The 56,331-nt window shown below is 72.9% G+C and carries 55 protein-coding genes (2 of these 55 only partly in view); 28 read left to right on the top strand and 27 right to left on the bottom strand.

Annotated features, from left to right (window positions below; all coding sequences use genetic code 11):
• Positions 1–147 carry the 3' end of a DUF4360 domain-containing protein gene (locus FHX81_RS05815; protein ID WP_141975787.1) on the top strand. The gene continues 471 nt to the left of window position 1, outside the view, so the window shows 147 of its 618 coding nt (coding positions 472–618); its start codon lies off the left edge, out of view; its stop codon occupies positions 145–147.
• An 84-nt stretch (positions 148–231) separates the two neighbouring features.
• Positions 232–864, top strand: coding sequence for a DUF4360 domain-containing protein (locus tag FHX81_RS05810; RefSeq protein WP_141975785.1), 633 nt, complete (start codon positions 232–234; stop codon positions 862–864).
• Between the two features lie 231 nt (positions 865–1,095).
• Here the strand turns inward: FHX81_RS05810 and FHX81_RS05805 are convergent, their stop codons facing one another.
• The 7 genes from FHX81_RS05805 to FHX81_RS05775 all read right to left on the bottom strand — a co-directional run bounded on the left by FHX81_RS05805 (position 1,096) and on the right by FHX81_RS05775 (position 11,306).
• Positions 1,096–2,547, bottom strand: a complete 1,452-nt coding sequence (locus FHX81_RS05805; protein WP_141975783.1) for a glutamate synthase subunit beta — start codon at positions 2,545–2,547, stop codon at positions 1,096–1,098.
• Complete coding sequence (gltB, locus tag FHX81_RS05800; protein ID WP_141975781.1) at positions 2,540–7,033, bottom strand: glutamate synthase large subunit; 4,494 nt, start codon at positions 7,031–7,033, stop codon at positions 2,540–2,542. Before gltB ends, FHX81_RS05805 begins: the two co-directional genes overlap by 8 nt.
• 383 nt (positions 7,034–7,416) lie before the next feature.
• Positions 7,417–7,629, bottom strand: a complete 213-nt coding sequence (locus FHX81_RS05795) for a hypothetical protein (protein ID WP_141975779.1) — start codon at positions 7,627–7,629, stop codon at positions 7,417–7,419.
• Positions 7,630–7,769: 140 nt separating this feature from the next.
• The gene (locus FHX81_RS05790; protein WP_141975777.1) at positions 7,770–8,474 is read right to left on the bottom strand and encodes a VIT1/CCC1 transporter family protein; all 705 of its coding nucleotides are present in this window, start codon (positions 8,472–8,474) and stop codon (positions 7,770–7,772) included.
• Between the two features lie 613 nt (positions 8,475–9,087).
• Positions 9,088–9,633: a hypothetical protein gene (locus tag FHX81_RS05785; protein ID WP_141975775.1), complete on the bottom strand. Its 546-nt coding sequence runs from the start codon at positions 9,631–9,633 to the stop codon at positions 9,088–9,090.
• 187 nt (positions 9,634–9,820) lie between these two features.
• Complete coding sequence (locus FHX81_RS05780; RefSeq protein WP_141975773.1) at positions 9,821–10,351, bottom strand: hypothetical protein; 531 nt, start codon at positions 10,349–10,351, stop codon at positions 9,821–9,823.
• Between the two features lie 172 nt (positions 10,352–10,523).
• Positions 10,524–11,306, bottom strand: a complete 783-nt coding sequence (locus FHX81_RS05775) for an SGNH/GDSL hydrolase family protein (RefSeq protein WP_246107648.1) — start codon at positions 11,304–11,306, stop codon at positions 10,524–10,526.
• Positions 11,307–11,441: 135 nt separating this feature from the next.
• Between FHX81_RS05775 and FHX81_RS05770 the strand changes: the two genes are divergently transcribed.
• The 4 genes from FHX81_RS05770 (at position 11,442) to FHX81_RS05755 (ending at position 14,958) form a co-directional block, all read left to right on the top strand.
• On the top strand, positions 11,442–11,990 hold the full coding sequence (locus tag FHX81_RS05770; RefSeq protein ID WP_141975771.1) for a TetR/AcrR family transcriptional regulator: 549 nt from the start codon (positions 11,442–11,444) through the stop codon (positions 11,988–11,990).
• A 50-nt stretch (positions 11,991–12,040) separates the two neighbouring features.
• Positions 12,041–12,721 (top strand): response regulator transcription factor, encoded by a 681-nt coding sequence (locus FHX81_RS05765; protein WP_141975769.1) that lies wholly within the window; start codon positions 12,041–12,043, stop codon positions 12,719–12,721.
• Complete coding sequence (locus FHX81_RS05760; RefSeq protein WP_141975766.1) at positions 12,718–13,998, top strand: HAMP domain-containing sensor histidine kinase; 1,281 nt, start codon at positions 12,718–12,720, stop codon at positions 13,996–13,998. Before FHX81_RS05765 ends, FHX81_RS05760 begins: the two co-directional genes overlap by 4 nt.
• A 243-nt stretch (positions 13,999–14,241) precedes the next feature.
• On the top strand, positions 14,242–14,958 hold the full coding sequence (locus FHX81_RS05755) for a CAP domain-containing protein (RefSeq protein WP_211363385.1): 717 nt from the start codon (positions 14,242–14,244) through the stop codon (positions 14,956–14,958).
• Here FHX81_RS05755 and FHX81_RS05750 read toward each other — a convergent pair.
• On the bottom strand, positions 14,940–15,431 hold the full coding sequence (locus tag FHX81_RS05750) for an Lrp/AsnC family transcriptional regulator (RefSeq protein ID WP_141975762.1): 492 nt from the start codon (positions 15,429–15,431) through the stop codon (positions 14,940–14,942). The two genes, FHX81_RS05755 and FHX81_RS05750, sit on opposite strands and share 19 nt — an antisense overlap.
• 122 nt (positions 15,432–15,553) lie before the next feature.
• On the opposite strand from FHX81_RS05750, the gene pdhA reads away from it, so the two are divergent.
• From pdhA to FHX81_RS05710, 8 genes are read left to right on the top strand one after another with little or no spacing between them, the layout of a single operon-like run.
• Positions 15,554–16,627 (top strand): pyruvate dehydrogenase (acetyl-transferring) E1 component subunit alpha, encoded by a 1,074-nt coding sequence (pdhA, locus tag FHX81_RS05745; protein ID WP_141975760.1) that lies wholly within the window; start codon positions 15,554–15,556, stop codon positions 16,625–16,627.
• Positions 16,624–17,640, top strand: coding sequence for an alpha-ketoacid dehydrogenase subunit beta (locus FHX81_RS05740; protein WP_141975758.1), 1,017 nt, complete (start codon positions 16,624–16,626; stop codon positions 17,638–17,640). The genes pdhA and FHX81_RS05740 overlap by 4 nt, the downstream gene beginning before the upstream one ends.
• Positions 17,633–18,931: a dihydrolipoamide acetyltransferase family protein gene (locus FHX81_RS05735; protein ID WP_141975756.1), complete on the top strand. Its 1,299-nt coding sequence runs from the start codon at positions 17,633–17,635 to the stop codon at positions 18,929–18,931. The genes FHX81_RS05740 and FHX81_RS05735 overlap by 8 nt, the downstream gene beginning before the upstream one ends.
• Positions 18,932–18,941: 10 nt before the next feature.
• Complete coding sequence (locus FHX81_RS05730; RefSeq protein WP_141975754.1) at positions 18,942–19,340, top strand: class I SAM-dependent methyltransferase; 399 nt, start codon at positions 18,942–18,944, stop codon at positions 19,338–19,340.
• Complete coding sequence (locus tag FHX81_RS05725) at positions 19,337–19,606, top strand: hypothetical protein (protein WP_141975752.1); 270 nt, start codon at positions 19,337–19,339, stop codon at positions 19,604–19,606. The genes FHX81_RS05730 and FHX81_RS05725 overlap by 4 nt, the downstream gene beginning before the upstream one ends.
• Positions 19,607–19,616: 10 nt before the next feature.
• Entirely contained in the window at positions 19,617–20,198 is a 582-nt protein-coding gene (locus tag FHX81_RS05720) for a GNAT family N-acetyltransferase (protein WP_170231948.1), read from the top strand.
• 7 nt (positions 20,199–20,205) lie between these two features.
• Positions 20,206–20,457, top strand: coding sequence for a hypothetical protein (locus FHX81_RS05715; protein ID WP_141975748.1), 252 nt, complete (start codon positions 20,206–20,208; stop codon positions 20,455–20,457).
• A gap of 10 nt (positions 20,458–20,467) precedes the next feature.
• On the top strand, positions 20,468–21,094 hold the full coding sequence (locus FHX81_RS05710; protein ID WP_141975746.1) for a histone deacetylase: 627 nt from the start codon (positions 20,468–20,470) through the stop codon (positions 21,092–21,094).
• On the opposite strand, the gene FHX81_RS05705 is transcribed toward FHX81_RS05710, so the two are convergent.
• Genes FHX81_RS05705 through FHX81_RS05685 form a run of 5 tightly spaced genes read right to left on the bottom strand, consistent with a single transcriptional unit; the run spans position 21,069 to position 26,680 of the window.
• Positions 21,069–21,869: a GNAT family N-acetyltransferase gene (locus FHX81_RS05705; RefSeq protein WP_141975744.1), complete on the bottom strand. Its 801-nt coding sequence runs from the start codon at positions 21,867–21,869 to the stop codon at positions 21,069–21,071. The two genes, FHX81_RS05710 and FHX81_RS05705, sit on opposite strands and share 26 nt — an antisense overlap.
• Positions 21,869–22,912, bottom strand: a complete 1,044-nt coding sequence (locus FHX81_RS05700; RefSeq protein ID WP_141975741.1) for a GDSL-type esterase/lipase family protein — start codon at positions 22,910–22,912, stop codon at positions 21,869–21,871. Before FHX81_RS05700 ends, FHX81_RS05705 begins: the two co-directional genes overlap by 1 nt.
• Positions 22,913–22,918: 6 nt before the next feature.
• Entirely contained in the window at positions 22,919–23,563 is a 645-nt protein-coding gene (locus FHX81_RS05695) for an ABC transporter ATP-binding protein (RefSeq protein WP_141975739.1), read from the bottom strand.
• On the bottom strand, positions 23,560–24,225 hold the full coding sequence (locus tag FHX81_RS05690) for an ABC transporter ATP-binding protein (RefSeq protein WP_170231947.1): 666 nt from the start codon (positions 24,223–24,225) through the stop codon (positions 23,560–23,562). Before FHX81_RS05690 ends, FHX81_RS05695 begins: the two co-directional genes overlap by 4 nt.
• Positions 24,218–26,680: an ABC transporter permease gene (locus FHX81_RS05685; protein ID WP_141975737.1), complete on the bottom strand. Its 2,463-nt coding sequence runs from the start codon at positions 26,678–26,680 to the stop codon at positions 24,218–24,220. Before FHX81_RS05685 ends, FHX81_RS05690 begins: the two co-directional genes overlap by 8 nt.
• A gap of 168 nt (positions 26,681–26,848) precedes the next feature.
• On the opposite strand from FHX81_RS05685, the gene FHX81_RS05680 reads away from it, so the two are divergent.
• Complete coding sequence (locus FHX81_RS05680) at positions 26,849–27,046, top strand: hypothetical protein (protein WP_141975735.1); 198 nt, start codon at positions 26,849–26,851, stop codon at positions 27,044–27,046.
• 40 nt (positions 27,047–27,086) lie between these two features.
• Here FHX81_RS05680 and FHX81_RS05675 read toward each other — a convergent pair whose 3' ends face one another.
• Positions 27,087–27,275: a DUF3072 domain-containing protein gene (locus FHX81_RS05675; protein ID WP_141975733.1), complete on the bottom strand. Its 189-nt coding sequence runs from the start codon at positions 27,273–27,275 to the stop codon at positions 27,087–27,089.
• Positions 27,276–27,416: 141 nt separating this feature from the next.
• Here FHX81_RS05675 and FHX81_RS05670 point away from each other — a divergent pair, with 141 nt between their 5' ends.
• Entirely contained in the window at positions 27,417–28,928 is a 1,512-nt protein-coding gene (locus FHX81_RS05670) for a chitinase (protein WP_141975731.1), read from the top strand.
• 43 nt (positions 28,929–28,971) lie between these two features.
• Here FHX81_RS05670 and FHX81_RS05665 read toward each other — a convergent pair whose 3' ends face one another.
• Positions 28,972–30,465, bottom strand: a complete 1,494-nt coding sequence (locus FHX81_RS05665) for a methionine--tRNA ligase (protein WP_141975729.1) — start codon at positions 30,463–30,465, stop codon at positions 28,972–28,974.
• Positions 30,466–30,659: 194 nt separating this feature from the next.
• On the bottom strand, positions 30,660–32,147 hold the full coding sequence (locus FHX81_RS05660; protein ID WP_170231946.1) for an alpha/beta fold hydrolase: 1,488 nt from the start codon (positions 32,145–32,147) through the stop codon (positions 30,660–30,662).
• A gap of 440 nt (positions 32,148–32,587) precedes the next feature.
• Between FHX81_RS05660 and FHX81_RS05655 the strand changes: the two genes are divergently transcribed.
• Both FHX81_RS05655 and FHX81_RS05650 read left to right on the top strand, forming a co-directional pair.
• Entirely contained in the window at positions 32,588–32,788 is a 201-nt protein-coding gene (locus tag FHX81_RS05655) for a hypothetical protein (RefSeq protein WP_141975725.1), read from the top strand.
• Positions 32,789–32,812: 24 nt separating this feature from the next.
• Positions 32,813–33,037, top strand: coding sequence for a hypothetical protein (locus FHX81_RS05650; RefSeq protein ID WP_141975723.1), 225 nt, complete (start codon positions 32,813–32,815; stop codon positions 33,035–33,037).
• 89 nt (positions 33,038–33,126) lie between these two features.
• Here the strand turns inward: FHX81_RS05650 and FHX81_RS05645 are convergent, their stop codons facing one another.
• Complete coding sequence (locus tag FHX81_RS05645) at positions 33,127–33,906, bottom strand: hypothetical protein (protein ID WP_211363384.1); 780 nt, start codon at positions 33,904–33,906, stop codon at positions 33,127–33,129.
• Between the two features lie 102 nt (positions 33,907–34,008).
• The gene (locus tag FHX81_RS05640; RefSeq protein WP_141975721.1) at positions 34,009–34,629 is read right to left on the bottom strand and encodes an L-threonylcarbamoyladenylate synthase; all 621 of its coding nucleotides are present in this window, start codon (positions 34,627–34,629) and stop codon (positions 34,009–34,011) included.
• Between the two features lie 730 nt (positions 34,630–35,359).
• Here FHX81_RS05640 and FHX81_RS05635 point away from each other — a divergent pair.
• Complete coding sequence (locus FHX81_RS05635; RefSeq protein WP_141975719.1) at positions 35,360–36,451, top strand: hypothetical protein; 1,092 nt, start codon at positions 35,360–35,362, stop codon at positions 36,449–36,451.
• A 137-nt stretch (positions 36,452–36,588) separates the two neighbouring features.
• Positions 36,589–37,407: a siderophore-interacting protein gene (locus tag FHX81_RS05630; protein ID WP_141975717.1), complete on the top strand. Its 819-nt coding sequence runs from the start codon at positions 36,589–36,591 to the stop codon at positions 37,405–37,407.
• Positions 37,408–37,453: 46 nt separating this feature from the next.
• Here the strand turns inward: FHX81_RS05630 and FHX81_RS05625 are convergent, their stop codons facing one another.
• Positions 37,454–38,071, bottom strand: coding sequence for a TetR/AcrR family transcriptional regulator (locus tag FHX81_RS05625; RefSeq protein WP_211363383.1), 618 nt, complete (start codon positions 38,069–38,071; stop codon positions 37,454–37,456).
• A gap of 92 nt (positions 38,072–38,163) precedes the next feature.
• On the opposite strand from FHX81_RS05625, the gene FHX81_RS05620 reads away from it, so the two are divergent.
• Positions 38,164–39,102: an NAD(P)-dependent alcohol dehydrogenase gene (locus tag FHX81_RS05620; protein WP_141975713.1), complete on the top strand. Its 939-nt coding sequence runs from the start codon at positions 38,164–38,166 to the stop codon at positions 39,100–39,102.
• On the opposite strand, the gene FHX81_RS05615 is transcribed toward FHX81_RS05620, so the two are convergent.
• Entirely contained in the window at positions 39,086–40,231 is a 1,146-nt protein-coding gene (locus FHX81_RS05615) for an acyl-CoA dehydrogenase family protein (RefSeq protein WP_141975711.1), read from the bottom strand. The genes FHX81_RS05620 and FHX81_RS05615 overlap by 17 nt on opposite strands.
• 155 nt (positions 40,232–40,386) lie before the next feature.
• Positions 40,387–40,959, bottom strand: a complete 573-nt coding sequence (locus tag FHX81_RS05610; protein ID WP_141975709.1) for an RDD family protein — start codon at positions 40,957–40,959, stop codon at positions 40,387–40,389.
• Positions 40,960–41,079: 120 nt separating this feature from the next.
• Here FHX81_RS05610 and FHX81_RS05605 point away from each other — a divergent pair, with 120 nt between their 5' ends.
• From FHX81_RS05605 to FHX81_RS05590, 3 genes are all read left to right on the top strand, one after another.
• Positions 41,080–42,024 (top strand): helix-turn-helix transcriptional regulator, encoded by a 945-nt coding sequence (locus FHX81_RS05605; RefSeq protein ID WP_141975706.1) that lies wholly within the window; start codon positions 41,080–41,082, stop codon positions 42,022–42,024.
• A 473-nt stretch (positions 42,025–42,497) separates the two neighbouring features.
• Positions 42,498–43,856 carry an FAD-binding oxidoreductase gene (locus tag FHX81_RS05595; protein WP_246107647.1) on the top strand — a complete coding sequence of 453 codons (1,359 nt, stop codon included), beginning with the start codon at positions 42,498–42,500 and terminating at the stop codon, positions 43,854–43,856.
• Positions 43,857–43,971: 115 nt separating this feature from the next.
• On the top strand, positions 43,972–44,721 hold the full coding sequence (locus FHX81_RS05590) for a GH12 family glycosyl hydrolase domain-containing protein (RefSeq protein ID WP_141975702.1): 750 nt from the start codon (positions 43,972–43,974) through the stop codon (positions 44,719–44,721).
• Between the two features lie 43 nt (positions 44,722–44,764).
• Here FHX81_RS05590 and FHX81_RS05585 read toward each other — a convergent pair whose 3' ends face one another.
• Entirely contained in the window at positions 44,765–45,310 is a 546-nt protein-coding gene (locus tag FHX81_RS05585) for a cysteine hydrolase family protein (RefSeq protein ID WP_141975700.1), read from the bottom strand.
• A 147-nt stretch (positions 45,311–45,457) separates the two neighbouring features.
• Here FHX81_RS05585 and FHX81_RS05580 point away from each other — a divergent pair, with 147 nt between their 5' ends.
• Complete coding sequence (locus FHX81_RS05580; RefSeq protein ID WP_141975698.1) at positions 45,458–45,910, top strand: VOC family protein; 453 nt, start codon at positions 45,458–45,460, stop codon at positions 45,908–45,910.
• 91 nt (positions 45,911–46,001) lie between these two features.
• Here the strand turns inward: FHX81_RS05580 and FHX81_RS05575 are convergent, their stop codons facing one another.
• Positions 46,002–46,220 carry a hypothetical protein gene (locus FHX81_RS05575; RefSeq protein ID WP_141975696.1) on the bottom strand — a complete coding sequence of 73 codons (219 nt, stop codon included), beginning with the start codon at positions 46,218–46,220 and terminating at the stop codon, positions 46,002–46,004.
• Positions 46,221–46,549: 329 nt separating this feature from the next.
• Between FHX81_RS05575 and FHX81_RS05570 the strand changes: the two genes are divergently transcribed.
• On the top strand, positions 46,550–47,308 hold the full coding sequence (locus FHX81_RS05570) for a GAF and ANTAR domain-containing protein (RefSeq protein ID WP_141975694.1): 759 nt from the start codon (positions 46,550–46,552) through the stop codon (positions 47,306–47,308).
• A 25-nt stretch (positions 47,309–47,333) separates the two neighbouring features.
• On the opposite strand, the gene FHX81_RS42800 is transcribed toward FHX81_RS05570, so the two are convergent.
• The 3 genes from FHX81_RS42800 to FHX81_RS05555 form a co-directional block, all read right to left on the bottom strand.
• Positions 47,334–49,340 (bottom strand): serine hydrolase, encoded by a 2,007-nt coding sequence (locus FHX81_RS42800; protein WP_141975692.1) that lies wholly within the window; start codon positions 49,338–49,340, stop codon positions 47,334–47,336.
• A gap of 3 nt (positions 49,341–49,343) precedes the next feature.
• Entirely contained in the window at positions 49,344–51,098 is a 1,755-nt protein-coding gene (locus tag FHX81_RS05560; protein WP_141975690.1) for a glycoside hydrolase family 3 protein, read from the bottom strand.
• A 111-nt stretch (positions 51,099–51,209) separates the two neighbouring features.
• Positions 51,210–52,016 (bottom strand): AraC family transcriptional regulator, encoded by an 807-nt coding sequence (locus tag FHX81_RS05555; RefSeq protein ID WP_141975688.1) that lies wholly within the window; start codon positions 52,014–52,016, stop codon positions 51,210–51,212.
• A gap of 49 nt (positions 52,017–52,065) precedes the next feature.
• Between FHX81_RS05555 and FHX81_RS05550 the strand changes: the two genes are divergently transcribed.
• Complete coding sequence (locus FHX81_RS05550) at positions 52,066–52,479, top strand: DUF2000 domain-containing protein (protein WP_246107646.1); 414 nt, start codon at positions 52,066–52,068, stop codon at positions 52,477–52,479.
• A gap of 63 nt (positions 52,480–52,542) precedes the next feature.
• Here FHX81_RS05550 and FHX81_RS05545 read toward each other — a convergent pair whose 3' ends face one another.
• Positions 52,543–54,279 carry an RICIN domain-containing protein gene (locus FHX81_RS05545; protein ID WP_141975684.1) on the bottom strand — a complete coding sequence of 579 codons (1,737 nt, stop codon included), beginning with the start codon at positions 54,277–54,279 and terminating at the stop codon, positions 52,543–52,545.
• A 527-nt stretch (positions 54,280–54,806) separates the two neighbouring features.
• Between FHX81_RS05545 and FHX81_RS05540 the strand changes: the two genes are divergently transcribed.
• A protein-coding gene (locus tag FHX81_RS05540; RefSeq protein ID WP_141975682.1) for an nSTAND1 domain-containing NTPase crosses the window boundary here: on the top strand, positions 54,807–56,331 show its 5' portion. The gene runs 1,163 nt beyond the window's last position; the window shows 1,525 of its 2,688 coding nt (coding positions 1–1,525); the start codon lies at positions 54,807–54,809; the stop codon falls past the right edge of the window.

Genomic DNA, 56,331 nt, shown 5'->3' with positions numbered 1-56,331 from the left:
GCGCCGTGCGGTGAACAGCGGATGTTCAACGTCAACACCGAACTCCGGGTCACCGCGGGCACGTCCACCGGTACCAGTTTCATGGTGATGGATTCGACCGACAGCAGCGTGAGCACCACGTACCACTTCTCGTGGAAGAGGTGCTAGGCGGGACCTGTCGGTGATTCCGCGCTCGGACTTGCGTCAATTCGCCGCCGATACCGTGCTCGATGACGAGTCGGAAGGTGCTGCATGTTCAACTTCGTGGCGGCCGTCACCCTGGCGGCGGCGGTGGTCATCCCCCCGGGCGGGGCGCCGAACACCACCCCGCCCCCGGATCACATGACCATCGACGTGGTGACCGTCAACGGCTCCGGGTGCCCGGCCGGTACCGCGGCCGTGGCGGTCTCACCGGACAACAAGGCGTTCACCGTCACCTACAGCCAGTTCATGGCGCAGGTGGGCGTAGGCGCACTGCCCACCGACTTCCGGAAGAACTGCCAGCTCAACCTCAGGATGAACATCCCACAGGGGTTCACCTACGGCATCGCCCAGACCGACTACCGCGGCTTCGCCCACCTCGAGCAGGGCGCGACCGGTCTGGAACGGGCCAACTACTACTTCCAGGGCATGTCGCCGACCGCGTACCGGAGCCACAGCTACCCGGGACCGTTCAGCGACGACTGGCAGGCCACCGACACCACCGAACTCGCCGCGATCGTCTACCACCCGTGCGGTGAGCAGCGGCTGTTCAACATCAACACGGAGCTGCGGGTGAGCGCCGGCTCGTCGGACACCGCGACGACCACCAGCTTCATGTCGATGGACTCCACCGACGGCAGCGTGGAGACGACCTACCACTTCGCCTGGAAGGTCTGCCCCTGAGCGAACCGGCCCGGTGAGTGGTGGTCCCCACGCACCGGACCGGCCGCCCGGACGCGTGCGCTGAAGGCTCGACCGGCGGGCGCACGCGGTCACTCGACAACCCACGTGGCGGACCACGCTGTCCACCACCATATCGGCAGGCCGTTCCCGGCCGCACCTCGTCGTGCGGTCGGGAACGGCCGCGCGGGAAGTCCGTCCCCGGCCGCACGTCGTTGTGCGGCCGGGGACGAGTCACACGAGCGGTCGGTCGGTGGGCTCGATCGGCCGGGGCAACACGGTGCGGCCCGTCAGGTAGGCGTCCACGCCGGCGGCGGCCGAGCGGCCCTCGGCGATGGCCCACACGATCAGCGACTGGCCGCGACCCATGTCGCCCGCCACGAACACGCCGTCGACCGAGGTCGCGAACCGCTCGTCGCGCGCCACGTTGCCACGCGCGTCGAGCGCGACGCCCAGCTCGGTGAGCAGGCCGTCCTTCTCCGGGCCGACGAAGCCCATCGCCAGCGTCACCAGCTGCGCCGGGATCTCCCGCTCGCTGCCCGGCACCGGCTCGAACCGGCCGCCCGACGCCTCCACCTGGACCAGCTTCAACGCCCGCACGGCGCCCTGGTCGTCGCCCAGGAACTCCACCGTCGACACGGAGTACAGCCGCTCGCCGCCCTCCTCGTGCGCCGACGTGACCCGGTACAGCATCGGGTAGGTCGGCCACGGGTGGGCCTCGGCGCGCTTCTCCGGCGGCCTCGGCATGATCTCCAGCTGCGTCACCGACAACGCGCCCTGCCGGTGGGCCGTGCCCACGCAGTCCGCGCCGGTGTCACCGCCACCGATGACGACGACGTGCTTGCCCTCGGCGGTGATGGGCGGCGCGTCCAGCTCGCCGCGCGCCACCTTGTTCGCGCCCGGCAGGTACTCCATCGCCTGGTGCACCCCGGACAGCTCCCGTCCGGGCACCGGCAGGTCGCGCCACGCCGTCGCGCCACCGGCCAGCACCACCGCGTCGTAGGACTCGCGCAGCCGCTCGACCGTGACGTCCACGCCGACGTTCACGTTCGTCTCGAACCGCGTGCCCTCGGCGCGCATCTGCTCCAGCCGGCGGTCCAGCCGCCACTTCTCCATCTTGAACTCGGGGATGCCGTAGCGCAGCAACCCGCCGATGGCGTCGGCCCGCTCCAGCACGGTCACGTCGTGCCCGGCGCGGGTCAGCTGCTGCGCGGCGGCCAGACCGGCAGGCCCGGAGCCCACCACGGCCACCTTGCGGCCGGTGCGCGTCGGCGGCACCTGGGGCGTGACCCAGCCCTCGTCCCACGCCCGGTCGATGATGGAGATCTCGACCCGCTTGATGGTGACGGGATCGCCGTTGATCCCCACCACGCACGCGGCCTCGCACGGCGCCGGGCACAACGTCCCGGTGAACTCCGGGAAGTTGTTCGTGGCGTGCAGCCGCTCCGACGCCTTGCGCCAGTCGTCGCTCCACACCAGGTTGTTCCACTCGGGGATCAGGTTCCCCAGCGGACAGCCCTGGTGGCAGAACGGGATGCCGCAGTCCATGCACCGACCGGCCTGCTTCTCCAGCTTGGGCCGCTCGAACTCCTCGTAGACCTCGCGCCAGTCGCGCAGGCGCAGGAAAACGGGACGGCTGCGCGGTGTCTCACGCTCGGTGGTGAGAAACCCACGAGGGTCAGCCATGGGACGCCTCCATGATCGCTTCGTTGACGTCGCGGCCTTCGAGCTCGGCCCTCGCCTGCGCCGCCAGCACCCGCTTGTAGTCCTTCGGCATGACCTTGGTGAACCGGTCGGCCGCGAGGTCCCAGTCGGCCAGCAGCGCGTGCGCCACCGCCGAGTCCGTCTCCAGGTAGTGCTTCTCCACCGCGCCGCGGAGGAACTCGCGGTCCGCCGGGGTCAGCGGGTCCAGGTCCACCATCTCCGGGTTGACCCGCTGCGCGGCCGCGTCCAGCACGTAGGCGATGCCGCCGGACATGCCCGCCGCGAAGTTGCGCCCGGTCGGGCCGAGCACGACCACGCGCCCACCGGTCATGTACTCGCAGCCGTGGTCGCCCACGCCCTCGACCACGGCCAGCGCGCCCGAGTTGCGCACGCAGAACCGCTCGCCGACCTTGCCGCGCAGGAAGATCTCGCCGCCGGTCGCGCCGTAGCCGATCACGTTGCCCGCGATGATGTGCTGCTCGGCCGCGAACTGCGCGTCGGGCACCGGCCGGACGACGACCCGCCCGCCGGACAACCCCTTGGCCACGTAGTCGTTCGCGTCACCGATGAGCCGCAACGTGATGCCGCGCGGCACGAACGCGCCGAACGACTGCCCGGCCGTGCCGGTGAACGTGATGTCGATGGTGTCGTCCGGCAGGCCCTCGCCACCCCACCGCTTGGTCACCTCGGAGCCGAGCATGGTGCCGACGGTGCGGTTGACGTTGCGCACCGGCAGTTCCAGCCGGACCCGGTCACCGGAGGCGATCGCGCCCTCGGCGAGCTGGATCAGCGTGTTGTCCAACGCCTTGTCCAGCCCGTGGTCCTGCGCCACGACATGGTGCCGCGCCGCGTCCGCGGGCAGCTCGGGCACGTGGAAGATCGGCGACAGGTCGAGCCCGGCCGCCTTCCAGTGGTCCACCGCGGCCCGCGTGTCGAGCAGGTCCGCGTGCCCGACGGCCTCGGCCAGGGTGCGGAAACCGAGCTGCGCCAACAGCTCCCGCACCTCCTGCGCGACGAACTCGAAGAAGTTCACCACGTACTCGGCCTTGCCCGCGAACTTCGCCCGCAGCACGGGGTTCTGCGTGGCCACGCCCACCGGGCAGGTGTCCAGGTGGCAGACCCGCATCATGATGCAGCCCGACACCACCATGGGCGCGGTGGCGAAGCCGAACTCCTCCGCGCCGAGCAGCGCCGCGATCACCACGTCCCGGCCGGTCTTGAGCTGGCCGTCGGCCTGCACCACGATCCGGTCGCGCAGCCGGTTGGCCAGCAGCGTCTGCTGCGTCTCGGCCAGGCCGAGCTCCCAGGGGCCGCCCGCGTGCTTGATGGACGACAGGGGAGACGCGCCGGTACCGCCGTCGTGGCCGGAGATCAGCACGACGTCCGCGTGGGCCTTGGACACGCCCGCCGCGACCGTGCCGACGCCGACCTCGGAGACGAGCTTCACGTGGACGCGCGCCGCCGGGTTGGCGTTCTTCAGGTCGTGGATGAGCTGGGCCAGGTCCTCGATCGAGTAGATGTCGTGGTGCGGGGGCGGCGAGATCAGGCCGACACCGGGCGTGGAGTGCCGCGTCTTGGCGACCCACGGGTACACCTTCGCGCCCGGCAACTGGCCGCCCTCGCCCGGCTTCGCGCCCTGCGCCATCTTGATCTGGATGTCGTCGGCGTTGACCAGGTACTCGCTCGTCACGCCGAACCGGCCCGACGCCACCTGCTTGATCGCCGAACGGCGCGAGTCGCCGTTGGGGTCCGGGGTGAACCGCTCGGCGTCCTCGCCGCCCTCACCGGTGTTGGAGCGCGCGCCCAACCGGTTCATCGCGATCGCCAGGACCTCGTGCATCTCCTGCGAGATGGACCCGTAGGACATGGCGCCGGTGGCGAACCGCTTGACGATCGACGAGACCGGCTCGACCTCCTCGATCGGCACGGGCTCGCGCACGCCCTCCTTGAACGCGAACAGCCCGCGCAAGGTCATCAGCCGCTTGGACTGCTCGTCCACCGACCGCGTGTACTCCTTGAAGATGTCGTAGCGCCCGGTGCGGGTGGAGTGCTGGAGCTTGAACACCGTCTGCGGGTTGAACAGGTGCGCCTCGCCCTCGCGGCGCCACTGGTAGTCGCCGCCGACCTCCAGCTCGCGGTGGTGCGGCCGGAAGCCGTCCGGCGGGAACGCCGTCCGGTGCCGTCGCGCCACTTCCTCGGCGATGACGTCGAAGCCGATCCCGCCCAGCCGCGACGTGGTGCCGGTGAAGCAGGAGTCCACGACCTCGTCGCCGAGGCCGATCGCCTCGAAGATCTGCGCGCCGGTGTAGGACGCCACGGTCGAGACGCCCATCTTGGACATCGTCTTGCGCACGCCCTTGCCCAGCGCCTTGATCAGGTTCCGGGTGGCCACCTCCGGCTCGACGTCCGGCAGCTCCTCGACCGACGCCATCGCCAGGTACGGGTTGACCGCCTTCGCGCCGTAGCCGATGAGCAGCGCGATGTGGTGCACCTCGCGGGCGTCGCCCGCCTCCACGATCAGGTCCACCTGGGTGCGGGTCTTCTCGCGCACCAGGTGGTGGTGCACCGCGCCGGTGAGCAGCAGCGACGGGATCGGCGCGTGGGTGGCGTCCACGCCCCGGTCGGACAGCACGACGAGCCGCGCGCCGTCCTCGATGGCCCGCGACACCTCGGACCGGATCTCGTCCAGCCGCCGCACCAGCGCCTCGCCGCCGCCCGCGACCTCGTACAGGCCGCGCACGGTGAACGTGCGGAACTCCGGCAGCGTGCCGTCGTCGTCCACGTGCACGAGCTTGGCCAGCTCGTCGTTGTCCACCACCGGGAACGGCAGCGAGATCCGCCGGCACGACGTGCCGTCGACCGACAGCAGGTTCGGCTCCGCGCCCAGGGTGGCGTGCAGCGAGGTCACCAGCTCCTCGCGGATCGCGTCCAGCGGCGGGTTGGTCACCTGGGCGAACAGCTGGCTGAAGTAGTCGAACAACTGCCGCGGCCGGTCCGACAGCGGCGCGAACGGCGCGTCGTTGCCCATCGAGCCGATCGGTTCGGCGCCGGTGCGGGCCATCGGCCGCAGCAGCAGCGCCATCTCCTCTTCCGTGTAGCCGAACGCCTGCTGACGACGCACCAGCGACGAGTGCGTCGGCACCTCGCGCTCACGCGCCGGGAGGTCGGACAGGTGCAGGATGCCCTCGGCGACCCACTCCTGGTACGGGTGCTCGGCCGCGAGCTGCCCCTTGATCTCCTCGTCGTCGATGATCCGCCCCTCGGCGGTGTCGACCAGGAACATCCGGCCCGGCTCCAGCCGGCCCTTGCGCACGATCGTGGCGGGGTCGAACTCCAGCACGCCCGCCTCGCTGCCGAGCACGACCAGGCCGTCCTCGGTGACCCAGTACCGGGCCGGGCGCAGGCCGTTGCGGTCCAGCACCGCGCCGATCAGCGTGCCGTCGGTGAACGCCACCAGCGCCGGGCCGTCCCACGGCTCCATGAGCGTGGAGTGGAACTCGTAGAACGCGCGCCGCTGCGCGTCCATCTCGGCGTGGTTCTCCCACGCCTCGGGGATCATCATCAGCACCGCGTGGGGCAGGCTGCGCCCGCCCAGGTGCAGCAGCTCCAGCACCTCGTCGAACGTCGCCGAGTCGCTGGCGCCGCGCGTGATGACCGGGAACACCCGGGACAGGTCGCCGGGGATCAGGTCGGTGGCGAGCACCGACTCGCGCGCGTCCATCCAGTTCCGGTTGCCGCGCAACGTGTTGATCTCGCCGTTGTGCGCCACGTACCGGTACGGGTGGGCCAGCGGCCACGACGGGAACGTGTTGGTGGAGAACCGGGAGTGCACCAGGCCGATCGAGCTGGTGACCCGCTCGTCGGTCAGGTCGGGGAAGAACTTGTCCACCTGGGGCTCGGTGAGCATGCCCTTGTAGACGATCGTCCGCCCCGACAGGCTCGGGAAGTACACGTCGGTCGCGTGCTCGACGCGCTTGCGCACCACGAACGCCAGCCGCTCCAGTTCCAGGCCTTCCGCTCCGCTGAGGAAGAGCTGGCTGAACGCGGGCATGGTGGTCTTCGCGGTCGGGCCGACGTGGTCGGCGTCCACCGGCAGTTCGCGCCACCCGAGGACCGTGGCCCCCTCTTCGGCGGCGATGCGCTCGATGTCGGCCTTGACCTGGTCCTGCCCCTCCCGGGGGAGGAACGCGGTGCCGACCGCGTAGCTGCCGGGCTCGGGCAGCGGGAAGCCGACGACCTCGCGGTAGAACGCGTCCGGGACCTGGATCAGGATTCCCGCACCGTCACCGGTTTCGGGTTCCGCGCCGCGGGCACCCCGGTGTTCGAGGTTGCGCAGCGCGACCAGGGCCTGGTTCACGATCGCGTGGTTTCTACGCCCGGCCAGGTCGGCGACGAACGCGACGCCACAGGCGTCGTGCTCGTACTGCGGGTCGTAGAGGCCGCCTTGCGGCTGGTGGTGGTGGGTCACAACGGGCCCTCCCGTGGCGTCGTCCGGGCATACGGAGACGGCCGAACGCCCGCGCGCGGCTTTACGCGGACAGCTTCGGCCTGGGGTACTGGCTGTGGATCCACGCCCGAGAGATCGTCGGCGTGGGACCGCACTCCGTTGTGCGGGAGAACTGCACTAGCTCGTGCGCGCACCTCGCGGCCGGATGGGGCCGCTCGGGAGCGCTTGGCGGTGCACCGGGGTTGCCGGGGTCTTGTGACGATAGTGTGAATTCGCGGTTATGGCTCTAGTCCGACAGGGCGTCGTGGTGAATCACACCCACACTTGACGCCGTTCCGACGAACGGGGTACACCCGGTCGGACCAGAGTTTCGCTCAGTTTCGTGATTTCAGTGCGGTCTGAAATCAGCTTCCGGCTCTGGTGGACCGCCGCGCGCAGGCCACCGCGACGACGGCGCACAGCGCCGCGACGGCGCCCTGCCACCAGGCGGCCTCGCTCACCGCGACGATCAGGTTGACGCCCGAGACCAGCGCGAACAGCGCGGCCAGCAGCGTCCAGAGCCGGCGTTCGGCCTTCTCGCCGCGCAGCACGAGCAGGGAAGTGGGCGGGTGGGTCACGGCGGGCACCTCCAGTCCGGGCCTGTCGCGCTCGACGACGACAAGTCGGCTGCGGGTACCCGCACTTTGCGTACCTCACACCTTCGAGTGGCAACTTTTTTCGCTCGACCCGGAAGGGCGTGTGCGTTGCGTGATCACGGTCAGCCGAGCGTTACGCCGAACAGGAGACCGACGTAGTACGTGACGATCATCGTCAGCGACCCGACGACCACGTTGCGGCGCACCGCGCGGCCCACGCGGCTCGACCCCAGCCGGGCGCTGACCACCCCGGTGAGCACCAGACCGACCAGCACGGCCACCGCGCACGCCCACACCCGCCACTGCGTCGGCGGCAGCACGATGGCGATGAGCGGGATCAGCGCGCCGGCCGCGAACGCCACCAGCGACGCCCACGCGGCCTGCCACGGGCTGGTCAGGTTGTCCGGGTCGATCTGCAGCTCGGCCTCGGCGTGCGCGCGCAAGGGGTCCTGCTCGGTCAGCTCGCGGGCCACCCGCGCGGCCAGCTCCTCGGACAGCCCCTTGTCCTCGTAGATCCCGGCGAGCTCCCGTTCCTCCTCCTCGGGCATCTCGCGCAGCTCGCGCTCCTCCTGCCTCAGCGCGGCCCGCTCGGTGTCGCGCTGCGTGCTGACCGACACGTACTCGCCGCCCGCCATGGACAGCGAGCCCGCGACGAGCCCGGCGACACCCGCCGCGAGGATCGCGGTGCGGTCGGCCGTGGCGCCCGCGACGCCGACGACGAGGCCCGCCGTGGACACGATGCCGTCGTTGGCTCCCAGGACGCCGGCGCGCAGCCAGTTGAGCCTGCCGGAGAGGTCGTCGCGGTGCGGTTCGCCGGGGTGCGTCATGACGGTGATCGAACCACCACTCGGCCAACGGGTGGGGGTCCGGTCGCGAACGGGTGAAGGACTGGACGGCGCGGGGATCACCCCTCCTCGGGCCGGTGTGATCCACTCCACGCTGACGAATCAGGGGGAGCGGTGCTCAGCGGGCGTGCGGTCGTGCCGGGGGGTGGTCGGGTTGGGCGCGTCGACGCTGCTTCCCGTCCCGCCGGGCGGCGCATCGAGCGGTGCGCCGGGTGGGGTGCCCGCGCGCCGGTCGAACGGCCCGCGCCGGTGGGCCGGTGGGCCGGAGTGGATCCTGGTGCACCGCACGGCGACGGAGTACGTGGCCGACGGGCCACGGCGGCACGCGCACGAGCCGGCCCGGTTCTTCCGGTCCGTGCACATGGACGCCCACGGCTGGGGCGGCACCGGGCAGCACCGTCACCACCGCCCGCGGTGGTCTGCCGGCAGTACCCGGCCCCGGCGTCGGAGGTCCGCGGCCACCGCGACTTCCGGGGCGGCACCGTGTGTCCGGGTGACGCCCTGCACGCGCTGCCGCCCCGGTTGCGCGCCGAGGTGGCCCTGGCGGTGCGGCTCTCGCGGATCGGTCGCCGAGGAGGTCACCCTGGGTGGCCGGTCAGCCGGCTTCCACGATCCGCCACTGCGGTCCGTTGACCCAGGTGGCTTCGAGGCTGGAGCGGTGGCCGGGGCTGGTGAACTCGACCACGACGGCGGCGGCGGGTTGTTCGACGGTGGCGGCGAAGCCCTGGCGCGGGGTGGCGGAGATCGGTTCCATGTCGCGCGCGGAGAAGCTGATCGCGGCCACCCCGCCTTGCAGCGGGAAGCTGCGGAGGTAGACCGGTTGGCCGTCGCGCTCGGTCCAGGTGCCGTTCTCCGACGGGAGGGGTGGCGCGGTGGTCGTGGTGGTGGTCGGCGCGACCGTCGTCGTGGTCTGGGCGAGGGTCGCGATCACCGCGACCGTGGTGGTCGTGGTGGTGGGTGCGGCGGTGGTGGTCGTCGTGGTGGTCCTGGCGATGGCGGACGACTGGGTCGGTCCGGCGACGACGCGCGGCCGTTCGGGGACGCCCGCGTCCAGCACGAACCGGATGCCCAGCCACGACAGCACCACCGCGACCGCCGTCGACGCCGACCACGCGGCGAAGTACTGCAGACCCCTGGTCACGCCGACATACTGCCGGCGGGGCCGGTGCCGTGGCCGCCGGTGGTCGGCACGTGGCGGCCGGGGCGGTCGGGGGTGGTGAGTCGATCGGTGGCGTCGGCTCTCATCCCGCTGCGGGGACGATCCGCGAGGCCGGGCGATGTGGAACTCGCGGCATCGGCGTCCCTTCCACACCGGGGGACGCGCGCCGTTACCGGGCGGCACCGGATCGATCCGTGGACTTCTCTTCGTTGAACTTCAGCTCGGCTGACATCCGGGCATGGTTGACCAGGTGATAGACCGCCATGCTCAGGGAAAATGCCGTTGCGAAGATGCCGAGTCCGGTTTGCCACCCGGCCGACAGCCATCGCGTGTAGCCGTCCATGACGACCTGGCCGATGACCTCGGGCACGCGGTCCGGATTGTGCTGGACCCACAACCCGGACCCGGTAAGGCTGCCCAGCAGTCCGAAGATCCCCGCGATGGCCAGTTGGTCCCTGACGTCACTCCTGGTCGGCGGCTGGGTCGCGTGGAGGTAGCGCTCCAACTCGTACTCGAGATGAGCGGTCAGTTCCTGGTAGACGTGGCTATCGGGTGGCGTGGCTTCGACGAGGTCCGCTGCGGTTTTCGCTCGCGCGGCTAAGCGTGCTCTGCGGTGGCCGTCTTTGAGCAGGAAGACCGTGATGGCGGCAATCGGGGCGAGAACGGCGGTCAGCAGTCTTATGGAGAAGTCGAGTGTCATTCCTCCATCTTCACCGGGACCGGGGAACGCGGTGCATGCCACGCCGCTCCCGGCACCCCGCGTGTCCCGATGAACCCGAGTTCAACGCTCAGGACGGCGATCCGTGTTCTGAGCGTTGAACTCGGGTTCTCTGAACGTAGGACTCCCGGGACCCGGAGGTAGGACTCTCGGGTCAGGAGGTGGCGGAGTTCAGCAGGGGGAGGTAGCCCTGGGCGTAGCCGGTGGCGTTGGGGTGGAACGACTCGACCAGGCGGAACAGGGAGAACGAGTTGATCCACGGCGAACGGCCGCACGCGCCGTGGCCCGCGAAGTGGGCACGGGCGTCGACGTAGCGGACGCCGGCGGCGGCGGCACGGGCGGAGATCACGGCGTGCAGTTCGTCGGAGCCGCGGTTGAGGGCCGTGCGCTTGGTGGCGCTCATGCAGGTGCCGTCCGGTTCGACCAGGTGCGGGTAGCCCAGCACGACCACGGTGGCGTTCGGCGCGCGGTCGCGGATCGTGGCGTAGGTGGCGTCGAGCCGTCCGGGCAGCGTGGTGCGCGCGGTCTCGATGCCGGTGTTCACGGCGTTGACGCAGCTCGTGTCGCTGCCGGTGACGCAGGTGACCATCGTGTTGGCGAAACCGACGTCGTTGCCGCCGATGGTGATCGACACCAGGTCGGTGCCCGCGTCCAGCGACGCGAACTGGTCGGTCATGCTCTGCGTGGTCGCACCGCCGCAGGCCGCGTACTTGAACGACGACACCTCGTGCGTGTTCGCCCACAGCTGGGCGTACCCGCGGGAACTGCGGTAGCACGAGCCGCTCAGGTACGGCGGCGCGCCCGTGCCCGAGGAGTACGAGTCGCCGAGGGCGACGTAGTCGACCGGGGCCGCGGCCTGCGCCCCGGCCGGGCTCAGCACGACGGCCAGGGCGGCGGGCAGCACCGCGCACACGATCCGGAGCAGACGTCCGCGCACGTCGAGTCCTTCCTCGAAGGTGACCTGGGTGAAGGCGGCGGATCACCGACGTTACGAAGGCGTTCCGAGGGATCACAGCCGGTGCTATTCTCATTACCTGCGAGTAACCTCCGTCTGCTCCGCCGGGGTGCCGCCATGACCGTTCCGCGCCGCAGCGACGCCCTGAGGAACCGGGCGGCGATCATCCGCGCGGCCGAGGAGCTGCTGGTCCGCGGCACGACGCCGTCACCCGCGCGGATCGCGCGCCTCACCGGTCTCGGCCAGGCCACGGTGTACCGGCACTTCCCGGACCGCCGCGCGTTGCTGCTCACGGTGGCGCGCAAGCACTTGGAACTGCTGACCGACGCCGCCGAGCGCACCGCGCACGACCCCGCCGCGTTCCGCGTGCTCCTCCACGCGGTCATGGCCTACCAGGTGTCCATGCGCCCCTTGGTCGACGAGCTGCGCCGGTTCCCCGAACCCGATCGGCGCGGGCACGCGCGCCGGCTGCTGGACGCGCTGCGCGGCCCGTTCGACCGGTCGCGGGAAGCGGGGCACCTGCGGCACGACGCGGTGCTGGACGACGTGCTCGTGGTGCTGACCATGCTCCAGGCCGCCGTCGACCGGACGCCCGACCCGCAGCGCGCGATCCCCGTGCTGCTGGACGGGCTGTTCCACCCCGAACCGGACCGCGTGCCGGGGTAGCGCCGGGGGAGCCGACCACCGCGTCACCCGATCGCGTTACGGTGCGCGCCATGGTCTCGGTGCTGCTCGTCGAGGACGACCCGGTGGTGCGGTCGGCGGTGAGCCGGGCGCTGACCGGGCTCGGGCACGCGGTGCTGCCGGTGGGCACGGCGCTGGAGGCGTTGCGCGAGATCACCGGTGGCGGGTTCGACCTGGTGGTGCTCGACCTCGGCCTGCCCGACATGGACGGCGCGGACGCCCTGCGCATGATGCGCGGCGTGTGCGACGTGCCGGTCATCGTGGCCACCGCCCGCGACGACGAGACCGAGATCGTGCGGCTGCTCAACGCGGGCGCGGACGACTACGTGGTCAAGCCGTTCTCCAGCGAGCACCTCGCCGCGCGGCTGTCGGCGGTGCTGCGCCGCGCCCGCAAGGACGCCGAGCCCGCCACGTTCCGGATCGGCCGCCTCACCGTGGACCCGGACCGCCGCGAAGCGCGCCTGGACGGCCGCGAGCTCAACCTGACGCGCAAGGAGTTCGACCTGCTGGCCTACCTCGCCGCGCGCGAGGGCAAGGTGGTGCCGCGCGCCGAGCTGCTGGCGAACCTGTGGAACCTGCCCGGCAGGCACGACGACCAGACGCTGGACGTGCACCTGTCCTGGTTGCGCCGCAAGCTCGGCGAGCGCGCCGCCCAGCCCCGCTACCTGCACACCGTGCGCGGTGTGGGGTTCAAGCTCACGGCGGCCGAGTGAGGAGGTCGCTCGCCCTCGTCTCGCTGGCCGTCACGTCGATGGTCGCGCTCGCGTTCCTGATCCCGCTCGCCCTGGTGGTGGGGCAGCTCGCCGAGGACCGCGCGCGTGCCGACGCCGAACGCCTCGCCGGGGCCCTGACGCCGGTCCTGGTGATCACGTCCGACCCGGCGTCGGTCGGGCAGGCGCTCACCAGCACCGCCGGCCGGGTCGCCGTGCACCTGGCCGACGGCGAGGTCGTCGGCGTGCCCGTGGCCACCGACGAGCAGCTGCGCACCGCGCGTGAGCAGGGGTTGGCGTTCACCGAACCGATCCCGGCCGGTCTCGTGCACCTGCAACCCGTGCTGCTGGGCGAGGGCCGGGTGGCCGTGGTGGAGGCGTTCGTGCCGCGGGCCGAGCTGACGCGGGGCGTGGAGCAGGCGTGGCTCGCGCTCAGCGGCGTCGCCGTCGTGCTGGTGCTCGGTTCCGTGCTGGTCGCCGACCGCCTCGGCGCGCGGGTGGTGAGAGCCTCCGCCGCGCTCGCCGACGGCGCGCGGAAAATGGGTCAGGGCGATCTCGCCACCCGGGTCGTGCCGAGCGGACCGCCGGAATTGCTCGACGCGGGCGTGGCGTTCAACCGGATGGCCGATCGCATCGGCCAACTGGTGGCCAATGAGCGGGAAATCCTGGCCGACCTGTCGCACCGGTTGCGCACCCCGCTCACCGCGTTGCGGCTCGATTCGGAAATCCTCGGGCAGGACCCGAACGCCAACCGCGTCCGGCAGGCCGTGCACGCCCTGGAACGGGAGGTCAACGAGCTGATCCGGGCCGCCCGCCGCGAGCTGGACGACCCCGACGGCGGCCGGTGCGACGCGGCCCAGGTCGTGCACGACCGGCTCGTGTTCTGGTCCGCGCTCGCCGACGACCAGCAGCGGCTGTGGAACCTGCGCGGCACCGAGCGGCGCGCCCTCGTCCCGCTCACCCGCAGCGACCTCGCCGCCGCCATGGACGCGGTGCTGGGCAACGTCTTCCGGCACACCCCGGAGGGCGTCGGGTTCGTCGTCGCGCTGTTCCACCAGCCCGACCGGGTGGTGATCGTGATCGAGGACGCCGGGCCGGGCATCGACGACCTGGAGGCGGCGCTGCGGCGGGGGAGCAGCGGCGCGGGCTCGACCGGCCTCGGCCTCGACATCGCCCGCCGGGCGGCCGAGGCCACCGGCGGCTCGCTCCTGGTCGACCGGGGACCGCTGGGCGGCACGCGGGTCCAGCTCCGGCTGGGCCGCGCCGAGGAGCCAGCCTGACCCGAGGTCCCTTTTCCGCGCCTGATGCGACCCTTAAATGTTCCTTAAATAAATAGTTGTTGACAGTTCCGGTCACCGCGATAAAGTCATTCACGGAATCAGGTTCGACCGCAGCGCTCTCCCCCTTGCCCGGTCCACCCGATTCTCCCTTCGGTGCGGCGACCGCGGGCGCTTACCCTGCGAAGAAGCGTCCGGCGGTCGCCGCGCCCGAAATGCCGCCGAATGCAGATTGAGGTTTTCCGCGTGTCGCGCAAGAGCCGCGTGCTGCCCGTCGCCGTCGTCCTCGCCGCCGGGCTGGCCCTGGCCGGGTGCGAGCACCCGGACGGCATGGCCCTGATCGCCGCCAGTGCCACGACCACGGTCCGCACCGCGCCGCAACCGGACGCCTTCGCGGCGACCACCGCGCCGCCGACGTCGGAGACCGCGCCGTCCGCGCCGGGCACGACGACCTCCGTGCCGGCTCCGACGACGACCACCACGACTGCCACGACCACCACGACCCAGCCGCCCGCGCAGCCCCGGACCCGGGCCGAGTCGCCCGCGCCGACCCCCGCGGCCGCCACACCGACCAGGACCGAGGCCGAACTGGCCGAGGCCAAGGTGCTCGAGCTGACCAACGCCGAACGCGCCGCGAACGGCTGCCCCGCCCTGGCCGCCGACGACCGGCTCGCCGCCGCCGCACGCGCGCACAGCGCCGACATGGCCGCCAACAACTACTTCGACCACGTCTCGCAGGACGGCCGCAGCTTCGTCGACCGGGTCAAGGCCGCCGGCTACCCCGCGCCCGGCGCGGAGAACATCGCCGCCGGCCAGCGCACCGCCGAAGCCGTGGTCAAGGGGTGGATGGACTCGCCGGGCCACCGGGCCAACATCCTCAACTGCAAGCTCAAGGCGCTCGGCGTCGGCATGGCCCGCGGCGGTTCCTACGGCATCTACTGGACTCAGAACTTCGGCTGGTGACCGTCCCGGTCGTGCCCGCCCGCCGGCAGCTCGTCCAGGACGAGCACGGTGTGGCTGGACGTCACGTCCGGCATCGTCTGCAGCCGTGACAGCACCAGGTCCCGCAGGCTGTGCGCGTCGGGCGCGCGCACCAGCAGCACCAGGTCGTAGTCGCCGGACACCAGCGCGCCGTGCCACACCTCCGGGATCTCCATCACCCGCTGCCGCACGGCCTTCCAGGAGTGCTGGCTGATCTTGAGGTAGACGTAGGCGGAGATGCCGAAGCCGTAGCGCTCCGGGTCGACCACCGCCGCGTACCCGGTGATGACGCCGTCGCGGTGCAGCCGCTCCACCCGCGAGTACGCGCTCGCCCGGGAGATGTGCAGCTTCTCCGCCAGCGACCGCATCGACAGCCGCCCGTCCGCGCGCAGCTCCTCCACGATGCGCCGGTCCAGCGCGTCCAGGGGTGCCGAATGTCCAGCCCGTGCCGTCATGTGGCCGACCATAACCCTCCTGCGCGGCCATTCGTCCGGATTGCGGGCCCGGATCTGGAACTTTGGCCGGTGTGAGCTGGACCATGCCCTCCATCTCGCCCCTTGAGACACCGGAGGAGCCCATGGCCCGCACCCGCGCGCCCGAGCGGACGTTGCTGCCCAGCGACGAACCGCTGTCGCTGCTGCGCAAGGACGGCACGCCGGTGGACGACTCGCCGCTGTCCATGCCCGACGACGACGTGCTGGTCGAGCTGCACCGCCGGATGGTCATCGGCCGCCGCTTCGACACGCAGGCCACCGCCCTGACCAAGCAGGGCAGGCTCGCGGTCTACCCGTCGTCCCGCGGCCAGGAGGCGTGCGAGGTCGGCTCGGTGCTCGCGCTGCGCCCCACGGACTGGCTGTTCCCGACCTACCGCGACTCGGTCGCGCTCGTGACGCGGGGCGTCGACCCGGCCGAGACGCTGACCCTGCTGCAAGGCGGCTGGCACCTCGGCTACGACCCGTACGAGCACCGCGTCGGCCCCCAGTGCACGCCGCTGGCGACCAACACGCTGCACGCCGTCGGCTTCGCGCACGCCGCCCGGCTCAAGGGCGAGGACGTGGCGGCGCTCGTGCTGCTCGGTGACGGCGCCACGTCCGAGGGCGACACGCACGAGGCGCTGAACTTCGCCGGCGTGTGGAAGGCGCCGGTGGTGTTCCTGGTGCAGAACAACGGCTACGCGATCAGCGTGCCCATGTCCAAGCAGAACGCGGCGCCGTCGCTGGCGCACAAGGGCGTCGGGTACGGCGTGCCGTCCGTGCTGGTGGACGGCAACGACGTGGCCGCCGTGCACGCGGTCGTGCGCGAGGCGCTGGAGTCGGGCGGGCCGACGTTGATCGAGGCCCTGACGTACCGGATCGAGGCGCACACCAACGCCGACGACGCCACCCGCTACCGCACCTCCGACGAGGTCGCGGCGTGGCTGGACCGCGACCCGGTCGACCGGCTGGAGGCCTACCTGACCTCGCGCGGCCTGCTGGACCACGCGCGCCGCGCGGCGGTCGCGGCCGAGGCGGAGGAGTTCGCGGCCTCCGTGCGGGCGAAGCTGAACGTCGACGTCGAGCCGTCGCCCGAGGACCTGTTCGAGCACGTCTACGCGACCACGCCGCGCCACCTGCGCGAGCAGGCCGCGCTGCTGCGGGAGGAGCTGGCATGACCGCGGTCGTCGCGCAGGAGTCGCAGCTCTCCCTGGCCGGTGCGCTCAACCGGGCGCTGGCCGACGCGCTGGCCGCGGACCCGACCGTGCTGGTGTTCGGCGAGGACGTCGGCGCGCTCGGCGGCGTGTTCCGGGTGACCGACGGGCTGGCCGCGCGGTTCGGCGAGCAGCGCGTGTTCGACACGCCGCTGGCCGAGTCCGGCATCGTCGGCACCGCCATCGGCATGGCGATGAACGGGCTGCGGCCCGTGGTGGAGATGCAGTTCGACGCGTTCGCCTACCCGGCGTTCGAGCAGATCACCAGCCACCTGGCCAAGTTGCGCAACCGCACCCGCGGCCGGGTGGAGCTGCCCGTGGTGATCCGGGTGCCGTACGGCGGCGGCATCGGCGGGGTCGAGCACCACTGCGACTCGTCGGAGGCCTACTACACGCACACGCCGGGGCTGCGGGTGGTCACGCCCGGCACGCCCGACGACGCCTACCGGTTGCTGCGCGACGCGATCGACTCGCCCGACCCGGTGATCTTCCTGGAGCCGAAGCGTCGGTACTGGGCCAAGGGCCCGCTGTCCGACGAGCGGATCGGGTTCGACCGGGCGGTGGTGCGGCGGGCCGGGCGTGACGTCACGTTGATCGCGTACGGGCCGATGGTCGCGACCGCGCTGGAGACGGCCGAGGCGGCGACCGAGGAGGGTTGGGACGTCGAGGTCGTGGACCTGCGGTCGCTGGCACCGTTCGACGACGAGACGGTGTGCGCCTCGGTGGTGAAGACCGGGCGCGCGGTGGTCGTGCACGAGGCGTCCGGGTTCGGCGGGTACGGCGCGGAGGTCGTGGCGCGGGTGACCGAGCGGTGCTTCCACCACCTGCACGCGCCGGTGCTGCGGGTGACCGGGTTCGACATCCCCTACCCGCCGCCGAAGCTGGAGGAGCACCACCTGCCGAGCGTCGACCGGATCCTGGACGCGATCGGCCGGTTGCAGTGGGACGACGAGGTCGTGGGGAGCTGCGGTGCCTGACTTCCGGCTGCCCGACCTGGGCGAGGGGTTGACCGAGGGCGAGATCGTCACCTGGCTGGTGTCGGTGGGCGACGAGGTGTCGATCGACCAGCCCGTGGTCGAGGTGGAGACGGCGAAGGCCGTGGTCGAGGTGCCGTGCCCGTTCGAGGGCGTGGTGAGCGCTCGGTTCGGCGAGCCGGGGGAGAAGCTGGCCGTCGGCTCCGTGCTGCTGACCGTGGGCGACCCGGGACCGGAGTCCTCCGAGTACTCCGGCAACGTCCTCATCGGCTACGGCACGTCCCAGACCACGCGCCGACGCCGCCGCCCCCGCGAGTCCGACGCTCGGACCGCGAGTGTCGTGCGTTCGGAACACCCGAGTTCAACGCTCGGCACACCCGAACCGGCCACCATCCCGCCCGCCCGTGCCGCTGCCGAGCCCGCCGGCGGCGGCTCCGGCTCCGGCACGACCGCGGCGAACGGGTCGGCCCCCGCGGTCATCTCGCCGCTCGTGCGGCGACTGGCCCGGGAGAACGGCCTCGCGCTCGACCGGATCCGCGGCACCGGGCCCGGCGGCGTCATCCGGCGCGCCGACGTGGAACGCGAGCTGGCCGCCCGCGCCACCCCCGCGCCGGCCGCACCCGCTCCCGGTCGGCGCATCCCGTTGCGCGGCCTGCGCGGCGCGGTCGCGGCGAAGCTCGCCACGTCCCGCCGGGAGATCCCCGAAGCGACCGTCTGGGTGGACGTGGACGCCACCGACTTCCTCGCCGCACGCGCCGCGATGCCGTCGGTGTCGCTGCTCGCGCTGCTCGCCCGCTTCACCGTGCTCGGCCTGGGGAAGTTCCCCGAGCTGAACTCCCGCGTCGAGGGCGACGAGGTCGTGGTCCTCGACCAGGTCCACCTCGGCTTCGCCGCCCAGACCGACCGCGGCCTGGTGGTGCCCGTGGTGCGGGACGCCCAGTCCCTGACCACCGCCCAGCTCGCGTCCGCCATCGCCGCGCACACCGCGTCGGCACGGGAGGGCGCGCTCACCCCGACCGACATGACCGGCGGCACGTTCACGGTCAACAACTACGGCGTGTTCGGCGTGGACGGCTCGGCCGCGATCATCAACCACCCGGAGGCCGCGATCCTCGGCATCGGCCGCATCATCGACCGACCGTGGGCCGTGGACGGGCAACTGGCCGTGCGCAAGGTCGCCCAGCTCACGCTCGCGTTCGACCACCGGGTGTGCGACGGCGGCACGGCGGGCGGGTTCCTGCGGTTCGTCGCCGACTGCGTCGAATCCCCGATCACCGCCCTGGCCGACCTCTAGCCTCGGTGGCGTGACCGAAGCGACCCGGCAGCGGCGGGCGTGGCAGCAAGCCCCGTGGGGCCGGCTGCGCTGCACGCGGGCGAACGCCACCCTCGCCCGCCACCTGCCGTCCCCGCCGGCGACCGTGCTCGACCTCGCCGGCGGGGACGGCGCGGACGCACTGCGGGTGGCCCGCCAGGGCCACGAGGTGACCGTGCTCGACCGGTCGGCCGGAATGCCGGCCGAGGCCGAACGCGCGTTCGCGGACGCCGGGCTGCCGGTCCGGCCGGACCTCGCCGACCTGCCCGGGGCCGCGCCCGGCCCGTACGACGTGGTGCCGGCGCACAACGTGATCCAGCACCGGCCCGACCCGGTGGTTGCCTGCGCGCGGCCGTCGACCTCGTCGCGCCCGGCGGGCTGCTGTCGGTGATCGCGCTCAACCGGAACGCCGAACCGCTGCGGCACGCGACCCAGCACCTCGACCCGGCCGCGCTCGACACCACCCTCACCCCCTACACCGCCGACCAGGTCACGGCGCGGCTGCCCGACTGCCCGCCGGTCGGCCACCACGGCATCCGCGCGGTCACCGACCACGTCGCCGACAACGACCGCATGCCGTACCCGCTGCTCGCCCGCTTCTTCCACCCGGTGTTCCGGCGCGGAAACCCGGACGACGGCGCGGCCGGGATTTCGTAGATTGACCGGCGTGACCAAGCCCGACTACCCCGTCCGGACCCGGCGCCTGACCCTGCGCCCGTTCACCCCGGCCGACCGCGCCGCGCTGCACTCCTGGATGTCACGCCCCGACGTCGTGCGCTACCTCTACGGCGAAGCCCGCACCCCGGAGCAGACCGCCGAGAGCCTCGCGCTCAAGGTGTCGGTGCCGTGGCCGCGCAAGGCGGGCGACCACCTCGCGCTGGCGGTCGAGGTGAACGGCGAGGTCATCGGCGAGGCCGTGCTCAAGTGGCTCAGCGAGGAGCACCGGCAGGGGGAGGTCGGCTACATCCTCCACCCCGACCACCACGGCAAGGGCTACGCCACCGAAGCCGCCGCCGCCATGCTGGACCTCGGCTTCACCCACCTCGGGCTGCACCGCGTGGTCGCCTCCTGCGACGCGTTCAACGAGCCGTCGTGGCGCGTGATGGAACGGCTCGGCATGCGCCGCGAAGCCCACTTCCGGCACAACGAGATCTTCAAGGGCGCCTGGGGCGAGGAGTTGATCTACGCCATCCTGGCGGACGAGTGGCACCGGATGGCGGACAGCCGGTGGCGGCCGGGCGGCGCATGATGGCCCGATGCAGAGGTTCATGGAGGACAGCGGCGCCTACGAGCACTGGCTGGCGGACAACCAGCACCAGTACGTCATCAACGCCGAACGCAGCCTGAACCCGGCCAACCTCGTCCTGCACCGCGCCTCGTGCCACACGATCAACGGCGCACCGGCCCGCGGCACCACGTGGGTGGGCAGCTACGTCAAGCTCGTGGGCACCCGCGCCGAGTTGGAGACCGAACACCCGACCGCCCGCCCGTGCCGCCTGTGCCTGTGAGGCCGCGGTCATGACCAGCCGAGTGGTCTGGTACGTCAGCTACGGGTCCAACATGCACGCCGCGCGGTTCGCCTGCTACCTCGCCGGTGGGACGCCGGTCGGGGCGACGCGCGGGTACCCGGGGTGCCGGGACGGCAGCCCGCCGCTGGACACCAGGCCCCTGGAGGTGCCCGGTGGGATCTACTTCGCCACCGAGTCGCCCGTCTGGCTCGGTGGGCGGGCGTTCTACGACCCCGACCTGCCCGGCGTCACGGCCGCCCGCGGGTACCTGGTGACGACCGCGCAGTTCGCCGACGTGGCCGCGCAGGAGATGTACCGCGAACCGGGCGTCGACCTCGACCTGGGCGTGGTCCTGGCCGACGGCAGGCACGCGCTCGGGCCCGGCCGCTACGAGACCCTGCTCCACCTCGGCGAGCACGACGGCCACCCGGCGCTGACGTTCACCGCGCCCTGGCACGCGGCCGACGTGGAGCACACCAAGCCCTCGGCCAACTACCTGACGATGCTCGCGACCGGCCTCGCCGAAGCGCACGGCTGGACCACCGGGCGGATCGCCGACTACCTGGCCCGCCGCACGCCGTTCTGGACCGCCGCCGACATCGCCGCCCTGATCACGGCACCCACTCGTACGTGCTGACCAGGCAGCACTCCAGGAACCCCAACCGCCGGTAGGTGCCGATGCCCGAAGGCGACGCGGTGAGGACCGCGACCCGGTACCCGGCGGCCGCCGCCTCGTCGACCGCGGCGAGCGTCATGGCCGCGCCGATGCCCCGGCGGCGGTGCTCGGGCCGGGTCACCACGTAGTGCACGGCGGCGACGCCGGCGGCCAGGAACACGTACGTGGTGGCCACCGGGCGTCCGTCCAGGTAGCCGACGAACATCCGCAACGGCCCGCCCGGTCCCCACGGCAGCGCCGAGTAGACCCCGTACCAGCGGTCGGTGACGTCGGCCGGCGCTCCGCAGCCCCACACCCGCACCCACTCGCGCACCGCCCCGCGGTCGGTCACCGGCCGGATCGACAACCCGGGCACCGGCCGCGGCTCGCGGCGCGGTCCGGTCAGGTCCAGCCACATTCCCGGTTCGTCCTCGACGTGCCGCAGGCCGTGCCGGGTCAGGATCGCGGCGCTGTCCGGCGGCTCGGGCCGCAGCCCCGTCTCCCAGTGGAACGGCACCCCGCGCGCCGCGAAGTGCGCCCGCACCAGGCCGACCGAGTCGGCGAACCCCTCGGCGGCGACGTCGAGCACGCCGTTGAACACGCTGTCGCGCACCCCGGTGTCCACCCAGCGCACCCCCGGGCCCTCGTGCGACGTCGCCGCGGGCAGCGCGCCCAGCAGCGCCGCGAACGCCGCCTTGCTCGCGTCCAGCGCGGCCGTCGCGGTCGACGCGTCCGCGTCCCGGACGATCCCGGCCATCAGTCCTTCGCCACCACCGCGTCGAGGTTGCCGTCCGAGCCCGCCACGCACGACGCCTCACGCGCCGTCGTGGCCAGGAACTCCGACATGCACCGGCCGAACTGCTCGTAGCCCCGGTCGTTGGGGTGGAACGACTCCTGCAACGCGTGCCGGGCCCGCGCCTCGTCCCGCAGGCCGTCGAAGTCGACCGTGAGCCGGGTGAACCACTCCCGGTCCGCCTTCTCACCGCCCATGCACGCCTCGCGCTTCTCACCGGCCTTCGCCAGGTCGAGGAACCGCGCCTCCGCCGCCTTCGCCGCCGTCCGCAGACCCTCCGACAACTGCTCGACCGCCCGGTCCCGCACCCACTCCAGGTCACCCGTGCGCAACGGGCACCCGGCCAGGTTCTGCAGGTCGAAGGGCAACCCCGGCGCGACCGGCGCGGCGTAGGACTGGAGCACCAACGTGTAGGAACGCGGCGTGTAGCCCTCGTCCTGCAACACCCGGCGGACGTCGCGCAACGCGCGCTCCACCTTCGGCGTCATCCGCTCGACGCGGGCCTTCCACTCGTCGGCCATGGCCTTCGCGCAGTCGGCGCGGCGCTCGATCCACGCCCGCAGGCACGCGCCCAGCACGTCGGCGAACCGCGGGTCGTCGTTCGCGCCGACCGCCACCACGACCACCGACACCCGGTACTCGCGCGCGATCGCGGCCAACTGCCTGGCCTGCGACCCCTCGGTGTTGCGCACCTGGTCGGTGATGCCGACCTGCTCGGAGTTCGCGCCCGAGCAGGCCAGGTTGAACACCTTGTCCACGCCCGCCACGCGCGTGTAGTGCACCGACGCCTTCGTCGACCGGTGGCACCAGTTGCCGTTCTCGCCGTCCGTGCCCGGCTCGTAGGAGCCCGCGCCCTCACCGGCCATCGTGCTGTCGCCCAGCGCCACGATCGCGCGCGGCGCGTCCCGCTTCGGCCCCGGCAACGCCGGGTACGGCGAGTCGCTGACCAGCAGCAACAGGGCGAGCAGCGGGAAGACCAGGACAACGGAGGCGAATCGGCGCGACATCGGCCCCTATCCTACGGAGATCCGCCCGCCGCTGAGCACCAGAGTGCGGTCGGCGGCCCGGTGCACCTCGTCGTGGTGGGTGGCGACGAGCACGGCGGCACCCGCGTCGGCCGCCCGCCGCAGCACCCGCACCGCCGTCGGCCCGGTGCGCTGGTCGAGGTGCGCGGTCGGCTCGTCGGCCAGCAGCACCGCCGGCTCGCCGACCACGGCCCGCGCCAGCGCGGCGCGCTGCTGCTGCCCGAACGACACCTCGGCCGGGTAGCGGTCGGCCAGCTCGCCGACACCCAGCTCCGCCAGCAACTCGGTCACCCGGTCGAGCGAACCGCCCGTGCGGCCGAGCCGCAGCGGCAGCGCCACGTTCTCCGCCAGGGTCAGCTCACCGGCCAGGCCCAGCGCCTGCGGCAGCAACGCGCACACCTTCCACGACGGCGGCGACGTCAGCACCTCGCCCGCCATCTCCACCACGCCCGCGTCCGCCCGGTCGAACCCCGCCAGCACGGCCAGCAACGCGCTCTTGCCCGACCCGGACGGGCCGGACAGCGTCACCAGCTCGCCCGGCGCCACCTCCAGGTCGACCCCGCGCAGCACGTGCACCGGCCCGCTCGCGTGCCGGAACGTCCGCTCGATCCCCTTCGCCCGCAACGCCGTCATGCCGCCAACGCCCCGTTCCGCAGGTCGAACCTCGTGTCGGCCAACGCGATGAGCCTCGGGTCGTGCGAGGCGACCACGACCGGCACGCCGCCGCGCGCCAGGTCGGCCAACGTCTCCAGCACCAGGTCCGCCGACGTCGCGTCCAGCTGGGACGTCGGCTCGTCGGCCAGCACCACCGTCGCCTGCCGCGCCAACGCGCACCCGAACGCCAGCCGCTGCTGCTGCCCGCCCGACATGGCCGACACCTTCCACGTGGCCGTGCCCGGCAGCCCCAGCCGTTCCAGCAGCTCGTCCACCGGCGCGACCCGGCCCGCCGCCTGCGCCGCCGCACGCAGGTTGTCGCCCACGTCGAGGTGGCCGACCAGGTTGTCCCCGGGGTTCTGGAACACCAGCGCGATGTCACGCCGCCGCAGCGCGCGCCGGGCCGCCGACGACAACCGCGCCGTGCCCATGCCGCGCAGCTCGACCCCGCCGCGCGTGGGCCGTTCCACCAGGCTCAAGACCCGCAACAACGTCGACTTGCCCGACCCGGACGGTCCGGCCAGCACCGTCATGCCCGTCGCGGGCACGTCCAGCGTCACGTCCGACACCGCGGTCACCGCCCCGGCGGGCGTGCGGTACTCCACGCCCACCTCGCGCAGCCGCAACACGTGCTCACCCACGGATCAGCTCCCCGATCTTCGCCGAGCGCACCGAGCGCACCGCGATCCACGCCGCCACCAGCACCACCAGCACGCTGCCCGCCACCGTCCCGACCAGCACCGGCAGGGCGTCGGGCACCTGCGGTGCCGGGGTCAGGCGCGGTGCCGGGTCCAGCTTCGGCACGGTGAAGCCGCTGCTCGCCGCGCTCGCGGCCAGGCCGACGACCACCGCACCGGCGGCCACCGCGCCCAGTTCCAGCAGGTGGCTGCGCAGCATCGCGGCCGGCCCCAGCCCCATCCGGGTGCTGAACGCGCCGGACAGCGCGTTCTGCCGCCGCCGCACCTCGACCGCCAGCAGCAGCGCGATCGACGCCACCACCGCCAGCACCGCGCCCAGTGCCGTGACGAAGGCGAACGTCCACTGGATCGTCAGGAACGGCAGCCCCTGGACCGCCTTCTTCTTCTCGTCGGAGTTGCGCGACAGCTTCACGCCGTCCGCCGACAGGGCCGCGGTCACCTCGGCCAGCGGCCTGCTCGACCACACGTACCAGGAGCCGACGTCGCCGCGGTCCTCGATCCGGTCGACCGGCACCACCCAGCCCGACGTGCCGAGCTTCGGGAACGACGGCACCCACGCGTCGGGCTCGAGCCGCGGCAACCCGGGCAGCTCGACCTCCCGCCGCGGCGCGTTCCCGACGCGCAGCGGCTGGGTCAGCAGGGCCGGGTCGACCTCGACCGGGAACGCGCCGTCGCGGAACGTCCTCGGGTCCACGACCAGCGCGGTGCGGTCGTACTGCTTGACGAAGCCGACGATGGTGGAGTTGCCGCGCAGCGCCTGCGGCAGCTCGGTGACCTCCGACGGGATCTGGGCGTAGCTGTTAGCGCCCGCGTACATGCCCGACTTCACGTCCAGCGCGGTCTTCTGCGACCCGGCGATGGCCGTGCCGACGGCCATCGTGCCGACCGCCAGCACCCCGATCAGCAGCACGCCGGTCACCGGGCCGGCGCCCGCCGCGAGCCGCCGGATCGCCAGTTGCGCGACCGGCTTGGACCACACCTTCACGCGGTGCGACGAGGCCAGCGCCCACTTCGCGAGCCGGGCCGTCAGCAGCGCCGCGGTGAGCACCACCAGCAGCGGGAACGCCAGCGCGGCGGCGTCGATGCGCGGCAGCCCGCCGATCTTGGTCGTGGTGGCCAGGCCGCTGTGCTGCACCCGGTTCCACGCCCACACCGCCAGCGCGGCGGTGGCCAGCTCCCACGGCAGCGCGGTCAGCACCTTGCGCAGCCGGTTGCCGCCGCCGGAGACCTGGAACATCCGGTGCGTGCGCAGGGCTCCGGTGGCGACCGTGACCACCAGGCTCAACGCCACCACCACGACCACCGCCAGCGCCGCGGTCGTCACGGTGCCCGGCGGCAGCAGCTCGGACGGCGCGTACACGGGCAGCAGCAGGCGGGCCGTGCCCAGCCCGAGCACGCCGCCGAGCACCAGCGGCAGGCCCAGCTCCAGCACCCCGCGCCCGCCCAGCGCGAGCGGCCCGGCACCGCGCACCCACAGCAGCCGCAGCTCGGCTTGGCGGCGCTGCGCCCACTGGACGGTCACCGTGGCGACGCCCGCCAGGCCGATGAGCAGGCTGATCAGGGTCAGTCCGAGCACGGCGGACCGCACGTTGGTCACCGTCTGCCGGGCGTTCTCCACCGGCAGGACCAGCGGCGACACCGTGCGGACCGCACCTCCGCCGAGCGGCGCGATCCGCTCGGTGCCCTCCCGCAGCAGGGTCGCCGCCTCGTCCACCGTGCGCGGCACGTCGGCGGGGAAGCGCACGGTCACGTCCGCGGTGCCGGCGAGCTCGGGTGGCAGCGCGGCGAACGCCTCGGCGCTGGGCAGCCACACCACGGCCGTGGCCAGCTCGTCGCGGTCGAGGACGTTGGGCACGACGAAGTGGCGCTCCGAGCACCACCACGCGGGCAGCGGGTCGAGCAGGTCGGCGTAGATCGCGGTCACCGGGGGCAGCCGCCCGCCCAAGCCGCGCCCGCCCAACCGCACGCCGACGGTGTCGGCGATGCTCTTGGGCACCCACAGGCCGTCCTTGCCGCCGCCTTCGAGCACCTCCAGGTGGTCGGTCGCGCCCGGCCGGTACCCGAACTTGGCATCGGTCGGCGCGCCGCCGAAGTCGGCCCGCCGCTCCCGGACGTACGTGCCGACCAGCGCTTCCCGGTCGGGCGCCAGCTCCTTGATCACCCGCGGCGCGTCGGCGGCCTGCTGGTGCGACACCCCGGTCGCCTCCAGCGACGGGTGCAGCGCCTCCGTGCACAGCCGGTCCTGCTGGTAGTCGATCGCCGCGCTGCCGGAGGCGGCCGAGTGCAGCACGGCGGCGGCCACCACGAAGCTCAGCAGCAGCGCGGTGACCACGCTGACCAGCAACGTCAGCGGACTCGACAGGGCCGCGCGCGGTGCGGCTCGCCACGGGATCTGCACCCGCGAACCGTAACCGGCGACGTCCGCGAACAGGAGACTTTTCGGAAACGCCGTGCCCCCTCCGGACAACCTCCGGACAACGCGTCCCTTTGTCCGGTGCCGGCCCGCCGAAGCCGGACACCGATCTTGGTCCGGTTGGGCCGGACCCGTTCGGGGTACCGGGAGGGCATGACACCGAACGTGCTGAAGAAGTCACTCGCGGTGCTGGTCAGCGGTGCGGCGTTGTTCCTCACCCTCGGCGCCGGGTGCGAGAACGAGGGCGGCGGCGACGACGACCGACCGGGCGTCGAGCAGCAGGACGACCAGCAGGACGACCAGCAGGACGACCAGAACGAGCAGGACGGCGAGCAGGACGACGGCAACTGACCGGGGCGCGGCACGCCGGCGACGGCGTGCCGCGCCGACGTCACCGGCCGCGCCCGGTCTTGTCCTGCAAGCGGTCGATCAGCTGGGAAGCCTCGACCTTGGTCAGCCCGCCCGGCACCTCTTCGCCCGCCTCCTGCGCCAACGTGCGCAGGTAGGACTCCTGCGGCCCGGTCATCGGCTCGTCGCCGGTGGTCCAGTCCTGAGGGTCCTTCTCCGGATTGCGGTCCACGTGCCTCTTCTTCCCTCGAACGCCCGTTCGAGGTACCCGCTGGGCCGTTCGGTCAACCCCCTCCCTCGCGACCTTGACATCGCCGTGGTGGTCTAGTCCAATTCTTCCCACCTGGAGGCCGCCACCGCTGGGAGGAGACGTATGTCGCGAAGAGTCCTGTTCGCCAGGGTGGGGGCCGTCGCGGCGCTGGTGGTGGCAGCGGCGGCGGTCGGCTTCGCGCCCGCCTACGCCGCGTCGGTCACCGCGACGTTCACCAAGACGGCGAGCTGGGAGACCGGCTACACCGCGCAGTTCTCGATCAAGAACGGGACGAGCGCGGCCCTGTCCGGCTGGAAGGTCGAGTTCGACCTGCCCGCCGGGACGACCGTCGGCGCCTACTGGGACGCGTTGCAGACCAACGCGTCCGGGCACCACACGTTCACGCACCGCGAGTACAACGGCAGCGTCGCGCCCGGCGCCACGGTGACGTTCGGCTTCAACGCCACGGGCACCGCGAGCCCGGTCAACTGCAAGATCAACGGTGCGTCCTGCGCGGGTGCGCCGACGACGACGACCACCACCACCACCACGACTACGACCACCACGACGACCACGACCACCGGCCCGACGACCACGACCACCACCACGCCGCCCGTCACCGGGCTGCCCAAGCGGGTCCTGGTCGGCTACCTGCACGCCAGCTTCGCCAACGGCTCCGGCTACATCCGGATGAAGGACGTCTCCGACGACTGGGACATCATCAACCTCTCCTTCGCCGAACCGACCTCCGCCACCTCCGGCGACCTCCGCTTCGCCCAGTGCCCGGTGGCCGAGTGCCCGAACGTGGAGTCCGAGGCCGAGTTCATCGCGGGCATCCGCGACAAGCAGGCCAAGGGCAAGAAGGTGCTGATCTCCATCGGTGGCGCGAACGGCCAGGTGCAGCTGTCCACCACGGCCGCGCGCGACGCGTTCGTCCGCTCCGCCTCGGCGATCATCGACAAGTACGGCCTCGACGGCCTGGACGTCGACTTCGAGGGCCACTCGCTGTCGCTCAACGCCAACGACACCGACTTCCGCGCGCCCACCACGCCGGTGATCGTCAACCTGATCCAGGCGCTGCGGACGCTGAAGGCGCGCTACGGCGCGAAGTTCGTGCTCACCATGGCGCCGGAGACGTTCTTCGTCCAGGTCGGCTACCAGCACTACGGCGGCAGCGGCGGCGCGGACCCGCGGGCGGGCGCGTACCTGCCGGTGATCCACGCGCTGCGCGACGACCTGACCCTGCTGCACGTCCAGCACTACAACTCCGGGCCGATCATGGGCCTGGACAACCAGTACCACTTCATGGGGGGAAGTGACTTCCACGTCTCCATGGCGGACATGGTGCTGGCCGGGTTCCCCGTGCGCGGTGACGCGACGAAGGTGTTCCCGGGCCTGAGGCAGGACCAGGTGGCCATCGGCCTGCCCGCGAGCGTCAACGCGGGCAACGGCTTCACGTCCGTCGCCGAGGTGCACAAGGCGTTGGACTGCCTGGTGAAGGGCGCGAACTGCGGCCCGTACAAGCCGAGGGCCACCTACCCGAACCTGCGCGGCCTGATGACGTGGTCGGTCAACTGGGACCGCCACAACAACTTCGAGTTCTCCCGCTCCCACCGGGCCTACCTGCCCCGCTGACCGGCTCGGGGCCCGCCGGGGCGACACCCCGGCGGGCCCCGGCTCACAACCGGGGGAACAGGGGCTGCGGCACGGGGAGCTCGCCCGACAGCGTCACGCACTGCTCGGACACGCGCGCGGCCAGGGTCGGCAGGAACGGCGTCAGCTCGCGGGCCAGGACGCGGCACGCGGTCAGCAGCGAGGTGATGGCCGCGTCCAGCCGCTTGCCCGCCTCGGCGTCACCGCCGCGTTCGGCGCGGGCCAGGTCCCACGGCCGCACCTGCTCCACGTAGCGGTTGGCCTCCTCCACGATCCGCCAGACCGCCGCCGTCGCCCGTCGGAAGTCGAAGTCGCCGATGGCGGCGTGCACGAGGCCCGGCGCGTCCCGGCACACCGCCGCCAACGGCTCGGCGTCATCGGCCGGCGCGGCCACCGGCGGCTTGCCCGCGCGGTAGCGGTGGACCATCACCGTGACGCGGTTGACCAGGTTGCCCAGCCCGTTGGCCAGGTCCTCGTTGGCGCGGGCGACCAGGCGCGCCTCGGTGAAGTCGGCGTCGCCGACGCGCGGCACGTCCCGCAGCAGCCACCACCGCACCGCGTCGCAGCCGTACCGGTCGACCAGCGCCACCGGGTCGACCACCGCGCCCGACGACTTGCTCATCTTGTGGCCGTCGGCGGTGAGGTAGTCGTGCACCAGGATGTCGGTCGGCAAAGGCTCGCCCGCCGACAGCAGCATCGCGAGCCAGTACACGGCGTGGAACCGGATCACGCCCTTGCCGATCACGTGCACCCGCCGGTCGGCCCCCACCCACCAGCGGCGGTGGTTCGCGCCGTCGCCGCCGTAGCCCAGGCTGGTGATGTAGTTGCCCAGCGCGTCCCACCACACGTAGACGACCTGGTCCGGATCACCCGGCACCGGGATGCCCCAGCCGTGCGCACGGGTGCGGGAGCGGGACACGGAGAAGTCGCGCAGCCCTGCGTCGAGGAACGCGAGGACCTCGTTGCGGCGGACCTCCGGCTCGATCCGGACCGTGCCGCCGGCGATCAGCTCCCGCAGCCGGTCGGTGTAGCGGGAGAGCCGGAAGAACCAGTTCTCCTCGGCCACCGGCCGCGGCTCGACGCCGTGCTCCGGGCACCTGCCGCCCACCAGCTCGGCGGGGGTGTAGAACTGCTCGCAGCCCACGCAGTACAGGCCTTCGTAGTGCTCGCGGTACAGGTCGTGCGCACAAGCCAGCCAGAGCCGTTCGACGCCGGCGCGGTGCCTGGCGTCGCGGCTGGTGCGGATGAAGTCGGTGGTCGACAGCGCCAGCGGGTCGCGCAACGCCGCGAACGCCGCCGCGTTGCGGTCGACCAGCTCGGCGGTCGGCAGGCCTTCCGCCTGTGCCGCGAGCACGTTCTTCAGCGAGTTGTCGTCCGTGCCGGTCAGGAACCGCACCCGGTCGCCGCGCAGCCGGTGGTGGCGGGCCAGCACGTCGGCCTGCACGACCTCCAGCGCGAAACCCAGGTGCGGCCGCGAGTTCACGTACGGGATGGCGGTGGTCACGTAGTAGCGGGGCATCGGAACCTCCGGGTGCGGGGGCTCCGGTCGGCCGAGACCCCCTGGGACGGGGGCCTCGGACTCGTCATCCGCGCAGCATCGGCAGCCCCGGGCGGCGGGGCATCGCGGCGGTGGACGAGGTGGCCATGGCGCCACGCTAGCAGCGCCACCTCGCGCGCCGCGCCCGGTTTTCGGTCGTCGCGGGCGGAACCCGCTCACGCGCCGGGCACCGCCGTCGCCCCTTGGCACCGGGTGTCGGCCGGCACGAGGCCGTCGACGAGGAACTCCTCCACCGGCCGAGCCACGCAGTCGCGGCCCGCCGCGTGCGCGAGCGTCGCGTCGTAAGCTCCGTGCCCGAACCCGTTGTAGGTGATCAGGGGAGCGGACGCGTCGGTCGCGAGCCGCCGTGCCCAGCCGTGGGGCGTGGGGCTGTCGTACCGCATCGCGGTCACCAGCAGCGGCACACCGGAGGGGAACGGCCCGGGACGCCACCGGCCGAGGTCGGTGCCCAGGCACGCCCGCATCCACGTCCAGTGCGCGGAGGACGTCCGCGCGATGGGGGCGACGTCCACGCCGCGTTGCCAGAGATCCTGCCACTGCTCGTAGGTGGTGATGGTCCGGTCGAAGAAGTCGTTGCAGCGCAACAGCGTCTGGGTGTCCTGGAAGAGACCGTCGACGGCACGGGGTGCGGGGGCCTCCCGACGGCGCGGCCGCCACTGCGCCAGGGTGTTCGCTCGTCCCTCCAGGAACTGCGGATCGTCCTTGCCCAGGTGCATCGTGGAGAACAGGCCCGTCAGGTCGTCAGGACCCACGGGTCCGCCGTTGATGCCGTACAACTTCCCCGCTTCGGCCCACGCGCGCAGGTTCCGCAGGTGGGTCAGCACGCGTCGGGCGGTGATCCCGCCGCCCGCCCCGATCGCCCGGACGAGCTTGCGGCACGACCCCCGGTCCGGCGGTGTCGCCCAGTGCGCCTGGCACCAGCCCGCGAACCCGTGCGCGATGTCCTCGATGCCCGCCGCGGCGCTGACGAGGTAGTCCGCGGTGCCCAGCCTCGGGTACTGCGGGCTGTCGAGCACCATGGACCGGATGGTCGTCGGGTGCAGCTCGGCGAGCGCCTGCCCGGCCACGGTCCCGTAGGAGACGCCGTAGTAGCTCACCCGGTCGACGCCCAGCCCTCGGCGGAGGGCGTCGAGGTCGCGGGCCCGGTCGAGCGAGTCGATCGTCCACAGGGACTCGGGACGACAGCTCTCGGCGTAGCGGACGTTGTCCGCGACGAAGTCGTCGAAGGTGCCGGGATCCGGCGCCAGCGGCAGGGTGTTGCTCACCTGAGGGGGTTCGCAGTGGACCGCGTTCTCCCGCTGGTTCACCGCGACGATGTCGAAGGCAGCCCGCACCGGTGCGGTGAACTGCTCGTACCACGACTCGCGCAGGCTGTCGGCCGACATGCCGTTCGGACCGCCCTGGTCGACCAGCAGCACTCCCTTGTACGCCGCGCCGGCGGCGGTCGCGGTCCGCTTCACCACGGTGAGGTGGAGCGACCCCGTCGCGTCGGGCGCGTCCCACCGCTGCGGGACGGTCAGCGTCGCGCACCACGCCCGTGGCGCGTCTTTGCACGGCGTGAACGCCGACAGCGACGACGGCGATGCTGTCGCGGGGGGCACGGCCCCGACGGAGGACGCCATGGCGACCGCGGTCGCCACCACGGTCCTCCACCTCCGGGCCCACGGCTTGCCCCGTCCACCTCGTCCGATGCCTGTCCACATGACGATCCCCTTCCGGTCACCTCCATCCAAGTGCGCCGACCGGAGCTCGCGCGGCGTCATCGGGTGCGTCCCACAGTCGGGTCGGGCAAACCGCTCGGTGCGGTATTCGTGAGTGACCGACCGTGCCTTGTGACAATTGTGAGTGACTATCCCCTCGCTGTCGGCGTGATGTCCCTTCAAACATCGAGGTTCTCGTGCGTGGTGTGCCGACAAGCGACGCCGTTCCGGTACCCGGTGTTCCGGACCGGGTGAGAAAACCGATTTCTTCTTCCATTCCGGGGTCGGGTTCCTGCACTGTTCGGCGGGAACTCCGACCGCGTTCCACCCCGGTGGTTCGCCGAGGCGAGGCGTTCGGAGCCGATCACGAGAGAGGACCGCACATGCTCAAGTTCCGCAAGATCCTCACCATCGGTGCCGCTGTGGTGGCTGCGGGCATGGTGGTGACCGGCGTCAGCGCCGCAGCTCCGGTCTCCGCCCCCATCGACTCGGGTGTCTCCGCTGTCGCCGCCGACTCCGCCGACCGGGTAAACCGCGACTGCGTGAAGAACCGCCCGTACCCGAAGACCACGCTGGAGCTCTGAACGAAGCCCGCGCCCAGCTACTGCTTGCCCGATGTCAAGAACCGGTGGGGATGGCTGAACGACACCAAGGAGTACTTCTACTGCCAGAAGAACACTTCCCACAAGGTCTCGTTGCAAAACGGCAAGTACTGGAACACCTGGTGGGCCCTGACCGACGACGACAGCAGGAACGTGGGCGTCTGGGTGAACGTCGTCTACATCAAGGGAGGCGCGAACGGGCAGAAGCAACCCGGTCTCCGGGAATGCTGACGCACGCTGATGACAGGTCGTGAGCGCCGCGGCCGCAGGGCGGGCCTTCCGGCGCTGCGCGCGCCGGAAGACCCGCCCGGGCCGCCAGGTCAGCAGCCGATGCGCTTGGCGCCCAGCGCGATGTCGTCCAGCCAGATGTCGTAGCTGCCCTCGTTGGGCTGGTAGAGCTGCCATCCCAGCTTGACCGTGTCGAACTCGGGGAACAGGAAGTCGACCTGGTTGCCGCCGTGCTCGCGGGTCGACACGGTCAGGTCCGGGTTCGGCACGCCGTCGAACCACAGCGTGATCCGGTTGTCCGAGGCGTCCATCCGCCACTCCACGCACTGCCACGCGCCGGCCTTCGACGGCGCCGACTCGCGCCAGTTCGTCCAGTCACCGGTCGGGCCGCCGTCCGCGCCGACGCCCCACAGCGCCTTGTCCAGCGTGGGCACGTACTGGCCGCCGAGCGGGCGCACGACCTCCGGGCCGTCACCGGTGGCCTCGATCAACGTGTAGTGCGCCCAGTCGGGCGCGTCCGGGAACGCCTCGACGCGCACCCGGACCCGGCCGTAGAAGCTGTTGCCCGGCGCGGCGAAGTCGTCCACCTTGAGGAACGCCCGGCCGTTGCCCTCGGCCCGCACGTGCAGCACCTTCTGGCCGCGCCGGTCCCGTTCGACCTCCAGCGAGCCGTTGCGGGTGTCCACGCCCCACTTGAGGCTGGTGCCGGCGCCGGTGGGCACCTGCTGGAAGTCCTCGCAGAACAGCAGGTCGGCTCGGGCGCAGGTCTTCAGCCGGTGATCGGCTCGGTCGGGGCCGGCGGCGTCCGCGACCGGGAGGGCGACGACCGACAGCAGGGCGGCGAGGACCGCCGTGGACAACCGTTTCCGCACGGGTAGCTCCTTCTGCGCTGAGGGGGCAGGGGGAAGCTACCGGCTCTGGGAACGCTCCCATACCTCTGAGCGGCGCAAATCCGATGATCCGTTCGCGCGCCTCTACTCGAACCGGGAGGGGTCGCCCGCGCCGTGCCGGACGATCTCCGGCTCGCCCTGCGAGAAGTCCACGACGGTCGTCGGCTCGGTGCCGCAGTCGCCCGCGTCCAGCACCGCGTCGATGACGTGGTCCAGCCGCTCCTTGATGTCCCAGCCGTGCACCAGCGGTTCCTCCTGGTCGGGCAGGAGCAGCGTGCTGGACAGCAGCGGCTCGCCGAGCCGGTCGAGCAGGGCCTGGGCCACCGGGTGGTCCGGGATGCGCGCACCCACGGTCTTCTTCTTCGGGTGCATCAGCCGGCGCGGCACCTCGGTGGTCGCGGGGAGGATGAACGTGTAGCTGCCCGGCGTCGCCGCCTTGATGGCCCGGAAGACCGCGTTGTCGACGTGCACGAACTGCCCGAGCTGGGAGAAGTCGCGGCACATGAGGGTGAAGTGGTGCCGGTCGTCCAGGTGCCTGATCTGCCTGATCCGGTCCAGTCCGGCCTTGTTGCCGAGCCGGCAGCCCAGCGCGTAGCAGGAGTCGGTCGGATAGGCGATCAAACCGTCCGACCTGATCAGCTCCACCGCCTGGTCGATCGACCTCCGCTGGGGGTTGACCGGGTGCACGTCGAAGTACCTCGCCATGCGGGGAGCCTAGTCCCCGCACGTCCTCCCTTCAGGACGCCGACCCGGGGGCGGGTGAGCGCGGGCGCGGTGGGGGCCGCCCCGCGCACCGGTGGGGGCGGATGGGTGGTCCGGTGGGAGCGCGGCGGCGGGGTCGGGTGGCGGGCGGGATGCGCGGGGTCGGACCGACCGGCCGGCGGGTGTCGGCGGGACGGCGGGGCGTCGGCGTCGTGGTGGTGGGCGGTGACCGCGTCACGGCGGCCGCGGCGCAGGGTCCGGGGTCGCGCGGGGCCGGCAACACCTGCGCGACGGAGGCGCGACGCGTCGACCCCGGCACTGCCGTGCTGCCGCAACCGGTGCCGGCCGAGCTGGTGGGATCCGGTGCCCTGGAACGGCACCTGCGGCCCGTCCGCCGGACTCCACCTGCCGATCACGTTTGATGACAGCGTTTTCGGCGCGGACCGGCCTGGGGGTTGGTGCCGGGTTGCGGCGCGAGCGCGCCCACCGACGTCGTCGTCGCGGGAATCATGATTGTCGTTCCCGTTTGGACGATCACTCAGAATGTCGTTGCCAGGTAGGAAGGTCACACTATCGCGTGGATGATGTGCCCGGTCGGCTCGCGTTGATCATCCTAAGTGGACGTGCCCGGTCGGTCCGGTCACGATGGTCGGACACCGGGAGGTCGGGCGCGGAGATCCTGCGGCACTCCCGGGCATCGCACGCTCTTCGCTCCGAAAGCAGAACGACACTCATGACCGCACACGCCCCCACGCAGACGCCTGATCGAGAGCACGACCGCCACCCGTTGCCCGTCCACCTCGTCGGCTCGCTGCCGCGCCCGCTGTGCGAGGACCCCGCCACCGCCATGGGCTGGTTCCTCCGCCACCGCGACGACGCCGAACTCACCGCCCTGCCGTCCGACCGCGACCCGCGGTGGATCATCGACTGGCTCACCCACCACCTGTCCACCGTGCCGTCGCTCGAACAGGTGCGCGGCGGGGAGAGCCGCGGCTACGACGACATGCCGTACTACCGGGTCCGGCCCGGTCAGCACCTGTGCTCGGAGCAGGTCGGGCTGTCCCGCGTCGAGCAGGCCGAGGCGGCGTTCGAGGCGCTGGGCCGGCTGCCCATCACCGGAACCGGTGACGCGCCACGCGTGCAGGTGGGCATCCCGAACGCCCTGGACCTGTCCGTGTTCGCGTTCGGCTCGATCGACGCGGCCCGCGAGTGGCTGCCCACCATGCAGACCGCGGTCGTGCACGAGGTGACCGAGCTCGTCGCCCGGTGGGGTGACCGGTTGCAGTTGCAGCTCGAGACGCCCGCCGTGCTGGTGGCCTACCACCTCACCCCGCCGGAGGCCTGGCCCGCGCTGACGACCGACCTCACCCGGCAGGTCGCCGGCGTCCTGTCGGCCGCGCCGCTCTCCCGGTGGGTGCTCCATTTGTGCTACGGCGACCTGGAGCACGTGCCGGTGTTCACCCCGACCGACCTGCGGCCCGCGGTGCTGTTCCTCAACGAGCTGTCCCGCGTGCTGGCCGGGGAGCGCACCCCGATGCCGACCGTGCACCTGCCCGTCACGAGCGGTGACACCCCGCCGCCCACCGATCCCGCGTTCTACGCCGAGCTGCGGCACCTGCGCCCCGGCGTGGAGGTCATCGCGGGCGTCGTGGCCGAGGACCACCCGGACCAGACCCGCGAAGCGCTGCGGCTGGTCGCGGACGCGCTCGGCCGGCCGCCGGCCGGGGTCGCCGCCGCCTGCGGGTACGGGCGGCGCACCGAGGACGCCGCCGCGGCGAACCTCGGGCTGGCCGCCCGGCTCGCGCGGGAGTGGAGCGTGCACTGAGGGGGCGTGGGCGGTGGGGCGCTCCGCCGTCCCACCGCCCACGTGGTGGCCGGGGCCGGCGGCCACCGTCGGACACGGGGCGTGGGCACGTACGGTGGTGGTGGTTGCGCCGTTGGAATCACCGAGGAGTACCCGACATGGCCGAACGGTCCCGTGGCAGGAGCGGGCGCGTCGTGCGCACCGAGCGGATCGCGCCGCACATGATCCGCGTGGTGCTCGGTGGTGAAGGGCTCGCCGACTTCACCGTCGGTCCCTACACCGACAGCTACGTCAAGCTCGCCTTCCCGCTGGACGACGTGCTCTACCCCGAGCCGTTCGACCTCGGCGCGATCCGCGCGACGATGCCCCGCCACCAGTGGCCGCGCACCCGCACGTACACCGTGCGCAGGTGGGACGCCGAGGCGGGCGAGCTGTGGCTCGACTTCGTCACGCACGGCGACTCCGGCGTGGCCGGTCCGTGGGCGGCGAAGGCACAGCCGGGTGACGTGCTGCACTTCGCCGGCCCCGGCGGCGGGTACGCGCCGGACCCGGGCGTCGACTGGCACCTGATGGCGGGCGACGAGAGCGCGTGGCCCGCCATCGCGGCGGCGCTGGAGGCGTTGCCCGAGGGCGCGCGGGCGGAGGTGTTCGTCGAGGTCGACGGGCCGGAGGACGAGCAGCCCGTGCGGTCGGCGGGCCGGGTGGACCTGCGATGGCTGCACCGCGACGGCGGGCCGCGCGGGCGGCGCGTGGTGGACGCGGTGGCGGCGCTGGCGTTCCCGGAGGGCGTGGTCCAGGTGTTCGTGCACGGCGAAGCGAACATGGTCAAGGACCTGCGCGGGCACCTGAAGCTGGACCGGGGTGTGCCGCGCGAGCAGATGTCGATCTCCGGCTACTGGCGGATCGGCGCGGACGAGGACGGCTGGCAGTCGTCCAAGGGCGAGTGGAACCGACGGGTCGAGCGGGAGCAGGGGTAGCGCCGGCCCGGCGGGTCGAGCAGGGCCGCCGGTAGCGCGGGTCGGGTCAGCCGAGCGCGTCGCGCAGGCCGAGCCGGACCGGCGGTGGCAGCGGGGCGCGTGCCTGGAACGCTTGCAGGAAGTAGGCGACCAGGCGGCGGGAGGCGGCCACGGTCGCGTCCACCGAGTCGGTGACCAGGCCGTTGTTCGCCATCAGCACGAGCATCAGGTCGTCGACCGTGAAATCCGGCCGCAGCGCCCCGACGCCCTTGGCGCGCTCCACCAGCCCGCTGAACGCCTCCTCGGCCCGCGCGCGCATCTCGTCCACCGGCACGGCGTCGGGGAACGCGCTCAGGAACGCCGCGCTGAACCCCCGGTCCCGCGCCTGCATCTCGCACAGCTCCGCCACCACGCGGCAGAAGCCGCGCCACGGGTCGGGGTCCGCCGCGGCCCGGTGCACCTCGCCGGTGCAGGCCGCCAACTGCTCGGCGAACACCTCGCGGACCAGCGCTTCCTTGGTGGGGAAACGGCGGTAGAGGGTTGCCACCCCCACCCCGGCCCGGCGGGCGATCTCGGTCATCGACACGTCCAGCCCGTCGGCGGCGAACGCCTCCCGCGCCGAGTCGAGGATGCGGTCGCGGTTCTGCCGGGCGTCCGCGCGCAGGTGAGTCGTCTCAGCGGGCACGTCTCTCACTTTAGCTCAAGTGGAGGGAACCTTCCGGTTGCCGTGTTACGGTCGAAGTGGAGGGGATGTTCCACTTACGCGAGAGGTGTGGGATGCGCGCAGCGGTGTTCGACCGGTACGGGCCGCCGGAGGTCTTGTACGAGGGCGTCGTGCCCGAGCCGGTGGTCCGCCCGGGGCACGTGCTGGTGCGCGTGCACGCGGCCAGCGTCAACGGCGGCGAGCGGTGGGGCCGGTCCGGGGAGCTGAAGCTCCTGCTCGGCCGGCGGTTCCCCAAGCGGGTGGGGATCGACTTCGCGGGCGAGGTCGTGTCCGGACCCGGGTTCGCACCGGGCGCGCACGTGTGGGGCGGCCTGCCGCGCGGCCGGTTCGGCAGTGCCGCCGAGTACGTCGCCGTGCACCCGCGCCAACTCGCGCTCAGCCCCGCGGGGCTCGACCTGGTCCGCGCCGCCGCGCTGCCGGGCGTCGGCACGACCGCCATCACCGCGCTGCGCGACAAGGCACGGCTGCGCCCGGGCGAACGGCTCCTCGTGCGCGCTGCGAGCGGGGGAGTGGGCAGCGTCGCCGTCCAACTGGGCAAGGCCTACGGCGCGCACGTGACCGCGTTGACGAGCAGCAGCACGTTCGACTTCGTCCGCGAGCTGGGGGCGGACGACGTCGTCGACTACCGCGCCGATCCGGCCGGACTGGGACGGTACGACGTCGTCCTGGACGCCTACGGCGGCACGCCCGGCGCGTACCGCCGCCTGCTCGCGCCCGGTGGCCGCATGGTCGCCATCGCGTTCCGCTCCGCCGCGGACGTCGGTTACCTCCTGGCGTCCGCGGTGTTCGGCCCGCGCCGCGCCCGCTTCTTCAGCGGCAACCCCAAGTCCGCGTTGTTCGCCGACCTCACCGCGCTGGTCGAGAGCGGGGCGATCCGGCCCGTGGTCGACACCGTCCACCCGCTCGCCGACATCGCCGAGGCCCACCGCGCGCTGGAAGCCGGTGGCGTGCGGGGCAAGCACGTGATCCGGGTGATCAGAGGAACGGGCTGACGGTGTTCTCCGCGCCCACCAGGGCCGCGCCGTAGAGCTCCAGGTTGACCTGGGGGAGCAGCATGCCGTGGCGGGCGGCCACGTTGGCGTCGCGCCAGATCCGCTGCAACGGGCTCGCGTCCGCGAAACCCCGCGAACCGTGCGCGTACATCAGCGTTTCCAGCGCGCGCGTGACGTTCCGCACGGCCACCGACGCGTCCGCGCGGCACCGGGCCCGCAGCAGTTCCGGTGGGTAGGTGGCCTCGGCCGCGTGCCGGTCCAGGGCGTCCGCCGCGCGGTAGGCGTGCAGTTCCGCGCCGTCCACCGCGGCGGCGGCCTCGGCGACCTGGAGCTGGAAGGCGGACGAGTCGCGTTGCCGGTCGAAGCCGGTGTAGGCGATGCCCTTGTCCGCGGCGGCGTCGACGACGTGCGCCACCGCGGCGCGGCCCAGCCCCAGCAGTGGCCCGCTGACCATCGTGACCAGCGAAGCCACGAACGCGGCGCGGTGCGTGGGGGTGGTGGCGGACGTGACGTTGTCACCCGCCACCATCCGCTCCAGCCGCAGCACGCGGTGGTCGGGCACCAGCGCGTCCCGCACCACGAAGCGGTTGCTGCCGGTCGACCGCATCCCGGCCACGTGCCACTCGTCCACGACCTCGAAGTCCGCGCGCGGCACCAGCAGCCACCCCAGGCCGTCCTCCAGTGGTGCCGCCGCCAGGCCCCAGGACGCGTGCCCGATGCCTGAGGCGTAGTTCCACGAACCGCTGAGCCGGTAGCCGCCGGCCACGCGCCCGACCGTGCCGCCGGGCATGAGCGTGCCGCTGATCAGGGCTTCCGGTTCGGCGCCCCACACGTCCTCCTGCGCCTGCTCCGGGTACAGGCCGGTGATCCAGTTGCCGCCGTTCCACAGGGCCGTGCACCAGCCCGCGCCGCCGTCGATCGCGGCCACCGCCGACGACAGGTCCAGGTGCGCGCGGATCGACGCGTCCGCGCCGCCGAACCGCGCGGGCCGGGTGGCCCGGAACGTGCCCGCGTCCCGCAACACCGCCACGGTGTCGTCGGCCAACCGCCGTTCCCCGTCGGCCCGTGCGGCGGCGTCGCGCAGCCGCGGTTCGAGGGCGGCGACGGCGGTCAGGACGTCGGAAGTCATCACGGGAACCCCCTGTACGGTCGACCACTGCGGTGAGTGATCGATCGTCCCACCGGCGATGACCGGACGGGCACGGCCATTCGCGTGGCCGCGGCGGCTGATCTCCGCCGGCGACGCCACGACCGGCGACGAGGTCGCGGGCCGGCGCCGCGGGGTCAGGGCACGCGACGATCGGCGAGCGTGCGGAAGCCGGCGGCGCGGAGTCGGCGGGTGCTCCGGTCGTCGATGCTCGTCCGCGACGGGGAACCGGGCGGTGAGCCGCTGGCGAGCGCGCCGACGACGAACGAGGCGATCAGCAACGGCAGCAGCACCGTCCGGACCGTCATCGCCCACGGCGCCGGGAACCCGATCCGGCCGCCGGTGGACAGCCGCACGAGCCGGGTGCCGGTGACCACCGCGCCCAGCGCGCGGCCGTTGCCGTAGCACAGGCCGTACAGCGGGGCGGCCAGGAGCAGCACCGCGACGGCACCCAGGGCGAACCCGCCGTCGTCGATCTTCCCCGAGCCGTGCGGCACGGTCAGGGCGACCAGGCCGACGCCGACCAGGAGCAGGTACACCGCGAAGTCGACCAGCCACGCCAGCGCCCGGCGCAGCTCACCGGCGCGGACGTGGAGCGTGCCGTCGGGGAACGCCTCGACGCGGGCGGCGGCCCGTGACCCGAGCACGTGCGCCGCGTCGGCCCGGACGACCTCCAACCTGGTCGGCCGAGCGACACCGGGAGCGGCCATGGCGTCCTCCAGACGGTGGATGATCGGCGATATTCTGCATCACGGCGAATGCGCGTCCGGCTCACCGGGGCCGATTCCTCCGGAGGCGTCGGTGTCCGGGGTCGCGGATAAGGTCCGGGTGTGCCGACCGAACTCAGCCCCACCGCCCGAGCCCTGCGCGCCATGGAGATCCTCCAGGCACGTCCCGGCGTCACGGCCGGCGAGCTCGCCGACGGGCTGGGCGTCACGGAACGCGCGGTGCGCCGGTACGTCGGGATCCTGCGCGAGGCGGGCATCCCGGTCGAGTCGACCCGCGGCCCGTACGGCGGGTACCGGCTCGGGCGCGGCACCCGGCTGCCGCCGGTCGTGTTCACCGAGCCCGAGGCGCTGAGCCTGGTCATGGCGGTGCTCGACAGCCACGCCGACGACGTCGTGGACGCCGCCCTGGGCAAGGTCATCCGGGCGCTGCCCGAGAACGTCGGCAGGCAGGCCGCGGTGCTGCGGGCGCACGCGTCGGCCGCGCCCGACCGGAACTCCGCCCGCCCGGACCCCGCCACCACCAGCGCGCTCGTCGCGGCCGTCGCCGCCCGCCGCCGCGCGGTGATCTCCTACCGCACCGACTCCGGCGGCGAGTGGGAGTCCGAAGTGGACCCGTGGGCCGTGGTGGTCCGGCACGGGCGCTGGTACCTGCTGTGCCACTCGTACCGCGCGGACGCCATCCGCACCTACCGGATCGACCGGGTGCGCGCGGTGCGGCAGACGGCGCACGGGTTCGAGCCGCCCGCCGACCTCGACCCGGTCGCGGCCGTGGAGCAGCACCTCGGCACCGGCTGGGAGTTCGCCACCCGCGTGGTGTTCCACGCGCCGCCGGAGCAGGTCGCGCCGTGGATCCGGCCGCCGATGGGTCGCCTCGAACCGCTGGGCGCCGGGTGCGTGCTCGTCGGCAGCACCAGCAACCCGGCCATGTACGCGCAGGAATGGCTGGCTTCCGTGCCGTTCGGCTTCCGCGTGGACGGCGGGCCGGAGCTGCGGGCCGCCGTCGCGGCGGTCGCGGCGCGCTTCGCCGCCGCGGTGGCCCGACCCTGACCACGATCACGGCCGCCGCGGCGCACCGCACCGCCCGCTACGGCCCGGCGGTCCGACCGGCGGCGAACACCGTGGTGAACGCGACCGGCGTCGGTCGGATCCACGGGCGCGACGGTGGCCCGGATGAGCGCGGTGATCGTGGCGGGCACGCCCATGGAAGTCGCCCCGTGGACCGCGGCGGAACCGGGGACGACCATCGGCGTCGGGGCCGCGAGCGCCGACCCGGCTCCCGCGCCCAGGACGAGCAGCGACGTGGCCAGTGCGCGCGTGCCCGGCCACGAGCCGATCACGGCTCCACAACGCGGGTGCGCCCACCACGAACACCACCGCGGCCGTCGCCGCCGGGCCCGAGCCCGCCGACCAGTTCGCCGCCGCAACGTGACACCCCACCCGTTCGGTGGAGTGGCGCGCCACCCGACCGGGGGGACCATGGGGCGGGGGTAGTGCTCATGGAATTCGGTCGCAGAACCTTCATGCAAGCCACCGGACTCGTCGCGCTGGGCGCGGCGGAGCGCGATTGGGACCGGCTGCGCCGGGCGCTCACCGGCAGGCTGGTCCTGCCCGGGGACGATGTCTACGACACCGTGCGCCGGCCGTACAACACGGTGTACGCGCACCGCAGGCCCGCGGCCGTGGCGTTGTGCGCGGACGAGTCCGACGTCGCGCGGTGCCTGGAGTTCGCCGCCCGGGAACGGATCCCGGTCGCGGCGCGCAGCGGCGGGCACAGCTACGCCGGGTACTCGGTGCCCGAGCACGGCCTCGTCATCGACCTGGCCGCGCTGGACGCCATCCGGGTGGACGACCGCGGCCGGGTCCGGGTGGGCGCGGGCGTCCGGATGATCGACCTGTACGACGAGCTGGCGCGCGCGGGCCGGTTGCTGCCCGCCGGGTCGTGCCCGACGGTCGGCATCGGCGGTCTCGCGCTGGGCGGCGGGATCAGCGTCGTCGGGCGCGCCTACGGCCTCACGTGCGACCACCTGCTGGGCGCGCGGATCGTGCCGCCGGGCAGCGGGCCGCACCGGGTCGACGCGCACACCGAGCCGGACCTGTTCTGGGCGCTGCGCGGCGGTGGCGGCGGCAACTTCGGCGTCGTCACGTCGTTCACGTTCGACACCGCGCCCGCGCCCGACGTGACCGTGTTCGGGCTGACGTTCCCGGCGGGCGCGGCGGCCGACGTGCTCGGCGCGTGGCAGGAGTGGGTGCCCGGCACCCCGGACGGTCTGTGGTCCGCGTGCAACGTGGGCGCGGGCAGCCCGCCGTCGACCGGCGTCGGCGGTAGCTGGATCGGGCCGCCGCGGGAGCTGGACCGGCTGCTCGACCGGCTCGCCGCGAAGGTCGCGCCCGTCGGTCGCACGGTCCGGTCGATGGACTACGGCAGCGCGATGCGGTACTTCGCCGGCTGCCTGCCCGCGTGCCGACCGGACGACGGCTCGCCGTTCGTGGCGTCCTCCCGGATGCTGCACCGGCCGATCGACCCGGCGCCGGTCGTCGCCCTGCTGGAGGGCGCGCGCACCGGGCGGGCGCAGTTCGACACGTTCGGCGGAGCCATCGCGCGGGTGCGGCCGGACGCCACCGCGTTCCCGCACCGCGACGCCATCGCCAGCGCCCAGGCCTACGTCGACGTGGTCGGCGTCAGCGAGGCCGAGGCCCGTCGCATGATGGCCGACCTGCGTGACGCCATCGGGCACGGCACCGGCTACGTCAACTACATCGACCCGGACATGCCGGACTGGCCGACCGCGTACTACGGCCGCAACCTGCCGCGCCTGCGCCGCGTCGCCCGCCGCTACGACCCGGACCGCGTCCTCGCGTTCCCCCAGGGGCTCGCCTGACGTCCGCGCGCCGCTTTGTCCCCGGTGTGACGTAATGCGCCCGAAGGTCTTCCGGGTTACTCTGGGAGCGCTCCCAGGAGATCCCCGCCGTCGTGGACCCTTCGGAAGGAGTTCCATGCGAAAGACCGTCCGCGCCCTCGTGCTGGCCGGGTTGATGGCCGCCACCGCGGTCGTCGCCGCAGCCGGGCCGGCCCAGGCCGACACCACCATCTGCGAGCAGTACGGCTCGACCACCATCCAGGGCCGCTACGTGGTCCAGAACAACCGCTGGGGCACGTCGGCCACCCAGTGCATCAACGTCACCTCGACCGGGTTCCGGCTCACGCAGCAGCAGGGCTCGGCGCCGACCAACGGCGCACCGCTGTCGTACCCGTCGGTGTTCCTCGGCTGCCACTACACCAACTGCTCGCCGGGGTCCAACCTGCCGATGCAGGTCAGCCGGATCCGCAGCGCGTCGTCCTCGATCAGCTACACCTACGTGGGCGGCACGTACAACGCCTCCTACGACATCTGGCTCGACCCGACGCCGAAGACCAACGGGGTCAACCAGATGGAGATCATGATCTGGTTCAACCGGCAGGGCTCGATCCAGCCGATCGGCAGCGCCGTCGGCAACACCACCATCGGCGGCCGCAGCTGGCAGGTCTGGCGCGGCAGCAACGGCGCGAACAACGTGATCTCCTACGTGGCGCCGTCGCCGATCACGTCGTGGTCGTTCAACGTCATGGACTTCGTCAACGACGTCCGCAACCGCGGCGCGATCACCACGTCCTGGTACCTGACCAGCATCCAGGCCGGTTTCGAGCCGTGGAACGGCGGCGTCGGCCTGGCGGTCAACAACTTCTCGGCCTCCGTCAGCGGCTGACGCACCGGGCCGGTCCGGGTGACGCCCGGACCGGCCTGCCGCCTCACCGCCCGAAGACCACCTCCGCCGCCGCGACGAGGCGCACCGTCCCGCCGGGGTGCACGGCCGTGCTGAGCAGCCGGTTGTGCCGCTCGACGACCTGTTCGGCGGTCAGTCCCGCCACGGGGTCGCCGTCGGCGGCGGGGGAGTGGCCGTCGCGCACCAGCACCACGTCCAGCCCGTGGCTCAACGCCGACCGCGCGGTCGCGTCCACGCAGTAGTCGGTGGCCAGCCCGGTCAGCACGACGGTGTCCACGTCCCGTGCGGCGAGCAGCGCCGCGAGGTCGGTGCGGTAGAACGCGTCGGTCGCCGCCTTGGGCACCACCAGGTCGGTCGGATCGAGGCCGAGGCGGGTGCTGATCCGCGTTCCCGGCCGCTCCGGGTCGAACTCCGTGCCGGCGGGCCCGACCTGCCGCAACGCGATCACCGGCGCACCGTGCCGCCGGGCTTCGCGCGCCAACGCGGCGATGCGGTCGGCCAGCTCTTCGCCCCGCCAGACGAGCGGGACCACCATCTCCTGCATGTCGACGATCAGCAGTGCCGCGGTCATGCCCGCGCAGCCTATCGGCGACCGGTCGGCAAGCGGCTCGCCGCGCTGCCCACCTCGCCCGCGACCGGCATCAACGCGCCGGCGCCCCCGCGGGGTCGGATCAGGCGCGCTTGCGCCGAACGCCATGTAACCGATATAACCGGTTACATGGCAATGAGCTGGAAGTTGGTCATCGACAGCAACAACGCGCCCGCGCTCGCGGACTTCTGGGCCGCCGCCCTGGAGTACGAGGTGGAGGACCCCAGCGCGCTCATCGAGCAGTTGCTGGCCGCCGGTCGCCTCCCCAGGGAAGCGGTCGTGGAGCACAACGGGCGCAAGAACTTCCGCGGTTACGCCGGCATCCGCCACCCGGACGACCCGTTCGACCCGGTCAGCGGCGTCGGGCGTGGCCGGCGGGTGCTGTTCCAGGACGTGCCCGAGGCCAAGTCCGGCAAGAACCGCCTGCACATCGACATCCACAGCGGGCCCGACGGCCTGGAGGGACTCGTGGCCCGACTGGAAGGCCTGGGCGCGACCCGCGTCCGCGAGCACGACCAGGGGCCGGTCGGGCACTGGTGGATCATGCGGGATCCCGAGGGCAACGAGTTCTGCGCGGCGTAGCGCCGATCACCCGCCGAAGCCCGACCTCCCGCTCAGGTGCCGGGGGTCGGGCTTCGGCGCACGTCCGGCCGGCGCAGCGCGCGGCTTCCCGTCACGGTTCGTCGGACGCGCGCACTTCGATGATGTGCCTGCTGTCCAGCACCGACAGCGTGCCGTCGGGCAGCAGGACCGGGACCCACGCGTGGTCGGTCTTCGGGTCGACCACGTGGGCGCCGACGACGATGCCGCACAGGAAGGCGGCCGGGTCGTGCACGTCCGGGTTGAGGTAGGTGACGATCGCACCGTGCCCGGGTCGGGGTGTGCTGTCCATGGCGGAGTCCAGTGGGTTCGAAGCCCGGTGGCCGTCCCGACCGACGCGGGCTGCGGGTCGCCGACTGCTTGACGTAAGGGTCGAGTACCCGCGACGGCACGGTGGAACCACCCGCCGGTTGCGGGATTCGCACTCACCCGGAGGTGGTATTCCGGTGCCCGCGCGGTGGTTCGGCGGTGCGGTCACGCGGTGTGATGTCGGCCGTCGCGGTGTGGTTTCGCGGCCGACGGGCAACCCTGTTCCACACGGCCACGCGACCGGGACGGGCGCGGCGGCCTCGACGCGTCCACCGGGGCAGGCGGTGGGCGGCACGGACGAGGAGGCGGGTGATGGGTGGCGGGCAGCGGGTCGCGACGGGTGACCGCGTCGCCGGAACGCTGGTCCGGCGGCTGGACGTGGTCACCGGCGCGTTGGCGGGGTTGACCGAGGTCCTCGACCGCGAGGAGGACCTGGCGGTCATCCTCGACCGGATCTGCGACCAAGCCGCGCACGCCGTGCCCGGCGCCGACATGGTCAGCGTCACGCTGGTGTCCGAGACCGGTCCGGTGACCGGCGCGGCGACCCGGCGGGAGGCACTGGAGATCGACCTCGTGCAGTACCGGACGGGTGAAGGGCCGTGCTTGCACGCCGCCCGGACGGGGCAGGTCGTGCACGCGGTCGTGGCCGAACTGCCGGACCGGTGGCCCGACTTCGCCGCGGGGACCGGGGACTTCGACGTCGCCGGGTTCCTGTCCGCGCCGCTGTACGTCGACGAGGACACGCCCGGCTCGCTCAACCTCTACAGCCGACGTCCGGACGGCTTCCGGGCGCTCGACGCGGCGCTGCTGGAGCTGTACTGCACGGCCGCGGAGGGTGCGTTGCGCAACGCCCGCCGCTACCTGCGCGCTCGCGAGCAGGTCGACCAGCTCCGGCACGCGTTGACCTCGCGCGCCGTCATCGACCAGGCGAAGGGCGTGGTCATGGCGGTGCACCGGGTGAGCGCGGACGAGGCGTTCGCGATGCTCGTGGACCGGTCCCAGCGCGAGAACGTCAAGCTCCGCGACTTCGCCGAGCGGTTCGTCAACGACATCCTCGACGGCGGGACCTGAGCGCGGCGGGACCTGGGCGCGGCGGTCAGCGTTCCAGGACGGCCCGCGCCAGGTCGTCGGCCACGGCCCGCCGGTAGGGGTTGGTCGCCGGGCCGGCCGCGGTCGGGTGCACCCGGTTGGTCAGCAGCAGCACGAACGACCGGCTGCCCGGCTCGACCACCAGGGACGTCCCGGTGTAGCCGGTGTGCCCGACGGTGTGGGGCGTGGTGAGCATGCCCATGAACGCGGGCTTGTTCACGTCCAGGCCGAGGCCGCGGTCCGCGCCCGGGATGGCCGTGTTCCAGTTCGTCGTCATCGCCCGGACGCTGTCCTCGCGCAGGACGCGCCGATCGCCGTACCGGCCGCCGTTGAGCAGCATCTGGGCGAACACGGCGAGGTCGCGCGCGGTGGAGAACACGCCGGCGTGCCCGGCCGTGCCGCCCAGGTACCACGAGGTCGAGTCGTGCACCTGGCCCCAGATCAGGCCGCGGGTGCCGCCGACGTACTGGGTCGGCGCGATCCGCGGCCGCAGCTCGGCCGGCGGGTTGTACCCGGTGTCGCGCAGCCCGAGCGGCCCGGTGACCTCCGCGGCCACGAGGTCGGGCAACGACCGGCCCGTGACGCGTTCCAGCACCTTGCCGACCACGATGAGGCTGAGGTCGGAGTAGACGTACCGCGTCCCGGGTGACGACCGGAGCGCCACCGCGTAGACCGCGGCCAGCCGCTGCTCGACCGTCGGGTACGAGCCGAGCGCCAGCCCGGCCGGCAGCCCGGAGGTGTGGGTCAGCAACTGCCGGAGCGTGACGTCCTGCTTGCCGTTGCGGCCGAACTCGGGCAGGTAGCCGGCGGCGGGGGCGTCCAGGTCGATCAGGCCGCGCTCCACCAGCGCCATGGCCACGACGGTGGTGAACAGCTTCGAGAGCGACGCCACGTCGAAGATGGTGTCCTCGCGCATCGGGATCCGGCGGTCGGGCGGCAGTTCCGCGCCGTCCGGCCCGTAGCGCAAGGCGTCCCCGACCGCCGCGTGCCGTGCGATGACGCCGTTGCGCGCGACCAGCACCACACCGCCCGGGAACGCCTGCGGTGACGCCAGCACGCCCGCTTCCAGGTCGGGCACGAGCCGGTCGACGTGCTCGGCGGCCAGCCCGGCCTGCCGTGCCGTGCCGTGGCGGAGGCGTTGGTCGGGCAGCGGTCCGTCCCACGGGGAGCCCGGCCGGCGGGCGACGACCAGTTCGGCCAGCACCGGCAGGTGGTCCGACGCACCGGTCGTGACCACCCGCGTCGCCCGCACCCGGGCCGGGTAGCCGGCGGCGACGTAGTCGATCCGCTTGACCGGCGCCGACGCCGGGTAGGTCGGGCCGGGGGCCGAACCGTTCGTCAACGCCCACGCGTCGAGCAGTTCCGTCCACAGCGGAGCGAGCTCGGGGGCGTCCGGTGGCGCGTTGAAGTCGCCGAGCAGCACCCGCGGCGCGCCCCGGTCCTCGGCGAGGACGGCCAGCATGTCGGCGACCTGCGCCCGGCGCACCGCCGGGTCGGCGCGGTAGTCCAGGTGCGTGTTGTAGACGTGCACGCGCTCGCCGCGCACGTTCAGCACCACCTCGGGGAACCCCGGAGCGGGTGCGGGCGTCGGGTTCGGCGTCTGCGTGGACAGCCGGGTGATCCAGTGGTTCTCCGCCGCCACGATCGGGTGACGGCTGAGCACCGCCACGCCGTACTGCCGGCGCGGCGCGCCCGGTTCGGCCGGGTCCAGGTCGTAGATGGGCGCGAAGTAGACGTGCATGCCGACCGCGGCCGCCAGGTCCGCCGCCTGGTCGCGCCAGTCGCTGCGGGCCATCCAGTGGACGTCCACCTCCTGCAACCCCACCACGTCCGCGCCCGACGCGGTGATGTCGGCCGCCACCCGGGCCAGGTCGAGCCGGCCGTCCACGCCGATGCCGGTGTGGATGTTGTACGACATCACCGCCAGGGGCACGGTCGGGGCGGCGGGTTCGGCCGCCGCGGTCGGGCTCGCCACGAGCAGCCCGCACAGGACGGCGGTCAGCAGTCGGCGCACCGGTCACCCCTCCCAGGTCAGGCCGTGGCCGAACGGGTGCAGCGCGGTCGACGGATCACCCGCGACCGGGATCGTCACGGGCAGCTTCCCGACCGGGACGTTCTCCCCGTACAGCACCCGCACCGCCGACTCCACCGAGACCTCGGTGTAGGAGTAGGTCGCGAGGTAGGTCTGCGCCTGCGGGAAGTACGCGATGTCGTACGGGTCGCGGACCGCGATGACGACGACCGGTTTCCCGGTGGCCAGCAGCGCCCGCACCAGGTTCTGCTGCCCGACGTCGGTCCAGGCCTTGTTGGTCGCGACGACCGTCAGCTCGGCGGCTTGCGCGCCCGCGACGGCCTGCTCGATCGTCGCCTGGTTCGGGTTCGCGCCCGTGACCAGGGCGCTCGCCGTCGTCGAACGGCGGCCGACGGCGGTGGCGAGCCGGTGCGGCACCGGGTCCGCGGTCGTGCCCCAGCCGGTGGCGAAGACCGAGGCCGGCGGCGTGCGCAGGGGCAGCAGCGCGTTGCGCACGAGCGTCGTGGTGCGGTCGGTGATCTCCTGCGCGGCCTGCCCGTGCCGCGCGGTGCCGACGACCTCGGGCAGCCTGGCCGGGTCGGCGAACTGCCCGCCGAACAGCCCCCGCTCGGCCTTCATGCGCAGGATCCGGCGGACCGACTGGTCGATGCGGCGCTCGGTGAGCTCGCCGTCGTGCACGGCCTTCAGCACCGCGTGGTAGGCGAGGTCGATGTTCGGCGGCATGAGCAACTGGTCGACGCCCGCCTTCAGCGCCAGCACGGGCACGCGGTCGTCGCCGTACTTCTGCCGGACGCCGGCCATGCCGAGCGAGTCGGTGATCACCACGCCGTCGTAGCCGAGCCGGTCGCGCAGGATGCCGGTGATGATCGGCCGGGACAGGGTGGCCGGGTCGCCGGCCGGGTCGAGCGCGGGCACGACGATGTGCGCGGTCATGATCGAGTCGACGCCGGCCGCTATCGCGCGCTGGAACGGCGGCGCGTCGAGCCGTTCCCACTCCTCGCGGCTGTGGCCGATCACCGGCAGGCCGGTGTGGCTGTCCACGGCGGTGTCGCCGTGCCCGGGGAAGTGCTTCGCGGTGGCCGAGACGCCACCCTGCTCGTAGCCGCGCACCTGCGCTTCGACCAGCCGGGCCGTCAGCTCCGGGTCCTCGGCGAACGACCGGACGCCGATCACCGGGTTGAGCGCGTTGACGTTCACGTCGGCGACCGGTGCGAAGTCCTGGTTCACCCCCATCGCCCGCAGCTCCCGTCCGGCGATGCGGGCCGCGGTGGCGGCCGACCCCGGGTCGCGGGCGGCGCCGAGCGCCATGTTGCCGGGGAACAGCGTGGCCGGCGCCCCGATCCGCGACACCACGCCGTGCTCCTGGTCGGTGCTGATCAGGGCGGGGACCGCGGAGACCCGCTGGATGCCGTTGGACAGCTCCGCGACCTGTGCCGGGTTCGCGGTGTTGCCCGACCAGGCGAAGTAGACGACACCGCCGAGGTGGTACTTCCCGATGAGCTGCCGGGCGTTGTCCACGCCGTGCTGACGGCGGTTCGCGGCCACCGAGGCGGGGTCGGACGCGTCGACCGTCGCCCCGTAGGCGTAGGTCACGAACAGCTGGCCGACCTTCTCCTCCAGGCTCATCCGGCGCAGCGCGTCCACCACCACGTCACCGGTCCCGGCGACCGCCGGCGCGGAGCCGAGGAGCACCGCTCCCACCGCGACGAGCACCTGCCGCCTGTTGAAGATTTTCCTCATGGCTACTCCCGCAGTGAGGAAGTCACGTCCGCGTCGCAATGTACGCAGCCGCCGCAGTGCCTGACATCGCCCGATCGGGCGGTGTGGTCGTCGGTCGTGCCGTCGCGCGCGTCAGGGACGGCGCGACGCGCGGGAAGGGCCGGAACGGGCGTAAGCACCCGGTGCGGTGCCCAGCATGCGGCGGAAGTGGCGGGTCAGGTGGGACTGGTCGTAGAAGCCGGCGGCCGGGGCGACCAGGGCCGGTGGCAGGCCGTCGAGCAGGAGGCGACGGGCCAGGTCGACGCGGCGGCCCGTCAGGTAGCGGTGGGGTGGCAGGCCGAACTCGCGGGTGAAGGTGCGGACCAGGCGTTCCGGGGCGGCGGACAGGCGGGTCGCGGCGTCCGCCAGGGTCAGGGTGTCCGTCACGTGGGCGTCGAGCAGGTCCCGCAACGCGTGGGCCAGGTTCGGTTCGGCGGTCGCCGGCGGGGGCGGGCGGCGGGTCAGGTGGGCGCGCAGCCGGTCCCGGACGAGGGCCAGCCGGGACTCGGCCTCCCACTCGTCGCCGCCGTGCAGCACGCCGTGCAGCCGGTGCACCCGGGACCGCAGCGCCGGGTCGGCGAACGCCGGGTGGTCGACCGCCGCGCCGACCAGGTCGGTGCCCAGGACCGACGTGTCCAGGTAGAGCACCCGCTTGCGGAACCCCTCGGCGGTCGCGTTGCGGCCGTCGTGCGGGACGTGCGGCGGGAGCAACGTGACCGACGCGGGCGGCGCGCCGTGCTCCCGGTGGTCCAGGCCGTAGGTCACGGTGCCGGTGTCGACCAGCAGCAGCGTCCACGCGTCGTGCGTGTGCGCTGGGTAGGCGTGGTCGGTGAAGCGCGCGTGCAGCACCTCCACGATGCCCGGCACCGCGGGCCGCCACGCGGCGATGTCGGGGCCCACGTCAAGAACGTACAAGACGCCGCCCGCCCGCACCGGCGACGGTGTCGGGGTGGAACGATTCGAGACGAAGTTCGCCGTCCTGCTCCGCGACGACCTGGCGCCGTGGCAGGCGTTGAACGTGACCGCTTTCCTGTCCAGTGGCCTCACCGCGGCCGTGCCGGAGGCGGTCGGCGCGCCGTACGAGGACGCGGACGGCACGCGGTACCTGCCGATGCTGGGTCAGCCCGTGCTCGTGCTGGCGGGCGGCAAGGAGGTGCTGACCACCGCGCACGCCCGAGCCGTCGGACGCGGGCTGCCGGTGGCGGTGTTCACCGCCGACCTGTTCGCCACGGGCAACGACGCGGACAACCGCGCCGCCGTGCGCGCCGTGCCGCGCGACGCCCTCGACCTGGTCGGCCTCGGCGTGCACGGCCCGCGCAACGCGGTGGACAAGGTGCTCAAGGGCGCTCGGATGCACCCCTAGGGTCGACGCGTGGAACGGGGCCGGACGGGCGCCACGTTGCGCCCGCCCGGCCCCGGGCTCGGGTTACGGCGTCACGGGCTTGCCGCCGAACGTGACGGCCAGGCGGCCGTCGGAGGCGTACGACCACGCCAGGGCGCCGGTGTGGGAGGCGCAGCGGGAGCCGTTCGTGCCGGACCAGAACTGGTTGGTGCTGTCGACGCTGCCGACGACCTTGTCGTTCGTGCCGCTGCCGCTGCGGCACGAGGTGTTGTAGCCGAAGACCGACGAGCCGCCGTCGAAGGTGAAGTTGCGCTCGGCGTTGTCGATGCCGATGTTGTTCGACACGGTCATCGAGCCGAGGTTGCGGTTGTAGGTGAAGCCGTGCTTGCCGTTGTCGTAGGCGATGTTGCGGCGGATGACGTGGTTCACGCCGATGTCCTCACCGCCGAGCTTGTACCCGTTGCGGTCACCGTTGCCCGCCTGGCCGCCGTTGCTGAGCGTGCCGTTCTCGTAGGCCAGCGAGTCCTCGATGGTGACCGCGCCGATCGGGCCGGTGTCGGTCTTGGTGTAGAGGTCCCAGCCGTCGTCGATGTTGTTGTGCGCCACCGCGTAGCGGAACACGTTGCCCGGCCCGGAGGTCAGCTTCGCGGCGAACCCGTCGGCGTCCTCGCCGTCGGAGTCGGCGTTGTCGTGCGACTCGGCGCTCAGGATCAGGTTGTTCGCCGGCCACCGGTCCTTCGGCGTGGTCGACAGCATCCGGGACAGCTGGAGGCCGGTGTCGCGGTTGAACCGCGTCACGGTCCGCTCGAAGATGTTGTTGCTGCCGCCGATGAAGATGCCGTTGTCGCCGGCCCGCTCGACCACGAGCCCTTTGACGTGCCAGTAGTCGCCGTTCACCGCGAGGCCGCGGTTGGCCGGGTCCTCCGCCTGCGCGGAGAAGTCCAGCACCGGCGTCTCGCCCGGCTGCGCGTAGAGCTTCTTGAGGGCGCCGGCGGTGCCGTTGTTGCCCTGCGGGATGGTGACGGTCTGCGAGAACGAGTAGGTGCCACCGCGCAGGAAGATCGTGCCGCCCTGGGTGATCCGGGAGATGGCCGACGTGAGCGTGGTCGGGTCGGACTGGGTGCCGGTCGCGCCGTCACGGCCGCTGGGTGCCGCGTACAGCGTTCCGGCGGGCGGGTTGGTCGTGGTCGTCGTGGTCGTCGTGGTCGTCGTGGTGTCGGTGGTGGTGGTGGTGGTCGTCGTCGTGGTGGTCGTGCTCGTGGGCCCACCGTTGGTCGGGGTGAACGTCCACTGCTTGGTGGCGACGCTGTCGCACGAGTTCGTCTGCACGAGCGCGCCCGCGGCGGTGGAGTTGTCCTTGGTGTTCACGCACTTGCCGCCGTTGGCGTTGACCACGCGGTGGTTGCTGCCGCTCGCGGTCAACGACCAGGTCTGGCTCGCCGCACCGCTGCACGCCTGCTGCTGGATCGCCTTGCCGGCGCTGGTGGACGCGTCCTGCACGCCCACGCACAGTCCACTGGAGACGGACGTGATCCGGAACCCGCCGCTGACCGCGGTGAGGGTCCACTTCTGGCTGCCGGTGTCGGCGCAGGACGCCTGCTGGAGTTGCGCACCGCTCGCGGGCACGGCGAGGCAGTGGCCGCTGCCCGCGTTCTTGACCGCGTAGGTGCCCGCGCCGACCGCGGCGTCGGCGGGCGTGGCGCCCGGCCAGGCGAGCAGGCCGGCGGCCAACGCCGTGGCGCCCGCGGCCGCGAGCAGGCTCAGGCGCCAACGGGCGCCCCGCGGCCCCGAGGACCGCGTGGACGGGGGTCGAACCGTCATGACAACTCCACTTCCGACTTCTCGGGTTGGCCCGCGCCGGCGGTGACCACGGCGGGAACGGCCTGGCAGGGCCGCGGCTGGTGGCGGAGGGCGGTCGGCGTGACGGCGCCGCCGGTCCGCGGTCCGCCGGGATCGGCGAAGCGGTCGTGCACGCACCTCCGACTGTGAACCCGCGAGCGCGCAGGCCCATGCCTCGCCTCCTCGCGAGCGGGAACAATCGGGAAGTCGTTCCCGGATCGGACCGGTCGGCACCAATGTCCGACGTCCATCCGGGAACGTCCCGAAACGTAGCGCAGCGGTTGTCCGACCAGCAAGAAGATTCATATTCTTGAATACCCGCAATTGTTCACGTGGATGAACGTGGCGGTCCGGTTAATGGTTTTACCGGGTAACCGGAGGTCATTCGAAATGGGTCCGGCGTGCCGCGCGACCCGGCGGCCGCGTGCCGTACCGCCCTGCTCCGTACGGCCGCCGTCGTCCGGCGGTCGGCACCGGGAGAATCGAGGGTGTCGAGAGGGGGAACCGGGGTGCCGCGTCTGGAACGTCCGCTGGTCGAGGAGGACACACCGGTGCGGAAGTTCGCCGGCGACCTGAGGCGCCTGCGGCACGTCGCCGGACTGCCGTCCTACCGCGAGCTGGGCCGCCTGGCCAACTACTCGCCCGCCGCGCTGTCCGAGGCGGTGGCCGGGCGCAGGTTACCCAGCCTGGCCGTGACCAGGGCGTTCGTCCGCGCGTGCGGCGGGGACGTCGAGGAGTGGACGGCCCGCTGGCGCGAACTGGCCGCCGAGGGCCCGGAGGACGGCGACGCGCCGTACGTGGGGCTGGCGGCCTACCGCGTCACGGACGCCGACCGGTTCTTCGGCCGCGAGGCCGAGGTGGGCCGGTTGCTGACCCTGGTGCGGGAACGGCCGTTCGTCGGGGTGTTCGGCGCGTCCGGCGCGGGCAAGTCGTCGCTGTTGCGCGCGGGTCTGGCGGCGCGGTGGGGCGAGCACCTGGTCGTCACGCCCGGCGCCGACCCGATCACCGAGCTGGCGGCGGCGCTGGCCGACGGCCGGTCCGCGGTCGAGGTCCGCGCCGAGCTCGCCGCCGACCCCGAGCACCTGCGCGTGCTGTTGCGCCGGTCCGGTGACGACCTGCTGCTGGTGGTGGACCAGTTCGAGGAGGTCTTCACCCTGTGCGGGGAGGACGACCGCTCGTGGCTCGTGCGGGCGCTCACCCACGCCGCCGGTGCCGCCCGCGTCGTGATCGGCGTGCGCGCCGACTTCTACGGCCACTGCGCACGCCACCCCGAACTGCTCGACGCGCTGCACCGCTCGCAGGCGCTCGTCGGGCCGATGACCGCCGAGCAGTTGCGCCGCGCGGTCGTCGAGCCCGCCGCCCGCCGCGGAGCGTCGCTGGAGAACGCCCTGGTGGCACGGCTGATCTCGGACGTCGCCGGTCGGCCGGGCGCGCTGCCCCTCGCCTCGCACGTGCTGGTCGAGACGTGGCGCCGCCGCCGTGGCGCGGTCCTCACCGTGGCGGCGTACGAGGACGCGGGGGGCGTGGAGCACGCCCTGGCCCGCACCGCCGAGCAGGTCTACGACTCGCTCCCCGAGCCCGACCGGCACGCGGCGCGGCAGGTGTTCCAGCGCCTGGTCGCCCCCGGTGACGGCACCGAGGACACCCGCCGCCGCGTCACCCGCGCCGAACTCGACGTGAGCGACGCGCTCCTCGACCGGCTCGCCGCGGCCAGGCTGGTCACCGTCGACCGCGACACCGTCGAGCTGACCCACGAGGCGCTGCTGAGCGCGTGGCCGAGGCTCGTGGCCTGGCTGGACGAGGACCGCGACGCGCTGCGCGCCCACCGCAGGCTCACCGCCGCCGCCGAGGCCTGGCGCGCGCACGGCCGCGACCCCGACGCCCTGTACCGCGGCGTCCACCTCGACCAGGCACACCGCCTGGCGCCCCGGCTCAACGAGGCCGAACGCGAGTTCGTCGACGCGGGCCTGGCCGCCGAACGGGAGCGGGAGGCGCAGCGCCTGCGGGGCGTGCGCCGGTTGCGGCGGCTCGTCG

The sequence above is a fragment of the Saccharothrix saharensis genome, from assembly GCF_006716745.1.
In the GTDB taxonomy this organism is placed as follows: domain Bacteria; phylum Actinomycetota; class Actinomycetes; order Mycobacteriales; family Pseudonocardiaceae; genus Actinosynnema; species Actinosynnema saharense.
The sequence above is the reverse complement of the archived record's forward strand: the minus strand, read 5'-3'. Positions and strand labels throughout refer to the sequence as shown.

Excerpts from the sequence above, each read along its gene's own strand:
- FHX81_RS05810 (WP_141975785.1), top strand. The coding sequence starts at position 232 with ATGTTCAACTTCGTGGCGGCCGTCACCCTGGCGGCGGCGGTGGTCATC.
- FHX81_RS05805 (WP_141975783.1), bottom strand. The coding sequence starts at position 2,547 with ATGGCTGACCCTCGTGGGTTTCTCACCACCGAGCGTGAGACACCGCGC.
- FHX81_RS05790 (WP_141975777.1), bottom strand. The coding sequence starts at position 8,474 with ATGACGCACCCCGGCGAACCGCACCGCGACGACCTCTCCGGCAGGCTC.
- FHX81_RS05780 (WP_141975773.1), bottom strand. The coding sequence starts at position 10,351 with ATGACACTCGACTTCTCCATAAGACTGCTGACCGCCGTTCTCGCCCCG.
- FHX81_RS05770 (WP_141975771.1), top strand. The coding sequence starts at position 11,442 with ATGACCGTTCCGCGCCGCAGCGACGCCCTGAGGAACCGGGCGGCGATC.
- FHX81_RS05765 (WP_141975769.1), top strand. The coding sequence starts at position 12,041 with ATGGTCTCGGTGCTGCTCGTCGAGGACGACCCGGTGGTGCGGTCGGCG.
- FHX81_RS05750 (WP_141975762.1), bottom strand. The coding sequence starts at position 15,431 with ATGACGGCACGGGCTGGACATTCGGCACCCCTGGACGCGCTGGACCGG.
- pdhA (WP_141975760.1), top strand. The coding sequence starts at position 15,554 with ATGGCCCGCACCCGCGCGCCCGAGCGGACGTTGCTGCCCAGCGACGAA.
- FHX81_RS05740 (WP_141975758.1), top strand. The coding sequence starts at position 16,624 with ATGACCGCGGTCGTCGCGCAGGAGTCGCAGCTCTCCCTGGCCGGTGCG.
- FHX81_RS05715 (WP_141975748.1), top strand. The coding sequence starts at position 20,206 with ATGCAGAGGTTCATGGAGGACAGCGGCGCCTACGAGCACTGGCTGGCG.
- FHX81_RS05710 (WP_141975746.1), top strand. The coding sequence starts at position 20,468 with ATGACCAGCCGAGTGGTCTGGTACGTCAGCTACGGGTCCAACATGCAC.
- FHX81_RS05705 (WP_141975744.1), bottom strand. The coding sequence starts at position 21,869 with ATGGCCGGGATCGTCCGGGACGCGGACGCGTCGACCGCGACGGCCGCG.
- FHX81_RS05700 (WP_141975741.1), bottom strand. The coding sequence starts at position 22,912 with ATGTCGCGCCGATTCGCCTCCGTTGTCCTGGTCTTCCCGCTGCTCGCC.
- FHX81_RS05695 (WP_141975739.1), bottom strand. The coding sequence starts at position 23,563 with ATGACGGCGTTGCGGGCGAAGGGGATCGAGCGGACGTTCCGGCACGCG.
- FHX81_RS05680 (WP_141975735.1), top strand. The coding sequence starts at position 26,849 with ATGACACCGAACGTGCTGAAGAAGTCACTCGCGGTGCTGGTCAGCGGT.
- FHX81_RS05670 (WP_141975731.1), top strand. The coding sequence starts at position 27,417 with ATGTCGCGAAGAGTCCTGTTCGCCAGGGTGGGGGCCGTCGCGGCGCTG.
- FHX81_RS05665 (WP_141975729.1), bottom strand. The coding sequence starts at position 30,465 with ATGCCCCGCTACTACGTGACCACCGCCATCCCGTACGTGAACTCGCGG.
- FHX81_RS05655 (WP_141975725.1), top strand. The coding sequence starts at position 32,588 with ATGCTCAAGTTCCGCAAGATCCTCACCATCGGTGCCGCTGTGGTGGCT.
- FHX81_RS05640 (WP_141975721.1), bottom strand. The coding sequence starts at position 34,629 with ATGGCGAGGTACTTCGACGTGCACCCGGTCAACCCCCAGCGGAGGTCG.
- FHX81_RS05635 (WP_141975719.1), top strand. The coding sequence starts at position 35,360 with ATGACCGCACACGCCCCCACGCAGACGCCTGATCGAGAGCACGACCGC.
- FHX81_RS05630 (WP_141975717.1), top strand. The coding sequence starts at position 36,589 with ATGGCCGAACGGTCCCGTGGCAGGAGCGGGCGCGTCGTGCGCACCGAG.
- FHX81_RS05620 (WP_141975713.1), top strand. The coding sequence starts at position 38,164 with ATGCGCGCAGCGGTGTTCGACCGGTACGGGCCGCCGGAGGTCTTGTAC.
- FHX81_RS05615 (WP_141975711.1), bottom strand. The coding sequence starts at position 40,231 with ATGACTTCCGACGTCCTGACCGCCGTCGCCGCCCTCGAACCGCGGCTG.
- FHX81_RS05610 (WP_141975709.1), bottom strand. The coding sequence starts at position 40,959 with ATGGCCGCTCCCGGTGTCGCTCGGCCGACCAGGTTGGAGGTCGTCCGG.
- FHX81_RS05595 (WP_246107647.1), top strand. The coding sequence starts at position 42,498 with ATGCAAGCCACCGGACTCGTCGCGCTGGGCGCGGCGGAGCGCGATTGG.
- FHX81_RS05590 (WP_141975702.1), top strand. The coding sequence starts at position 43,972 with ATGCGAAAGACCGTCCGCGCCCTCGTGCTGGCCGGGTTGATGGCCGCC.
- FHX81_RS05585 (WP_141975700.1), bottom strand. The coding sequence starts at position 45,310 with ATGACCGCGGCACTGCTGATCGTCGACATGCAGGAGATGGTGGTCCCG.
- FHX81_RS05580 (WP_141975698.1), top strand. The coding sequence starts at position 45,458 with ATGGCAATGAGCTGGAAGTTGGTCATCGACAGCAACAACGCGCCCGCG.
- FHX81_RS05575 (WP_141975696.1), bottom strand. The coding sequence starts at position 46,220 with ATGGACAGCACACCCCGACCCGGGCACGGTGCGATCGTCACCTACCTC.
- FHX81_RS05570 (WP_141975694.1), top strand. The coding sequence starts at position 46,550 with ATGGGTGGCGGGCAGCGGGTCGCGACGGGTGACCGCGTCGCCGGAACG.
- FHX81_RS05560 (WP_141975690.1), bottom strand. The coding sequence starts at position 51,098 with ATGAGGAAAATCTTCAACAGGCGGCAGGTGCTCGTCGCGGTGGGAGCG.
- FHX81_RS05545 (WP_141975684.1), bottom strand. The coding sequence starts at position 54,279 with ATGACGGTTCGACCCCCGTCCACGCGGTCCTCGGGGCCGCGGGGCGCC.